Raw genomic sequence first — 55,719 nt, 5'->3', positions numbered from 1 at the left:
TGGGTGACGGCCCCCATATAAACCGCCTGCGGGGCGAAATGAACCCGTCGATCCAACGAAAAAGGCGCTGCGAGGGGGATCTCCTCACAGCGCTGAGTTTTCAGGGCAGGCATGTCGGCGATGATCTGGCATCGCCGTTTCGCGGCTCGCGTTTCCGGGGATGCCGGGCGCGCCGCAAAACTTGAAAGTCCGGTCCGGGTGAAAACCTCCGGCGGCGAAACGGTCTATTGCGCCGGCTTGGCATGCGGAACCGGAATGACGGTCACGGTGCCGGTCGTCAGCGCGTCGGTTTCCGGGCCGTCGATGGCGGCGGCGAGATCGCCGCCTTCCTGGTCGGCCAGATGGCGGTCGATGAGCTGGTAGGCGACTTTCGCGCCGTCGCGGGCCCGCTGTTGCAGGACGACGAAGGTCTCCGCGCCTTTCTGGCAGACGTCGGGCTTTTCGGTGCAGAGCGCGCTGATGTAGCGGTAGGCTTCGCCTGCGGCACCCAGCGCCTCGGTCATCTCGACGCCCGGCCGCTCCGCCGTCCGCTCAACCGGCTGGCCGGCGAGGAACGACAGCGCCACCAGCGTCATCGTCGTCCAGAAACTGCCCTTGATCAGGAACCACATGATCGTTCACCCTGCCTGTCCATGTCGGTTTCGGCTTGTGTCCCGCGCATCCTCGTCCGGGCTGTCGGGCCGCCTTTCCGGTCTGTTGAAGCGGAAGATAGCGGCATGCTCCGAATTCCCGATTGAAAAAACGCACGGCTTTTGCATCAAAAACAACTAAAATTCGAACGAATTGCATCAAAACAACATTTGAATCGCAATTTAAGCGTCGCTGTTAAGCATAAATGAGGCGCCCGCCCGTCTGTTCCGGGGATTTCGCGCGGCCCCGCTGCCGCAATCGTTAACGCCATCACGAAAAATGAACTAAATCCGGTGCTTACCCGCCGTTAACCATGTTGGCCGAAGGGCTGGAAAAGCCTGTGGATGGGGTGCCTCAGTACCGATTTGGGACAGCGTCTTATCCTTTCCTTAAGCGCCCGGGGCCTATTTTCGGCGGGACGAAACATGAACCGTTCTGACAGGTTGCAGCGTGCGGGTATTGAGGAAAATGGCTGACAGGATAGCGCTGGGTCTGGCGGGGGCGATGGCGCCCCACGTCTGCGCCGGCGATCGGGCCGACGGCGACACCGCCCGCGTGAACCGCTTCGCGCGCCGCCTGGCCGTCGCGAGCGCCGTTGCCGTTTTTGCGGCGCCTCTGGCGCTGGCCGGGCCGCTCGGCCTGGCCGTGGCGCTGCCGGCCGGCGTCACCTCGGCCGGCTGCCTGCTGCTCGTCGGCCTGACGGTCGGCATGCAGCGTTTCGGGCGTGCCGGAAAGGCCGAGTTCCCCGCCGCCGGGCCCGGCGAGGCGGCGGACCCTTACGTGCTGTGCCCGGGCCTCGTGCTCGGCCTCGATCTCCACGGCGCCGTCGTCCGGATGAGCGGCCGCGATGCCGCCGGCTTCACGCATTATCTTCGCGCGCCGGCGGGCCGTCCGCTCATCGAGCAGATCCACGTTTCCGACCGTCTCGTCTTCGCCGCGGCGCTCGACCGCCTGCGCGGCGGCGAGCGGGCGGCCGAGGTCGAGGTCCGGCTGGAGCGCCGCGCCGGCGCGGCGAAGGCTGCTCCCTATCTTCATGCGCGCGCCTCCCTGACGCCCGTGAGCGATGCCGAGGGCGCGCTGTCCGGCATTTTCTGCCAGATGACGGATATCGGCGCGGAGCGTGCGCTTCGCGACGCCGCCTGCGCGGCGGAGCGGCAGGCGGAAAACGCCAACGAGGCGAAATCGCGCTTCCTCGCCGCCGTCAGCCATGAATTGCGGACGCCGCTGAACGCCATCCTCGGCTTTTCCGATATCCTGATCGGCGAATATTTCGGCAGGCTCGAAAACGACCGCCAGCGCGAATATGTCCGCCTCATCCGCCAGTCGGGCGGCCATCTCCTGTCGGTCGTCAACACGATGCTCGACATGTCGAAGATCGAGGCGGGACGCTACGAACTCGTCATGGACCAGTTCGCGGTGGCGGATGTCGTCCATGCCTGCGAGGCCATGCTCTCGCTTCAGGCCCGCGAAAAGGGCGTGACGCTGACGGCCCGCATCCAGCGCGATCTCGGCGAGGCGATCGCCGACCAGCGCGCGCTCCAGCAGGTGCTCATCAACCTCGTCGGCAATGCCATCAAGTTCACCGATGCCGGCGGCGTCGTTTCCGTGGATGCGGTTGCCGAATGCGGCTGGCTGAAGATCACCGTCGGCGATACGGGCATCGGCATCGCGCCGGAAAAGCTCTCGATGGTCGGCCAGCCCTTCATGCAGGTGCAGGACGATCTGGCCCGCCAGTACGAGGGAACGGGGCTCGGCCTGTCGCTGGTCAAGGGTCTGGTCGCGCTCCACGGCGGCACCTTCTCCATTGACAGCAAGCCGGGCGAGGGTACGGTCGTGACCGTGATCGTGCCGATGGACGGTTCGGGCATTCACCCGGACGAGGAGGCCGGCGACGGTCGCATGGTGGAATTCCCGCCCCGACTGAGAGGCGGACAAGCTTCCGCCGCAAAGCATTGGGACGACGCAGTTTATGAAAACGCCGAAGCGCAAAGCGCCTGAGAGAAAGCCGGCCCGCAAGGAGCCCGGCCCGGTGTTCCGCGCCGGGGCAGCCATGCTGCGCCTTGCCGCCGCGCGCCCGGCGCTGACCGGCGGCATCTGCGTGTTCACCATCGTATTCGGCATGATTTCCGCCAATGCCCTGTGGTATCAGCCCGGCGGACACCCCTCGCCATTGCTGCGCACGCGCGACGCGGCGGACCGGAAACTGCTCTTCGGCTTCCAGCGGCCCGACGAGCCGCAGGACGTCACCACGTTCCGCATCGAACGCACCGATGCCGGGGAAAGCGGGAGCCCGACCGGGACGGTCAGGCCGGCGGCGTCCGATCTGGTGCGCGGCGTTCAGGCGGAACTGGCGCGGCTGGGCCTCTACGACGGCGCTGCCGATGGCCTTGCCGGCCCGCGCACGGCGGCGGCGATCCTCGCATTCCAGAAATCGGCGGAGCTTGCGCAGACCGGCGAAGCCTCCGGCGCGCTGCTGGACGCCCTGAAGGCCGCCGGGCACGCGCCGGCATCCGCCGCCGCGCCCGTTTCGACGCCCGGACAGGCGGTCGCTCCGGTTGCCGTTCCGGCATCGCGCCCGACGGCCGTTCCGGCCCGGGACGAGGTGGACGATCCGGTGGCTGAGGCCATTCGAAATGCGGGGCAGGTCGCTCCGCCGGCAACGATTCCGGCAACGCCCGCCGCCATGCGGCCGGCCGATTCCAGCCTGACCGCGCAGATCCAGCGCGGCCTTTCGAAATTCGCCTACAGCCATATCACCGTCGATGGTGTGGCCGGCACCGAGACCCGCGAGGCGATCCGCAATTTCGAGAAGGCGTATCGCCTGCCGGAAACCGGTGAGCCGAACGAGCGCGTCCTGAAGAAACTCAAGGAAATCGGCGCGCTCTGACCGTCCCGGCTTTGCCGGGGGCGGAGGCGCGGGTAATGGTCCATATGCGCGTCAAATCCGCCCTTTTCGTTTCCGCCCTCATCCGCCGCGCCTTCGCGCTCGGCGGTTTTGCCGCCGTCGACCGGAAGGGCGCGGAAGAGGCGGGGGCGATCTTTGTCAGGCTCATCGGCCGTGACGGCCGCGTCACGCTTTATGCCCCGGCCCCGCAAAGCGTCGCGGCCGAGCAGGAGGACGCGATCGCCGACGACCGGCTGTTCGAGTGCCGCCTGAAGGACGCCGGATACGACGAGGCGCTGGCGCTTCTGGAGCGCGAATGCCGCTTCGATCCCGATCTCTGGATCGTCGATCTCGAACTGGACGGGATCGGCGACCTTCTGCCGGTCGCCGCCGGGGAATAGGTCTGCCCCGGTTCTAGCGGATGCGCCGCGCCATGCGGCGTTCGTTGGGCAGAGGATAGGCCTCGGCCACCAGCGGGTCCGGTTCGGCTGCGCGCTCCTGCGCGAAAGTGTAGCTGTCGGCCCGCCGCCAGGCTTCGACCCGCTCGCCGCACCGGTCGGGATCGAGGCTGGCGATCAGGCGGTCGGCCCGGCTGACCTGGCCGTCCGGTTCGGCCAGATGCGGATAGAGCCGCTCCAGAATGAAGGTCGCATCGGCGGCGGCCATGCCCGTGCCGACCAGCGTCGTCGCAAGCTGCTTGCCGGAAATGTCGAGGAGGATCCGTTCGGCGAGCCAGCGGCTGGCGGACAGCGCATCGGCAAGCGCGGTGGCGAAATGCACCGTCTCGCGCGTGCGGGCGAAGCGGATCAGCAGCGCCTCCTGAAGCGTGCTCAGCGTTCTCAGGCCGAGCCTGTCGCCGTCCGGGCGGTTGACGTGGCGCACGAGGTTACGCAGATCGGTGCGCAGGCGCTCTTCCTTCACCGGCCGGCCGGCAGGCGGCTGCGGCGCAACCGGGGCGGGCGGGGCCGGTTCCCCTGCGGCCGCCGGGGGAGCGGCGGGCCGGGTGTGGCGCAGGCCGACGAGGGCGTCGACGACGGTGGGCGACAGGTTCTCCCGGCGCACGATGGCGCGGGCATGGGCCTCGCCCTGGGTGCGGGCGACGAGCATCAGCGTCTCGTCGTCGAGGCAGGGCGAGGACATCAGAAAGGGCGCCGCGATGGATATGGGCTGGCTGGCGACGAACAGCGCCACCGGCTGGGGAACGTTGGGATTCTGCGAGAGGGCGGCGACCGCCTGGCGTCGCGCCTCGTCCGTGGAGGCCTCGAAAAGCGGCTTGAAAAGTTCCGCGAATTGCCTGAGTTCCGAGCGGGTGGGGTGGCGGAGATCCTCGAAGCTGGAAACGGTCGCCATCAGCACCACATCCCTTCTTCGCAGCGGCTGGGGTTTTTCAAGGTCTCGGAAACGATCGGACACGGTTACACCTGTTCTGACGCAGTACCACTTCGAAACAGGCTATCCCGAATTTGTTAGCACGGTGTTAACTATGACGGTGTTTGTATGGCCTTAACGCCGCCTCGATATGGCGTTATGATCAATGCGAAGGCCGGAATGATGGCCGAGGCGTTCCATCCCCATCGGGGCGGAGTGCCGGGCCTGCCGGAGGGGCCGGAAGGTGAGTGTTTTCGCGTTTCATCGCCAGCACGGCGCACAAGGCAGGAGAGAGCCGTCATCCGTCCTTTGAACGAGGATTGGAGACAGTATGGCTGAAATCATTCTTCTTGCGGACCGTCGCGGGCATGCGCCCCCGCCGTCGGGGGAAGCGGTGCCCCGCAAGGCGCAAATCCTGTTTTTTACCGGCGTTCGCTACGAGCGCCTCGACGACACACCTGCGGACAACAGCCCGGTCTCGAAGAAGGGCCGTCCCCGCCGCGCGGCAAAGCGCTGAAACGAACACGGTTTCCTGCGAAGGCCCTGCGTCCCCCGCAGGCCACGAGGATCGTTCTGCGTCCGCTTGCCTGACCGGATGGCGTAAAGTCTAGCCCGGCCTCAGCGCCTCGCAACGGGCGCTTTCCAGAAATCGCCGCGCCTCCGCTTCCATGCTGGCATGCGGCGAGACGGTGCGCAGCACCAGATATCCCGTATTCCCCGTCATTTCGATCAGGATGCTGCGTTCGGTCAGGTCCGGATCGGCCTTGCGCAACCGCATCGCCTGCGACGGGGTGGCGAGGACGGCATCGAGCCTGCCCGGCTCGACGGAGCGGTCGCTGATGCTGAAGACTTCGTTCGACGCCCTGTCGAAGACCGCAAACGACCACAGGGCGGGGTCGCCCGAGGCGGCGACGGCGACGGGCGCTTGCGAAAGATCGAAGGCGCAGACCGCGGCGGAAACGAACGGGTTCGGCTGAAGCAGCGGCCCGGCGCGCTGTGCGTCGCCGAGCGCATGGAAGGCGCCTGCCGGCCCGGCCGCCAGGATGCGCGAATAGGCGTCGCTCTCGCTGAAGCGCGGCAGGGCGAGCACGATGATAATATGCAGCAGCGCCGCGCCGATCAGGCCGGTGACGATGGCGTGGACCAGCCTAGTCATCGCCGCACTCCAGCCGTGTCAGCTCCGGCATCGGAACGCCGGAAATGCCGGTGCTGTTCGCCGCCGGCGTATCGAACAGGTCGAACACCAGCGTAAAGCGGCCCGAGGCGGGCAGGGCGAGCCAGTTTCCCGGCCGGGCGGCGGCGGAAAGGGTGATGGCGAAAGATCCGTCCGCCTCCTTCAGGATCATGCGCGAATTGAGGCCGGTGGGCCGGCCGGCCGGAACGGACGGCGCATCGGGCTGCGGCGCGGCGAAAAGCGTCCATAGCCGCGCCGGCGGCGCCATGCCCGCCAGCCGGTAGGTGCAGGCGGCGTCGAGCGGCGCGCCGGCGGCATCGGTGCGGGCGGTGAAGCTCAGGCCCTCCGCGCTGGCGTAAAGCAGCTTGCCGTCGCGGGCCCTGTGGGCGCGGGCGTAAGGATCGGCGTTAACGGTCTGTGCGGCCGGAAACGCCTCCCACGGACCGATCCGGATCGCCGAAAGCCCGCTCGTCGCATCGAGCGTGGCCAGCGCCGACCAGAGGCCGCCGGCAAAGGCGATCACAAGGGCGATGGCGACCATGAGGGGCGTTTTCAGCATGCGGGAGGCCATTCCGGTGAATGGGGGCGGACGGTCATTGCGACGGCGTTCCGTTGTCGGGAAGCGCGGCGGTGGCCGGCAGCGCGGGCGCCAAGGCCGATTTCAGCCGCGCGCCGACCCCGCGCAGGAGCGTCGTCGTCTCGCGCGAGAGCGAGCGTGGGCGCACAAGGGGCGGAAGCGCGTCCGTTTCGCCGGGTCTGGCCGCGGCGCTGGCGGTCGGGTGCGGGCCGGCGGGCAGCGGGTTGTCGATGCCGGGAACCGGCCGCAGCTCGATGCCCTGATGGGCATAGTCCATCAGCCGCTTGAACGCCTGGGCGGGCAGCGTGCCGCCGGTGATGTTGTTGGTCGAGGTGTAGTCGTCGTTGCCGAACCAGACGGCGGCCGTGTAGTTGCCGGTGAAGCCGACATACCAGGCGTCGCGATAGGCCTGGGTGGTGCCGGTCTTGCCGCCCGAGACGATGCCGTTGTCGAGGGCGGCGCGGCGCGCCGTTCCGCTGACGGGAATGGTGACGAGGATGCGGTTCATCGACGACACGGCCTTTTCCGAAAGCACGCGCGCAGCGGGCGGTGCGTCGCGCTCGAAGTCGTAGAGGATATTGCCCTCGTAATCGACGATCTGCTCCAGCCCGTGGCGGCGCGACTGCATGCCGCCCGCCGGGAAGACGGCATAGGCGGTGGCCTGGTCGAGAACCGTCACCTCGGTGGTGCCGAGCGGGATCGTCTTGTCGGTGCGCAGCGGCGTTTCCACCCCCATCGCCTTCGCCATCTCGGCGATGCGCTCCGTGCCCAGCTCGTCGCGGGCGAGCTTCACGGGAATGGTGTTGATCGACCGCGACAGCGCCGACATCAGCGTGACGCGGCCGGAATAGGAGCGGCCGTAATTCTGCGGCGACCAGCCGCGCCATGTCACGGGACCGTCGACGACGACCGTTTCCGGCGTCATGCCCTTTTCCATCGCCGCCGCGTAGGTATAGACCTTGAAGGACGATCCCGGCTGGCGCAGCGCCCGCGTCGCACGGTTGAACTGGCTTTCGCCATAGTCGCGTCCGCCGACCATCGCGCGGACCGCGCCGCCGTTCTCGATCATCACCACGGCGCCTTGCGACACCTTGGCGCTCTGCCCGGACTCGCGCAGCGTGCCTTCTACCGCAAGCTCGGCAGCGTGCTGGAGGCCCATGTCCAGCGTGGTGCGCACGACGAGCGTATGCTGGGGAAAGCGGTCGGCGATGCGCACCGTCTCGTCGAAGGCCCAGTCGAGGAAATAATCGGGCGCTTCCGTTCCGCCGCGGTCGACGGCGGTGGCCGGGTTGCGCCGCGCCGCGATGACCTGACCTTCGGTCATGAAGCCGGATTGCACGAGATTGGACAGCACGACATTGGCGCGGGCGCGGGCCGCCGGCAGGTTCACATGCGGCGCATAGCGGGCCGGGGCCTTGAACAGGCCGGCCAGCATGGCGGATTCGGCAAGCGTGACATCCGTCAGCTTCTTGCCGAAATAGAACTGCGCCGCCGCCGCCGCGCCGAACGTGCCGCCGCCCATATAGGCGCGGTCGAGATAAAGCGACAGGATTTCCTTCTTGGTGAGGTTGGCTTCCAGCCACAGCGCCAGGAAGGCTTCCTTGACCTTGCGTTCCAGCGAACGCTCGTTGGAGAGGAACAGGTTCTTGGCAAGCTGCTGCGTCAGCGTCGATCCGCCCTGCACCACGCCGCCGGCCCTGGCGTTCTCGCTCATGGCGCGGGCCAGCCCGACGAAATCGATGCCGAAGTGATCGAAGAACCGGCGGTCCTCGGTGGCGAGGATGGCCTTGACGAAATGATCCGGCAATTCGTCGACGGGAATGGAATCCTCGTGGATGATGCCGCGATGGCCGATGACCGTGCCGTAGCGGTCGAGAAAGGTGACGGCGAAATCGGCGCGGTTCTTCCAGTCGCCCTGGGTGGCCTGGAAGGCGGGCATGGCGAGCGCCAGCATGACCACCGAGGCGGCGGTGCCGAGCGTCATCGCCTCGCCGGCGACCTCGAACGCTAGCTTCTTCCAGCCGCGCACGCGGAACCGGCGGAAGAAGATGGTGACGTCTTCCCATATCTGGCCGGTGCGGAAACCCATGTTCCACAAGGTCGAATCCAGCCAGGCATCCACCTTGAGCAGGAGATGGCGCCGGCGGCGCTGACCGTCTTCTGGGGGCTTCTTTTCACTCACCTCGAAAGAAAATCCTTGAAACCTGCGGCGGTTTCCCGCTTTTGACGACGCGGCATCATTTTGCCGGAAGATGGTTGATATATGCCAAACAGACAAGAAGCCTTTTCCGAAAGGCGGCAATATTCTCCGGGCAGGAGTGCAGGAATGCAGCAGGAACCCTTCTGGAAGGTCAAGACGCTCGAGGAAATGAGCGCGCAGGAATGGGAAAGCCTCTGCGACGGCTGCGGGCTGTGCTGTCTCAACAAGCTGGAGGACTGGGACAGCGGCGAGGTGGCCTTCACCTCCGTGCGCTGCCGGCTGATGGACGGCGAGAGCTGTCGCTGCACCGATTACCCCAACCGGCAGGCGACCGTGCCGGACTGCATCCAGCTCACCCCGCAGGAAGTGGACTCCATAAGCTGGCTGCCGCCGACCTGCGGCTATCGGCTGGTGCGCGACGGCGAGGATCTCTACTGGTGGCACCCGCTGGTGTCGGGCGACCCGGAAACGGTGCATATCGCCGGGATTTCCGCCAAAGGCCGCACGGTGAGCGAGGAGGAGGTCGATATAGACGATTTCGAGGATTATCTCGTCGATTGGCCGCTGACCGTCGGCGATGATGCGCCCGACGCTCCGCCGGGGCGTTAGGACCCGCGCGCGATTGCCGCATCGCGGGCTCTTGACCTTCCCACGATGGGAAGCCTTACATCGGCCTGCGAAAGGATATTTCGATGGCTGATACAATCCAAACCGGCATGACGGCGGCGCCGAAGGGCGCATCCTCCCCCTCGCTTCTTTCGCTGCCCGTGGAGGGCATGAGCTGCGCCTCCTGCGTGCGCCGCGTCGAGCAGGCGGCGGGCAGGGTGGAGGGCGTTTCCGATCCCGTCGCCAATTTCGCCACCGGCCGCCTGACGGTGACGCCCGGTGCGGGCTTCGACGCCGCGCGGCTGGCCGAAGCGGTGCGCAACGCCGGCTACGACGTGCCGGAATCCGCCTTCGACCTCGATATTGGCGACATGAGCTGCGCCTCCTGCGTTCTGCGCGTGGAAAAGGCATTGCGGAAAGCGCCGGCCGTGACGGCGGCGACCGTCAACCTCGCGAACGGCAGGGCGCATGTGCGGGCGCTGGGCGGCGAGGCCGCGCTGCCGGCGGCGCTGAAGGCGGTGAAGGATGCCGGCTACGACGCGCATCCGGCAAGGGCCGGAGCGGAGCGCGGCGGCGAACGGGGCGACGAGGACATGCGCGCCTTGCAGCGCGACGCGGCCATCGCCGCAGTCCTGACGCTGCCGCTTTTCGTGCTGGAAATGGGCGGCCATATCTGGCCGGCCTTCCATCACTGGCTGACGGGCGCGATTTCGACCCGGTCGCTTCATTTGATCTATTTCGTGCTGGCGACGGCGGTGCTGTTCGGCCCCGGAATGCGATTCTTTGGCAAGGGCTTGCGCACATTGGCTCATCTGGCGCCTGACATGAACGCGCTGGTCGCGCTGGGCGCGGGCGCGGCCTATTTCTATTCCGTGGTGGCGACCTTTGCGCCCGGCCTTCTGCCGGAAGGCTCGCGCTACGTCTATTACGAGGCGGCGACGGTGATCGTCACGCTGATCCTCATCGGGCGGCTTCTGGAAGCCCGCGCCCGCGGCAGGGCGGGCGAGGCGATCCGAAAGCTTGCCGCCTTGCAGGTGAAGGAGGCGCGGATCCTGCGCGACGGCGTGGCCGTCGAGGTGGCTGTGGATGCGCTTTCGCCCGGCGACATCGTGCTGATCCGGCCCGGCGAGCGCATTCCCGTCGACGGTGCGGTGATCGAGGGCGAATCCTGGGTGGACGAATCGATGATGTCCGGCGAGCCGCTGCCGGTGAAAAAGGGGCCGGGCGACGCAGTGACCGGCGGAACCGTGAACGGCGCCGGTGCGCTGCGGTTCGAGGCGCGGCGCGTCGGGGCCGACACGATGCTGGCGGGCATCATCCGCATGGTGGAGGAGGCGCAAGGGGCGAAGCTGCCGATCCAGGCGCTGGTCGACAGGATCACCGCATGGTTCGTGCCCGCCGTGATGGCCGTGGCCGTGCTGACCCTGATCGCCTGGCTCACCTTCGGGCCGGAACCGGCGCTGGCGCATGCGCTGGTGAGCGCCGTCGCCGTCCTCATCATCGCCTGCCCGTGCGCGATGGGGCTGGCGACGCCGGCGGCCATCATGGTCGCCACCGGCCGGGCGGCGGAGGCTGGCGTTCTCTTTCGCCGGGGCGACGCGCTCCAGACGCTTTCCGATGCGACACTGGTGGTGTTCGACAAGACCGGGACGGTGACGGAGGGCCGGCCGGAACTGACCGACCTCATCGTCGCGGAGGGTTTCGCCGAGGCCGAGGTGCTTGTGCTGGCCGCCGCCGTCGAGGCGCAGTCGGAACATCCGGTGGGGGCGGCCATCGTCAAGGCCGCGGAGGCCCGCGGGCTGGTTTTGCCGCCGGTTTCGGCCTTCCAATCGGTGACGGGCTACGGCGTGACGGCACAGGCCGGCGGCCGGAAAGTGCAAATCGGCGCAGCGCGTTACATTGAAAAACTGAATCTGTCCGTGAACGCCTTCGCCGCCGCAGCCGGGCGGCTGGCGGAGGAAGGCAAGACGCCGCTTTACATCGCCATCGACGGCAGGCTGGCGGCTGCGGCGGCGGTGGCCGACCCGGTGAAGCCGGCCAGCCGGACAGCGATTGCGGCGCTGAAGCGGCTGGGGCTTTCGGTGGCGATGGTGACGGGCGACAGTGCCCGGACGGCGGCGGCGATCGCCCGGCAGGTCGGGATCGACAGGGTGGTCGCCGAGGTGCTGCCGGAGGGCAAGGTGAAGGCGATCCGGGCGTTTCGCGACGAGGGCCATGTCGTCGCCTTCGTGGGCGACGGGATCAACGACGCGCCGGCGCTGGCCGAGGCGACGGTGGGACTGGCGATCGGCACGGGGACCGGCGTCGCCATCGAAAGCGCCGAGGTGGTGCTGGCCTCGGGCGACCTGACGGGTGCGGTGAACGCCGTTGAGATCAGCCGGGCGACGCTGGCCAATATTCGCGAGAACCTGTTCTGGGCTTTCGGCTACAATGTCGTGCTCATTCCCGTCGCGGCGGGCGCGCTGTGGCCGTTCTTCGGCCTTTCCCTCTCGCCGATGATCGCCGCGGCGGCGATGGGGCTTTCGAGCGTTTTCGTGCTGGGCAATGCCTTGCGCCTGAAGCGGGTGCGCCTGACGCAGCGGAAGGAGGCGGCGCCATGAATATCGGCGAGGCGGCCGCCGCATCCGGCGTTTCGGCCAAGATGATCCGCTACTACGAGGAGATCGGCCTGATTCCCAAGGCGGACAGGACGGCGAGCAATTACCGCACATACGGCATGGAGACGGTGCATTCCCTGCGCTTCATCCGCCGGGCGCGTGAGCTTGGCTTCCCGCTGGAGGAAACGGCGACGCTTCTGAAGCTCTGGGCCGACAGGAGCCGCTCCAGCGCGTCGGTGAAGCGCGTGGCGCAGGGGCATGTGGCGGCGCTGGAGCGCAAGATCGCCGGATTGCAGGACATGCTTTCGACCCTGCGCCATCTGGTTCATTGCTGCGATGGCGACGAGCGCCCCGATTGCCCCATTCTCAACGATCTGGCAGGCGGCGAACGGCCCGCCTGCCACGGTGCCAACGACAAGCCGGAACCGGAAGGAAACACACCATGACTGCCATTTTCACCGTGCCGGACATGACCTGCGGCCATTGCGAAAAGACGCTGCGGGGCGCCCTCGAAAAGGAATTGCCGGGTGCTGCTGTCAGCATCGACCTCGGCGCGCGCCGGGTGAGCGTGGAAGGCGACGCGGCGAAGGCCGAGGCGGCGATCCGCGAGGCCGGCTATACGCCGGAGGCCGTTCATTGAACGATCAAAATAGGAAAAAATTCACAAAACAGGAAAATAGTCATTGACACCGTGACGGTGCTCTGATAGGTTTTTGGCATAGTCGAAGAGTTGCGCCCGGGCGGCAAGCCCGGGCATGACGGCGACGGGGCGGCGCAGAGTGCCGCCGTTGAAAGGTCCGGTTCTCCCGGGCCTTTTTCGTTTCAGGATTTCTGGAGCGTTTTCGCTTTTCTCCGAATCGCGAAAACGCTCCAGCTCTTTGTTTTCACGCAATTCCGGACGGAAAACCGCTACGCACTTTTCCTGGAATTGCTCCGGCCGTTTTCGCGTGATGCGGAGGCGGCCTTTTCGTTTGCGGGAAAGACAGGATGGACGACGGGATTTTCGACCCGGCGACGGTCGGCCTGTGGCCGGAGCGCCCGGCCTATGGCGATCCGCCGCCGGAAGGCGGGATGCTTCCGCCCGAGACCAAGGCGGCGGAACTGCCCGAGGGCGGCGATCTGCGCCTGCTTCTCAACGACATGACGGTGGAGATGCGCGGTCAGTTCGACGCCTTCCGCACGCTGCGCGAGGCTTCGGCGCCGCTGGTGGGCGGGCAGGCCGACGAGGCCGCGGGCAAGCTTGCCCGCACCGACCTGAAGGCGGCGACCGACGCCATGTCGCTGATCGTGCGGACTCTGGAGAAGATCGATGCGCTTCAGCGCCAGATGGCCCGCGACCGCAAGGACGCGGAAGACCGCAATGCCGAGCCGCAAGGTTACGATGACGCCAAACGCCATTTCCTCGATCTCATCGAGCGCCGGGCCGAGGAACGCGCCCGCGTTCTTTTCGACGCCTGGCTGCGGAACGGCGCTGGAGCTGCTGATGTGGCGGTTGCCGGCGACGGTGCCGTGGGAGGTGGATGAGGCGGAGGTTCTGCGGTGGGCGAAGGCGGGGGAGGAACCCCCTCTGGCCTGCCGGCCATCTCCCCCACAAGGGGGGAGAAAGCAGGCGGCAGCCTCCCGCCCTTCGCAAACGCCACCATCGGGGAAACCGTCGCACCCATCGTTCTCCCCCCTTGTGGGGGAGATGGCGGCAGCCAGAGGGGGACTTGAGGCGCCTGCCGAACCTTTCGACTACGCGCCCTTCCTGCTGACCGACTGGGCGTTTCAGGGCCGGGCCGCGCAGCAGCCGCCGGAGGGCGACTGGCGCACCTGGCTGATGATGGGCGGGCGCGGCTCCGGCAAGACGCGGGCGGGGGCGGAATGGGTGCATGCGCTGGCCAGGGCCTGCGGCGCGCGCTCCGGCCTGCGCATCGCGCTGGTGGCGGAAACGCTGGGCGATGCCCGCGAGGTGATGATCGACGGCGTTTCCGGCATCTGCCGGGTGGCGCGCACGATGGTGCCCGACTTCGAGGTGACGCGGCGCCGGCTGGTCTGGCCGAACGGCGCGGTGGCGCAGATCTTTTCCTCCGAGGACCCGGAGAGCCTGCGCGGGCCGCAGTTCCACTATGCCTGGTGCGACGAGCTGGCGAAGTGGAAATACGCCGAGGAAACCTTCGACATGCTGCAATTCGGGCTGCGTCTCGGCGACGATCCGCGCCAGCTCGTGACGACGACGCCCCGGCCGGTGCCGGTGCTGAAACGGCTGATGGCCGATCCCGCCACGCGGCTGGTGCGGATGAGGACCGGAGAGAACGGCGCCAATCTGGCGCCCGGCTTCCTGGCCGCGCTCGCCGAACGCTATGGCGGTTCGCGGCTGGGGCGGCAGGAACTCGACGGCGAGCTGATGGAGGACCGCGACGATGCGCTGTGGCGGCGCGACCGGCTGGAGGCGCTGACGGTGCGCCTGCCGGGCGCGCTCTCGCGCATCGTTGTGGGCGTCGACCCGCCGAGCGGTTCGGGCGCGGCCTCCTGCTGCGGCATCGTCGTGGCGGGGATCGAGGAAAGCGGCCGGGGCGTGGTGCTCGGCGACTGTTCCGTCGAGGGCATGAGCCCGGCGGGATGGGCGCGGGCTGTGGTGTCGGCCTATCGCCGCTTCGGCGCCGACCGGATCGTGGCGGAAATCAACCAGGGCGGCGACATGGTGGCCGCGGTGCTTGCCGGCATCGACGCGGGCCTTCCGGTGACGGCGGTGCGGGCGACGCGGGGCAAGTTCCTGCGCGCAGAGCCGGTCGCCGCCCTCTACGAGCAGGGGCGGGTGGTCCATGCCGGGCGCTTTCCGGCGCTGGAGGACCAGATGTGCGATTTCGGCCCGGACGGCCTTTCCGGCGGGCGTTCGCCCGACCGGCTGGACGCGCTGGTCTGGGCGCTGACGGCGCTGATGCTCGACAGGAGCGGCGAACCGAAAGTGAGAGGGATATGATGATGAGCATCAACAGGCGCTTTTTCTTCGACAATGCCCGCGAGCGGTTGTTCCACGGCCGGCTGCGGGCGGGGCAGGTGGAAGGCATGGCCGCGATCCTCGACCGGTTCGAGGAAACGATGCCGGAGGGCGACGACCGCTGGCTGGCCTACATGCTGGCGACCGCGTTTCACGAGACGGCGGAGACCATGCAGCCCGTGCGCGAGACGCTGGCGGCGAGCGACGCGCGGGCGATTGCCATTCTCGATGATGCCTTTGCGCGCGGGCGGCTGAAAAGCGTGAAGACGCCCTACTGGCGGCCGGACAAGGACGGAAGGAGCTGGCTGGGGCGCGGCTTCGTGCAGCTGACCCACCGCCGGAACTACGAGGCGATGAGCAGGGCGACCGGCATCGATCTGGTGGCCGCCCCCGAACGGGCGATGGAGATGGCCGTGGCCGTGACCATCCTCTTTCGCGGCATGATCGACGGATCGTTCACCGGCCGCCGGCTTGCCGACGCCTTCTCGCCTGCGAAGGAGGACTGGACCGGCGCGCGGCGCATCATCAACGGAACCGACCGCGCGGCGCTGATTGCCGGCTATGGCAGGATCTTCTATGCCGGCATCAGCTATGCGTGATCACAAAAGCTTGCGGCGCCCGAAGAAGCGGACGGCGAGCGCTGCGGCCAGGAGGCCATAGAGGCCGCCGGCCAGCGGCCAGTCCCATTCGATGCCGGGGCCGGTGAAGAAGCTGTCCAGATAATCGAACCATGCCGCCCAAGTCGCACCGGCGGCAGCGCCGATGACGGTGAGAATGGCCGGCCTGCGGGTCAAGACGAAGGCCAGCGGGCCGACGACCGCGACGGCCGGGGCGGCGACCGCGGTGAAGAAAAGGGTGGACCTGAGCAGCGTATCGGCCATTTCCTCGGCGATGATCGTCAGGATTTCGGTGGTATCGGCACCGGGTGCCAGGGCATCGCCGAAAAGCGGCAGGTTGTCGATGAGGCCGCCGGCGAAACCGAAGAGGAGGCTGACGATCAGCGGCGGCAGGACGAGGCCGAAAAGAACTCTCTGAAAAAGGCGTGACAAGGCGGGGCTCCGGGTTCGGCGCAAACTAGCTTTTCAGACCGGAGAGGGAAAGGGGGCGGATGTCCGCATCCGGACCGGTGATAAAGTGGGCCCACCTCTCTTTCGTCATGGTCGGGCTCGACCCGACCATCCACCGCGCCGCTTGCGGCGTGGACCCTCGGCTCTAGGCAGAGGGTGACGTCGAGTGCGTGGTGAGGTTTGCCGGTCGTCCGGGCGCGACGATCCGCCTGCGATTGAGGAGCGGACGCGGGCATGCTATGCGGACGGGACGAGCCAGATCGAAGGAGTCCCGCGTGATCCGCCATATCGTTTTCTTCACCGCAACCCGGGAAAACCGCGAAGCCGTGCGCAAGGGACTGTCCATCCTGACCGGCATTCCGCATGCGACGCGCCTGGAGATCGGCGAGAACGTCAAGACCGACCAGTGGGACCGCGAGGTCGACATTATCGTCTACGGCGAGTTCGAGGACGAGGCGGCGCTGGCGGCATACAAGGCTCATCCCGATTACGAGAAATCGACGAGCACGGTGAAGCCGCTGCGCGAGATGCGCATCGCCGCCGACTACGACACCGACCGGGCGGTGAAGACGCCGATCCGGTGACGCTTCCGCCTTCGCGGGCGGGCGTCGCAACGCGAAGGACGAGAAAGATGAGATTGCCGATCCGTTTGCCGTGGCGCGCACCTGCCGCGGCCGCCGAGACCCCGACCGAAACCAAGACCGCCGCCCCTCTCGCGGCGGTTTTTTCGTCCCGGGGAACCGGCTGGACGAACCGCTCCTATCCGGCGCTTGCCCGCGACGGCTATCTGCGCAACCCTGTCGGCCACCGCTGCGTGCGGCTGGTGGCGGAAGCGGCGGCCAGCGTTCCGCTGCTGCTCTATGGCGAGGAGGGCGAGCTTTCCGACCATCCGGCGCTGGCGCTGGTGCGGCGTCCGAACGGGCGCACGGCGGGAGCGGATTTCTTCGAGGCGCTCTATTCGCATCTGGCCATCGCCGGCAACGCCTATCTGGAGCCGGTGACGATCGCTGGCGCGCTGCGCGAGATCTATCTGCTGCGGCCCGAGCGGATGCGTGTTCTGGAAGGAAGCGACGGCTGGCCTTCGGCCTACGAATACCGGGCCGGAAACACGGTGCGGCGCTTTCCGGTGGAGGGCGAGGGGCCGCGTCTGCTGCACCTGAAGACCTTCCACCCGCTCGACGACCACCTGGGCTACGCGCCGCTTTCGGCGGCGATGGCCGCGCTCGACCTGCACAATGCCGCGAGCGTCTGGAACAAGGCGCTGCTCGACAACTCCGCCCGGCCCTCCGGCGCGCTGGTCTACCAGCCGAAGGAGGGCGGCAATCTTTCGCCGGCGCAGTACGACCGGCTGAAGCAGGAGCTGGAAGAGGGCTATTCCGGCGCGGTCAGGGCCGGGCGGCCGCTGCTGCTGGAAGGCGGTCTCGACTGGAAGGCGATGGCGCTCAGCCCGCGCGACATGGATTTCATCGAGGCGAAGAACGGCGCGGCGCGCGATATCGCGCTGGCGCTCGGCGTGCCGCCCATGTTGATCGGCGTGCCGGGCGACAACACCTATGCCAACTATCAGGAGGCCAACCGCGCCTTCTGGCGGCTGACCGTGCTGCCGACCGTGGGCAGGGTGACGGCGGCGCTGTCGCCCTGGCTGTCCGATGCGTTCGGCGAACGGCTGAGGCTGGAGGCCGACCTCGACCAGGTGTCGGGCCTTTCGGCCGAGCGGGGAGAGCTGTGGCAGAGGCTTTCGGCGGCCGGCTTCCTGACCGATGCCGAGAAGCGCGAAGCGGTCGGCTACGCACCGGAAAAATGAACGTCTTCAACGGGAAGGGACGGCGGGCGGAATCGGTTTCGCGCCTTGCGGATTCATTGTGCGAGGAAGGTGAATCGATGTGTGAAGCAGTGGATTCACATCTTGAGGAAATACCGCCAAGCGATTCTTCCGACTCCGCTTTCCGGCACTCTTGAAGTGCTTTCGAGGCCACTCGCCCCTTTTGCTGGAACTGCTCCGGCTCCCGATCCTAGTAACCTCATCCTAACGGAGCCTTACCCATGACGGATTTCGTGCCGGAGCCCGGCCTCACCGTTCTGCGGGTCGTCGGGGCCGTTTCCGGGGCGGCGGTCTCGCTCGTATACCTGTTGCCGAAAAGCCGGCGTGAGGCGGCGACGCGGTTCGCGACCGGACTGGCCTGCGGCCTGATCTTCGGTCCCTCGGCGGGGCTGTGGATCGCGCGGCAGGCCGGCCTCGGCGACGTGCTTTCGCCCCATGAGATGCTGCTGACCGGATCGGCGGCGGCCAGCCTTTCGGCCTGGTGGGTACTCGGCGCGCTGGTGCGCATCGCCGGACGCTACGGCGGGCCGAAGGGCCTCTGATCAATTCCAATAACGGAGACATGCCGATGCACGCACCAAGGCGGGCAAACCCTTTCACGCGCAAATTCGCGAGCCTTTCGCTTTCCACCCTGTCCGGCGACGGCACCTTTTCCGGCTATGCCAGCCTGTTCGGCGAGGTGGATCTTGCCAAGGACCGCATCGAGCGCGGCGCGTTCGCCGACAGTCTCGCCGGACGCGGCGCCGGCGGCGTGCGCATGCTCTACCAGCACGACCCGAACGAGCCGATCGGCGCCTGGACCACCATCCGCGAGGACGGGAAGGGGCTCTATGTGGAGGGCGCGCTTTCGCCGGGCGTGGCCCGCGCCCGGGAAGTTCACGCGCTGATGAAGACCGGCGCGCTCGACGGGCTGTCGATCGGCTTTCGCACCGTCAGGGCGAAGCGCGATCCGGCCAGCGGCGTGCGCCGCATTCTCGAAGCCGATCTCTGGGAAATCTCGGTCGTGACCTTTCCGATGCTGCCGTCGGCCCGGGTCTCGAACGTGAAGAATGCGCGGTTCTTCCGCGACAAGGAAACGGAACTCGTCCGCTCCCTGCGGCGGGCGGCCCGCAACATGATGATGACAACCTTCAAGGGATGATGCCGATGACCATCGACACGCAGAAAACCGCTCCGGAAACCAAGGCCGTTCCGGAGACGGTCGCCTCCGCCTTCGACGAGTTCATGGAGGCTTTCGAGGCCTTCCGCGAAACGAACGACCGCCGCCTGGCCGACATGGAGCGCAAGCTTTCGCCCGACGCGCTGACGGTCGAGAAGATGGAGCGCATCAACCGCGCCGTCGACGAGCAGAAGCGGCTCATCGACCAGCTCGTGCTGAAGAAGGCGCGCCCGGCGCTCGGTTCCGGCGCCGGCGCGGCCGAGCCTTCCGAGCACAAGGCCGCCTTCGACCTCTATGTGCGCCGCGGCGACGAGGGCGGCTTGCGCGATGTCGAGGCCAAGGCGTTCTCCGGCGCGACGGGCGCCGACGGCGGCTATCTGGCGCCGCCCGAGACGGATACGGAGGTGGGCCGCCGTCTGGCGGCGATCTCGCCGATCCGTTCGCTGGCGACGGTGAGGCAGGTGTCCGGCGCGGTGCTGAAGAAGCCCTTCGCGCCGGCCGGCCTCACCGCCGGCTGGGTGGGCGAGACGGCGCCGCGCCCGCAGACCAACACGCCGCAACTGGCCGAGCTTTCCTTCCCGACGCTTGAGCTTTACGCCATGCCGGCGGCCACCCAGGCGCTGCTGGACGATGCCGCCGTGGATGTCGAAAGCTGGATCGCCGGCGAGGTCGAGGCCGTCTTCGCCGAGCAGGAGGGCGCGGCTTTCGTTTCCGGCGACGGCGTGACGGCACCGAGAGGCTTCCTGACCGAGACCAAGGTGGACGACGCCGACTGGAGCTGGGGCGCGCTCGGCACGATTTCGACCGGTCAGGCCGGCGGTTTCCGGCCTTCCGGCCCGTCCGACACGCTGATCGACGCGATCTATGCGCTGAAGGCGGGCCATCGCCAGAACGCCACCTTCGTGATGAACCGCAAGACGCAGAGCGAGATCCGCAAGTTCAAGGACGCGGACGGCAACTATCTCTGGATGCCGCCGGCAGGCCCCGGGCAGCAGGCCTCGCTGATGGGCTTTCCGGTGGCCGAGGCCGAGGACATGCCCGACATCGCGCCGGGTTCGCATGCCATCGCCTTCGGCGATTTCCGCGCCGGCTATCTCGTGGTCGACCGCGTGGGCCTGCGCATCCTGCGCGATCCCTATTCCGCCAAGCCCTACGTGCTGTTCTACACCACGCGGCGCGTCGGCGGCGGGGTGCAGAATTTCGAGGCGATCAAGCTCATCGCGTTTGCCGCCTGACGCCGTTCTCACGGCCTTTCCTCCGTCATGCCCGGGCTTGACCCGGGCATCCACCGCAGCGCTTGCGGCGTGGACCCTCGGGTCAAGCCCGAGGGTGACGGAAAAGACGTGGTGTTTTCAGAAGGAAAATCCATGACCTATGCGACCATCGCACCGCCTGCCGTCGAGCCGCTGACGCTCGCCGGGGCGAAGGCGCATCTGCGCCTCGACGGGGCTGAGGAGGATGCGCTGATCCTCTCGCTGATCGCCACCGCCCGCGACCATCTCGAACGGGAAACCGGGCTTTGCCTGATCGGGCGGACGATGCGGCTTTACCGCGACCGCTGGCCGCCGGACGGGGTTCTGGACCTCGACCACGGCCCGGTGACGGCGGTGAGCGCCGTGACCGTCTACGACGACGCGGGCGATGCCTCGGCCGTGTCGCTCGAAGGCCACCGGCTGGACGGCACGGCGCGGCCCGCCCGGCTGTGGCTGAAGGACAGACCCGCGCCGGGCGCGGCGCTGAACGGCATCGAGGTCGATTTCGTCGCCGGTTTCGGCGAAACCGGCGCGGATGTGCCCGACGCGCTGAAGCGGGCGATGCTGGAGCACGTTGCGCTGATGTTCACCTTTCGAGGCGCGGTGGCGGCGGAAAACCAGCCGGCGGCCGTTCCGGAGGGGTACGACCGGCTGGTGGCGCCCTGGCGGATCAGGAGGCTCTGATGCAGCACGTCTTCCTCGACCCCGGCCAGATGACGGCAAGGCTCGATCTCCAGCGTCCGGTCTCTTCCCCGGACGGACAGGGCGGGGCGGCGGTTTCCTTCGAGACCGTCGCCTCGCTCTGGGCCCGCATCGAGCCGGTGAGCCATGCGCCGACCGAGGCGGCCTCGCAGCGCGGCTTCACGCTGACGCACCGGATCTGGATCGCCCGTCGCGACGGGATCGAGGCCGGCATGCGTTTCGTGAAGGGCGGGCGAGGCTTCGCGATCCGCGCCTTTCGCGACCCCGACGAGACGCGGCGCTACCTCGTCTGCCATTGCGAGGAGGAGGGACGATGAGCGCGGCCAATGCCCTTCTGATGGCGATCCACGACCGGCTGTCCGGTGACGCGGAACTGGTTTCGCTGACCGGCGGACGGGTGCTGATCGACCGGCTTGCCGACCGCACGCCGCTGCCGCTCGTCGCGCTCGGCGACATGGAAAGCCGCGACTGGTCGACCGGGACGGACAGCGGCGAGGAACATCTGTTTTCGCTCGTCGTCTGGTCCGAGGCCGCAGGGCGGCGGGAGGCCGCTGCGATCGCGACGCGGATCAGGGCGCTGCTCGATGACGCGCCGCTGGCGCTCGACGGCGCGCATCTGGTCGGCCTGCTGCATCGCACGACCCGGACGCGGCGTGAACCAAAGAGCGGGCGTTTCGTCGCGGAGCTTTCGTTTCGCGCGGTGACGGAGGAGGTTTCGTGACCGTTGAAGACCCTCTCTGGCCTGCCGGCCATCTCCCACACAAGGGGGGAGACGACAAGCGGCAGGCTCATCGCTTCACGAGCATGGGAACCCGGCGCTTCTTTCGTTCTCCCCCCTTGTGGGGGAGATGGCGGCAACCAGAGAGGGCATCCCCGACCCATTCCTGAAAGGAACCAACCATGACTGCCCAGAAAGGCAAGGACCTTCTTCTGAAAATCCATGACGGCACGGCCTATGTGACCGTGGCGGGGCTGCGCTCCCGGCGGCTTTCCTTCAATGCCGAGACCGTGGACGTGACCGACGCCGAAAGCGCCGGGCGCTGGCGCGAACTGCTGGGGGGCGCGGGCGTGCAGCGCGCCTCGCTGTCCGGTGCGGGCATCTTCAAGGACGAGGCGAGCGACGCGCGGCTGCGCTCGGCCTTCTTCGCCGGCGACATCCTCGCCTGCGAGATCGTCATTCCGGGCTTCGGGACGGTGCGGGGGCCGTTCCAGATCACCGCGCTCGAATATTCCGGCCAGCACAATGGCGAGGTGCAGTTCGAGGCCGCGCTCGAATCCGCCGGAGAAATGACCTTCGAGGCGCTGCCATGAACAGGGCCAATCGCCGGCGTGGCGAGGTGGAGGCGGTTCTGGGCGGCGAGCGGCGCATCCTGTGCCTGACGCTCGGGGCGCTGGCCGAGCTGGAGACCGCTTTCGCCGTCGACGACCTGGCGAGCCTCGGGAGCCGCTTTGCGGCAGGACGCCTGAAGGCCCGCGATCTCATCCGCATTCTCGGGGCCGGGCTGCGCGGCGGCGGCAACGCCCTCTCCGACGAGGATGTGGCCGGGCTCGACATCGAGGGCGGCGTGAGCGGCGCGGCGAGGATCGTTTCCGACCTGCTGGCCGCGGCCTTCGCCGCCGAAGGGGCGGCCGCCCCGGACCCTTGAACGCCGCAGCGGGCGCGCCGAAGCCCTTTCCCTGGGACGAGGCGTTGCATACCGGGCTGTGCCTGCTGCGGCTTCCGCCGCCGGTGTTCTGGACCATGACGCCGCGGGAATTCATCGCCGCCGCCGGCGGCTTGCGGCCCCGTGGCCTCGGCCCTTCGCGGCCGGCCTTCGAGGCGCTGATGGCGGCGTTTCCTGACAGATAAGGAGGCCGGATATGGCCGATGACGATTTCCTGACCGCCGATGGCGGGGCGAGTGCGCTTGCCGACACGCTGGCCGGTCTCGAGGCCCGCTCGCGCGCCTTCGGCTCGGCGCTGACGGCGGCGCTGAGAGGGGCGACCGTGGATGGCAAGGGACTGGAAGGCGTGCTCCAGACGCTGGGCAACCGGCTGTCCTCCATCGCGCTTTCCGCCGGGCTGAAGCCTCTGGAGACGCTGGTGTCGAACGGTGTCGCGCAGGCGGTGTCCGGCATCGGTTCGCTGACGGCCTTCGCGGCGGGCGGCGTGCCGGGCCGCGTCGTGCCCTTTGCCGATGGCGGCGTCGTGGCGGCGCCGGCCTATTTCCCGATGGGCGGCGACATGGGGCTGATGGGCGAGGCGGGGGCGGAGGCGATCCTGCCCCTGAAGCGCGGCGCCGACGGGACGCTCGGCGTTGCCGCCGGGGCGGGCGGCGGCGGCACGCAGATCGTGTTCAATGTGACGGCGAGCGACGCCGCGAGCTTCCGCAAGAGCGAAGGGCAGATCGCCGCCATGCTGGCGCGGACCGCCGGTCGCGGCCGGCGTCAATTGTGACGGCAGGAGGAAGAGATGACGACGGGATTTCACGAGGTGCGGTTTCCGCTGCGGCTGGCGCTCGGCGTTTCGGGCGGGCCGGTGCGGCGCACGGAGATTGTCAACCTCTCCAACGGGCGCGAGACGCGCAATAGCCGCTGGGCGCTGTCGCGGCGGGCCTATGACGCCGGCTCCGGCCTGCGCTCCGTGGCCGACCTCTACGAGGTGCTGGAATTCTTCGAGGCCCGGCAGGGCCAGCTTTACGGATTCCGCTTTCGCGATCCGCTCGACCACGCATCCGCCCCGCCCGGCGAGGCGGTCTCGCCGCTGGACCAGCCGTTGGGGACCGGCGACGGCGCCAATGCCGTCTTTCAGCTTTCCAAGACCTATGGCGATGCCGCCGCAGCCAGTGTCCGGGAGATTTCCAGGCCGCTGGCCGGAACGGTGCGGGTGGCGGTGAACGGCGCCGAGACGGCGGCGGACGGCTTTGCCTGCGATCCGCAGACCGGCCGTGTGACGTTTGCCGCCGGGCATGTGCCGCCTGCCGGCGCGGCGGTGACGGCCGGCTTCGAATTCGACGTGCCGGTGCGCTTCGACATCGACCGCATCGATATCAACATCTCGGCCTTCCGGGCCGGGCGCATTCCGACCATTCCGCTGATGGAGATCCTGCCATGAGGACGATACCGGACGCGCTGGCGGCCCATCTGGCCGCCGGGGTGACGACGCTTTGCCATTGCTGGCGGCTGACGCGCCGCGACGGCGCGGTGATGGGCTTCACCGACCACGACCGGGCGCTTTCCTTCGAGGGAACCGCGTTTCACGCCGCCAGCGGATTTGCCGCCAGCGAGCGCGAGGACGAGGCGGGACTGGCCGCGGCCACCAGCGAGGTGACGGGCGGCTTTTCCAGCGAGGCGATTGCCGAGGCCGACCTGGCGGCCGGGCTTTACGATGGCGCCCGCGTGGAGCTGTTTCTCGTCAACTGGGCCGATCCTGTTCAGAGGGTGCGGCTGAAGGTGGAGGATGTCGGCGAGGTGACACGGGCGGGCGGCGCCTTCCGGGCGGAACTGCGCAGCCTGTCCCATCGCCTTTCCCAGCCGCAGGGCCGGGTCTATTCCCGTCTGTGCGATGCGGTGCTCGGCGACGGGCGCTGCGGTGTGGCGGCGAACAGTCCGGCCTTCCGCGCCATCGGAACGGTGACGGCGGTGGCGGATGGTACCCGCGTGGCGGTGAGCGGCCTCGAGGCCTTTCCCGCCGCCTTTTTCGCGCGCGGCAAGCTCGCCTTCACCGGAGGGGAACTGGCCGGAACCGTGGTCGACATCGACGGGCAGGACGGCGGAACCCTGCGGCTGTGGTTGCCGCTGGCGGCGCTGCCGGCGGCAGGAGACCCGGTCCGGGTGACGGCGGGCTGCGACGGCAGTTTCCGGACCTGCCGGGAAAAGTTTGCCAACGGCGTCAATTTCCGCGGCTTTCCGCACATGCCGGGCACCGATTTCGCCTATTCCTATGCGGACGGCGAGAGCGTTCACGATGGCGGGGTGCTGTTCGAATGAGCGTGCGCGAGCGGGTGATCGCCATCGCCGAGCGGTGGATCGGCACGCCCTACCGTCATCAGGGCGCGCGCGAGGGTGTGGGGTGCGACTGCCTCGGGCTGGTCAGGGGCATCTGGCGGGAAATCTACGGCGGCGAGCCGGAACTGGTGCCGCCCTATGCATCGGACTGGGCGGAGCGGTCCGGCGAGGAACGGCTTCTGGAGGCGGCGATCCGTCATTTCGGCCCGGCCATCGACATGGCGCAGGCGGAGCCCGGCGACCTGCTGATCTTCCGCTGGCGGCCGGGATGCGCCGCCAAGCATGCCGGCATTCTGGCGGGGCCGGAGCGGTTCATTCACGCCTACGAGCAGGCGGCGGTCGTTCGCTCGGTCCTGACGCCGGGCTGGGCGCGGCGCATCGCCGCCATCCATCGTTTTCCGGAGATCTGAGGCATGGCGACGATTCTTTTTCAGGCGGCGGGCGCGGCCCTCGGGAGCGTTTTCGGCCCGGTGGGGGCGGCGCTTGGCCGGGCGGCGGGAGCGCTGGCCGGCAACATGCTCGACCGCAGCCTGATCGGCGGCACGACGAGCGTGCGCGGCAGCCGGCTTGCGACGGCGCGGCTGGCCGGCGCCGATGAGGGGACCGCCATTCCCCGCCTCTACGGCACGATGCGGATCGGCGGCACGCTGATCTGGGCGACGCGTTTCGAGGAACAGGTCGTGACCACCCGGGCGGGCGGCAAATCGGGCGGCAGCCGGGTGGAAAATTTCCGCTATTACGCCAATCTGGCCGTCGGCCTGTGCGAGGGGCCGGTGGCGGCGATCCGCCGGGTCTGGGCGGACGGGCGCGAGATCGACCTGACCGGTGTCGAGATGCGCTTTTATCGCGGCTCGGAGGACCAGCTTCCCGATCCGCTGATTGAGGCGCGGCAGGGCGAGGGCAGGGCGCCCGCCTATCGCGGCCTCGCCTATGCCGTTTTCGAGCGGCTGCCGCTCGACGGTTTCGGCAACCGCATTCCGCTGCTCCAGTTCGAGGTCATCCGGCCGGTCGGTTCCCTTGAGGAAAAGATGCGCGCTGTGGTCGTCATCCCGGGGGCGACCGAGGCGGGATATGCGACGCAGAAAGTGACGGAAAACGGAGGCGACGGTTCTCTGGCGATCCTGAACAGGCATGTGCTCGGCACGGAGACCGACTGGCAGGCTTCCATCGACGAGCTTCAGGCGGTGTGCCCGAACCTCGAAAGCGTGGCGCTGGTGGCGAGCTGGTTCGGCACGGACCTGCGCGCGGGGCATTGCCGGATCGTGCCGGGCGTGGAGCGGACGGTCCGCGACGGCGAGAACCTGACATGGCAGGTCGCCGGCCTGAGACGCGCGCAGGCGCACGCCGTCAGCGACAGCGGCGGTGGCCCCGCCTACGGCTCGACGCCGTCCGACCGCAGCGTCATGCAGGCCATCGCCGATCTGAAGGCCCGCGGCCTGAAGGTGTTCCTCTATCCCTTCGTCATGATGGACATCGCGCCCGGCAACGGCTTGCCCGACCCCTACGGCGGCGCGGAGCAGGCGGCCTATCCCTGGCGGGGGCGGCTGACCTGCTTTCCCCCGGAGGCGGATGCGACATCCGCGACCGTGGGGCAGGTCGCGTCCTTCTGCGGCACGGCCGCCATCGGCGACTTTTCCGTCTCCGGTGGGCTGCCGGTCTTTACCGGGACGGACGAGGGCTACAGGCGGATGGTGCTGCATTATGCGAAACTCGCCGAGCTGGCGGGCGGCGTCGACGGCTTCATCATCGGCTCGGAAATGCGGGGGCTGACGACGCTGCGTGACGGCGCGGGCGGATTTCCCTTCGTGTCGCAACTGGCGGCGCTCGCCGCCGATGTCCGGGCCGTTCTGGGCGCGGGCGCGAAGCTGACCTATGCCGCCGACTGGAGCGAATATTTCGGCTATCACCCTGCCGACGGCTCCGGCGACGTGTTCTTCCACCTCGATCCGCTCTGGGCCCATCCCGCCATCGATGCGGTCGGCATCGACAATTACATGCCGCTTTCCGACTGGCGCGACGAGGATCTGGCCACGGCCAACCCGGACGGGTTCCGGCTGGCCGACGACGCGCGGGCCATGCGCGGCCAGATCGCCGGCGGCGAGGGCTTCGACTGGTATTACGCCAGCGAGGCCGACCGGAGGGCCCGCCTGCGCAGCCCGATCACCGACGGGCTTGCGGGCAAGCCCTGGGTCTATCGCTACAAGGATCTGGCCGGCTGGTGGTCGAGCCTGCATTACGAGCGGGAGGGCGGCGCGGAGAAGGTGGTGCCCACGGCCTGGGTGCCGGGGTCGAAGCCGCTCTGGTTCACCGAACTCGGCTGCCCGGCAATCGACAAGGGGGCGAACCAGCCGAACGTTTTCGTCGATCCGAAGTCGGCGGAAAGCCGGCTGCCCTATTTTTCCAGCGGCGCGCGGGCCGACAGCCAGCAGCGGCGCTTTCTGGACGCCCATTTCGACCATTGGCAGGCCGGCGATCCGGTCGATCCCGGGAATATCTTCCTCTGGGCGTGGGATGCCCGGCCCTATCCGGCCTTTCCGGCCCGGACGGACGTCTGGAGCGACGGCGGCAACTGGCGGACCGGCCACTGGCTGAACGGGCGGCTCGGCAATGCGACGCTGGCCGATACGCTCGCCGCGGTGCTGACCGATCACGGGATTGCGGACGTCGACGTGAGCGGCGTTTCCGGTGATCTGGGCGGTTACGTGCAGGGCGATGTCGCTTCGGCGCGCGACCTGATCGAGCCGCTGGCGAGCGCCTTCGGCATCGACATGACCGAGGAGGACGGGCGGCTCGTCTTCCGCTCGCAGTCGGCCGTCAGCCTTGCGCCGGTGACGCTGGACGTTCTGGCCGAGGAAGAGGATGGCCCGCTGTGGCAGGAAACGCGCGGTCACGACAGCGATTTTCCCGGGGGCGCGCTGCTCGGTTTCAGCGACCCGGACAACGGCTACGAGGCGGCGAGCGTGCGTTCGCGGCGGATTCCGGGTGCGAGCGCAAGGCTTCTGGGCGACAGCCTGCCCGCCGCCGTGCATCGCGAAACGGCGCTTGCCGCGGTGGAGGCGCGGCTGCGCGGCGAGCATCTTTCGCGCAGGAGCATCCGCTTTGCGCTGCCGCCGCAGGCGCCGGAACTGACCGCCGGCGACGTGGTGCGCCTGACGGACGGGCCGGCGGGATATTTCAGGATCGGGCGGATCGAGGAAGGCGACCTGCGGCGGGCGGAGGCGAGGGAAGTGGCCCCGGCGGGCGCGGCGCTGCCCGCCCCTCTGGCGGAAAACCCGGCGAACGGCTCGACGGCGGCGGCCGGTTTCGCGCCGCTGGTCCGGTTTCTCGACCTGCCGCGCTACGAGGACGGCGATGCCATGCTGTTTTCGAGAGTGGCGGCGCTCGCCAGACCCTGGCGGCGGATCACGATTTCGTCGTCGGCCTCCACGGAAGCCTATCGCATGCGCGTGCGGCTGGAGCGCCCCGCCAGAATGGGCCGTCTCGTCGAGCGCCTCGCAGCCGGCGTGCCGGGGCGCTTCGACCGGGCGAACGCGCTGACGGTCGATCTGGGGCAGGGCGAACTGTCCTCGGCGAGTGAACTGGCGGTGCTGAACGGCGCCAACCGGATCGCGGTTTTCTCGGACAACGGCACCTGGGAGGTGATCGGCTTCACCACGGCGGACGAGATCGCCGCCGGCCTCTGGCGGCTGACGGGCCTGCTGCGGGGGCTGGGCGGCAGCGAGGACGCCATGCTCGCCGGGGCCGCACCGCAGAATGCTGTTGTCGTGCTCGACGAGGCGGTCCTGCCGCTGGCGCTGACGCGCGCGGAGGCGGGGCTTGCCTTCAACTGGATCGCGGAGGCGTCGGGAGCGTCCGGCGGGATGGCCGGACCCTTTGCATTCGCCGGCGGCCTGCGGGCGGAAACGCCCCTGTCGCCGGTCCATATCGCCGCGCGCCGGACAGTGGCGGGCGACATCCGCCTCGACTGGACGCGGCGCGGGCGCATCGACGCCGACAACTGGCATGCGGCCGACATTCCGCTCGACGAGGACAGCCTGGAATTCCGGGTGGAAGTCCTTGCCGGCGACGGCGCGGTGCTCCGCAGCATCGACGTCGCGGGAACCGGGGTTACCTATGGGGCCGCCGACGAAACCGCCGATTTCGGATCGCCCCGCACAAGCCTTGCGCTGCGGATACGCCAGAAGGGACGGTTTGCCGGCCTCGGCGTGCCGGCGGAGAAAACGGTTGCGGTGCAATGAAGATTGTCATGAACGAAAGGACATTGCGATGAAGAAGTGGTATCAGTCGAAGACGATCTGGGGGGCGCTGGTCGTGATCGTCGCTTCCTTGCTCAGGGTGGCCGGATACGAGTTCGGGGAAGCCGAACAGGCGGAGCTGACGGATGCGGTCTCCACGATCGCCGGTGCGCTCGGCGGCATTCTGGCGCTCTATGGTCGCCTGACGGCGACGCAGGCGATTTCGCAAAAGTGAACGGAGTTTGCCGGCGCACGGAGAGGGCCTCGCTGCCATTCATTTGCCATTCAGCCGTAGTCAGTTACATACTGTGTCACGGTAATTCATGATGGAAATCGAGTTATGGCATCACCCCTGATCATAACCGCGCTGGCGGCAGGCCTTTCAGGCTTCTCTTCGACGGACGGGTTGCCTCGGGCGGAGGTGTATCTGGCTGCCGCCGATTGCCGCGCCGCGGCGAGCAAGGCGGTGGCGCAGACGGGTGGCGAACTTCTTTCCGCGCAGCCGGCTCCCGACGGGCAGAGCTGCGTCATCACCGTGCTCGTGCAGGGCAACGGCAACGAACGGCCGCGCAAGGTGACGGTGAAGCTGCCCATGTAGCTAGCGCCTGGCAGAAGCCCTGCCGCAGGCTGATGATGCGGCGCAGCGAAAAGGCACGACAAGGTCATAACGGGGGATGGCCCGCAGCGCCCGGGACGGGTGGCGGGTCTCGCGAAGGGGACGAAATGCGCATTCTGGTCGTCGAGGATGATGTCAACCTGAACCGGCAGCTCGCCGATGCTCTCAAGGAAGCGGGCTATGTGGTCGATCAGGCCTATGACGGCGAGGAGGGGCATTATCTCGGCGATACCGAGCCCTACGACGCCGTCATTCTCGATATCGGCCTGCCCGTGATGGATGGCATCACGGTGGTGGAGAAGTGGCGCACGGCCGGCAAGGTGACGCCCGTGCTGATCCTGACCGCTCGCGACCGCTGGAGCGACAAGGTGGCCGGCATCGATGCCGGCGCCGACGATTATGTGACGAAGCCGTTCCACGTCGAGGAAGTGCTGGCCCGCATCCGCGCCCTGATCCGCCGTGCCGCCGGCCATGCCTCGTCCGAGCTGGTCTGCGGGCCGGTGCGGCTGGACACCAAGAGCTCGAAGGCGACCGTCGACGGCGTCGCGTTGAAGCTGACGTCGCACGAGTTTCGCCTGCTTTCCTATCTCATGCACCACATGGGACAGGTCGTTTCGCGCACGGAACTCGTGGAGCATATGTACGATCAGGATTTCGACCGCGATTCCAACACGATCGAGGTGTTCGTCGGCCGCTTGCGCAAGAAGCTCGGCGTCGACCTGATCGAAACGGTGCGCGGTCTCGGCTACCGCATGCAGGAACCCTGAGCATGGCTATCCGCCGTCGCGATTGCCGAAAGCGTTTCAGGACATGACCGGCGCGGTGAAGAGCCGGACGGCATCGCTGACGGCGCGCGTGCTTCTTCTGGCGACGCTGTGGTCGGCGCTGGCGCTCGTCGGTATTTCCTTTGCGATTTCCAAGCTTTATCGCGAATCGACCGAGCGCGGTTTCAACGACATCCTGCGCGCGCAGCTCTACAACGTCATCAACGCCATCTCGATCAACGACCAGCAGGCGATTACCGGCACGCCGCAGCTCGGCGACCTGCGCTTTTCCCAGCCGGGAAGCGGCTGGTACTGGGTGGTCGAGCCGCTCGGCAATTTTTCCACGCCGGCGCTCGTGTCGTCGTCGCTCGGCGTATCGGGCCTTGCGGTGCCGAGCGTGCTGGAGGCGCCGTTCGACCGGCGCTACGAACGCTTCTATGCATTGCGCGACAGCAGCGGCAACCGCGTGCAGGTGGCCGAAACCGAGGTCATTCTGGACGGCGAGGGCCGTGCGGCCCGCTTCCGCGTGACCGGCAATCTGGCGGTGGTGGAAGAGCAGATCGCCGATTTTTCCCGCAGCCTGCACGTCGCGCTGGCCGTTTTCGGCTTCGGCAGCCTTCTGCTGAACGGCCTTGCCATTCTCTATGGCCTCAAGCCGCTCGACCGGGCCCGTGCGGCGCTGGGCAAGGTGCGAAACGGCGAGGCGGAACGGCTGGAGGGCGATTTCCCGCGGGAAATCCAGCCGCTGGCCAACGAGATGAACGCGCTGATCGACAGCAACCGGCGCCTCGTCGAGCGCGCCCGCATGCAGGTCGGCAATCTCGCCCATTCGCTGAAGACCCCGATTGCCGTCCTGCTCAACGAGGCGACCCTGATCGAGAAGCAGCAGGGCGATGTCGTCCGCGCCCAGGCGGAAGCGATGCAGGCGCAGGTGCAGACCTACCTGCATCGCGCGCGGATCGCCGCCCAGCGCGAATCGGTTCTCGCCCGCACCGAGGTGGACCCGGTGATCGAGCGGCTGGTGCGCGTCATGCGCCGCCTGAACCCGGATACCCATTTCGAGCTGGCCATCGCGCAGTCGGGCCTGATGCTGGCGATGGAACAGCAGGATGTCGAGGAAGTGGTCGGGAACCTGATCGAGAATGCCGCCCGCTATGCCGTAAGGCGCGTCGATATCAGTGCCGAACCTGTCGAGGCCGAAGAGGGTGACGGGCAGGGCAAGCGCCACTGGATAGAACTTCTGGTAGAAGACGACGGTCCCGGTCTCGATTCAGGGCAGATCGAAAAAGCCCTCAAGCGCGGTACCCGGCTCGACGAGAGCAAACCGGGAACGGGCCTCGGCCTTTCCATCGTTCGGGAGATCGCCGGCGAGTATCACGGAACGCTCACATTGTCGCGCGGAGACGGCGGCGGACTGAAAGCCCGCTTGCTTTTGCCGGCCGTGGTGAAAGAACATGTGTGACGACTGGAAAAACAAGAGAAAACATGAAAAACAGGAATGCCGGATTGCCGATGTGGCAGCGAGGCGCATTTTGTCTGCACGGATCGTAACATGAAGCTCTCCCTGGCCCGCATCATTCTGTTTCCCTGTCTGGCGGCGCTCGTCGCCAGCGGATGCGCCTCGCGCAACAGCGCCACCGGCGGCGGTTTGCTGCTGAGCGGCGGCTCCGGTTCGGCTGCCTATCTCAATGCGCTTCAAGGTGGTATCATCTCCCGCAGCGGCATGTCCTTCGGCGGCAGCGATACGCAGCGCGCGCTCGAGGCGGAGTATCGCGCCCTCGAGGCCGCGCCCGGCGGCCAGCCCGTCGTGTGGGAGGGACGCGACGGGAAGGGCAGCGTCGTGGCTTCCGCGCCCTATCAGGTGGGGACGCAGAATTGTCGCCAGTACCGCCACACGATCGACGCTTCAGGCAGGCAGACCACGGTGCGTGGGGCAGCTTGCCGCAACCCCGACGGAACCTGGACACCGTTGACATAAGTCAAGGCCAAGGCCAGCCTGAACCCGTTAGACAATGATTGGAACGACCCTTCCGGCCGGATGCCCGGAAGGCGGCGTGAGGCTGCGGCCTAACGCCTCAACTTCGTGTCATGTCCGGTTTGGCTGTTGGAATGGGCCGCCGGCTAACGTAAACGGGCCTTCATGCTGTTCTGGATCATCGTCGCCGTATTGACCGCTGCCGTGGCAGCTTTCCTGCTCAAGCCGCTGCTGCGGCCCGGGCGGGAGGCGGATGCCGGCCGCGCGGGCGAGGCCGAGGTCTACAAGGATCAGCTGAAGGAGGTCGACCGGGATCTCGCCGAAGGGCTGATCGGCGCCGAAGAGGCCGAATATGCCCGTGCCGAGATCGGCCGCCGCCTGATCGCCGCGTCCGCCGGCCGGTCCGCCAGCGCACGCGCAATGTCTGCCGCAAGGCTGAGGCAGGCGGCCGCCGTGGCCGTCGTCGTCGTGCTGCCGGCGACGGGGCTCTGTCTTTACTTGCTGACCGGCAGTCCCGGGACGCCGGATCAGCCCCTGGCCGCGCGGCTGGAAAATCCCGGCAACAACATCGAGCTTCTGGTCGCGAAGGCCGAGCGGCATCTGGCGGAGAATCCGACGGACGGCAAGGGCTGGGACATTCTTGCACCGATCTATTTCCGTGCCGGCCGCCTGGGCGACGCCGAACTCGCCTATCGCAACGCGATCCGTTATCTTGGCGTCAGCGCCGAGCGTGTCACCGGGCTGGGCGAGACGCTGGTCGCCAGCAACCGGGGCGTCATAACCGACGACGCGAATGCCGCCTTCCGGGAAGCCGTGCGCCGCGACCCGGAAAATCCGCGGGCGCGCTTCTATCTGGCGCTGGCGCTCGAACAGGCCGGGCGCCGCGACGAGGCGAGGGCTGCATTCGAGGCGTTGCAGAAGGAAACGCCGGCCGATGCACCCTGGCAGCCGCTGCTTCGCGAGCATATCGCCAGAAACGGTGGCGGGGCGCCCGCTCCAGCGCCCCCCGGAGGCCCGACCGACGCCGATGTGGAGGCCGCGGCCGGCATGGATGCCGGCGATCGGCAGGAAATGATCCGTGGCATGGTGGAGAGCCTCGATGCCAGGCTGAAGGAAGAACCGGGGAATTTCGAGGGCTGGATGCGCCTCGTGCGCTCCTATGCGGTTCTCGGTGAAAAGGACAAGGCCGTCGCCGCGCTCAGGGAGGCGCTGTCGGCATTCCCGGCGGACGGAAGCGAGGGGCAGCAGCTCGTCGCGATGGCGAGGGCGGCGGGGCTCGATGTGGAAGGAGCGCTGAAATGACACGCAAGCAGAAGCGTTTGACCGTGATCGCGGGAGGCATGAGCTTCATTATCGCCGCTGTTCTTCTCATCATGTTCGCCTTCGGCCAGTCGGTCGCCTATTTTTACATGCCGGGCGATATCGCCGCGTCGAACATCGTTCCCGGAACGCGGATCCGTCTCGGCGGTCTCGTCGCCGAAGGATCGGTGGTGCGGGGCGAGGGCTCGACCGTTTCCTTCAAGGTGACGGACGGTAATACCGAAATTCCGGTGTCCTACACCGGCATCCTGCCCGATCTGTTCCGCGAGGGGCAGGGCGTCGTCACCGAGGGGCGTTTCGAGAACGGCTTGCAGGGCTTCACCGCCGATACGGTGCTGGCCAAGCATGACGAGAACTACATGCCGAGGGAAGTGGCCGACCGCCTGAAGGAAGAGGGCATGTGGCAGCATGCCGGGGAGGCGACGCAATGATCGTCGAAATCGGCCACTATGCGCTCGTCCTCACGCTCGCCGTTGCGATCCTCGTCTCCGTCCTGCCCGTCATCGGCGCCCGGCGCAACGACACGGGGATGATGGAACTGGCCGCGAAGGGGTCTCTGACGCAGTTCCTTCTGGTCCTCATTTCCTTCTCCGCCCTGACCTGGGCCTACGAGACATCCGATTTTTCCGTGAAGAACGTGTGGGAGAACTCCCACTCGGCGATGCCGGCCATTTTCCGTTTTTCCGCCGTGTGGGGCAACCATGAAGGCTCGATGATGCTCTGGCTGCTCATCCTGACCTTCTTTTCCGCGCTGGTGGCCTTTTTCGGCCGCAACCTGCCGGAAACGCTGAAGGCGAATACGCTTGCCGTACAGTCGTGGATGACGGTGGCCTTCACGCTGTTCATCCTGCTCACCTCCAATCCGTTCATGCGTCTCGATCCGGTGCCGGCGGAAGGCGAGGACCTGAACCCGATCCTCCAGGATGTCGGCCTGGCCATCCATCCGCCGCTGCTCTATCTCGGCTATGTCGGGTTCTCGGTCTGCTTCTCCTTCGCCATCGCCGCGCTGCTCGACGGACGGCTGGACGCTGCCTGGGCGCGCTGGGTGCGGCCGTGGGCGCTGGCGGCATGGACGTTCCTCACGGCGGGCATCGCGATGGGCTCCTACTGGGCCTATTATGAACTCGGCTGGGGCGGCTGGTGGTTCTGGGACCCGGTGGAGAATGCCTCGCTGATGCCGTGGCTGGCGGGCACGGCGCTGCTCCACTCCGCACTCGTCATGGAAAAGCGCGAGGCGCTGAAGATCTGGACGGTTCTTCTGGCGATCGTCACCTTCTCGCTGTCGCTGCTCGGCACCTTCCTCGTCCGGTCGGGCGTCCTGACGTCGGTGCATAGTTTCGCGACCGACCCGTCGCGCGGCATCTTCATCCTCGGCATCCTGACCGTCTTCATCGGCGGCGCCTTCGCGCTGTTCGCCTGGCGCGCGCCGCTGCTCAAGGCCGGCGGGCTCTTCGCGCCGATCTCGCGCGAGGGTGCGCTGGTTCTCAACAATCTCATCCTGACGGTCTCGACCGCCTCGGTGCTGATCGGCACGCTTTATCCGCTCGTGCTGGAAACGCTGACGGGCGAGAAGATCTCGGTCGGAGCGCCGTTCTTCAACCTGACCTTCGGCCTGCTGATGGCGCCGCTGCTGCTGGCCGTTCCGTTCGGCCCGCTGCTGGCCTGGAAGCGCGGCGACCTGCTCGGCGCGTTGCAGCGGCTCTACGTCGCCGCGGGCCTGGCTTTCGCGGCGGCTCTGGTGCTGTTCTACGTCCGGCATGGCGGACCGGTTCTGGCGGTGCTGGGCCTGACGGCGGGCTTTTTCCTGGTCTTCGGCGCCATTGCCGACCTCTGGTATCGCGCCGGCTTCGGCAAGACGTCGCTGTCCGTCGGCTGGAGGCGGTTCGCGGGCCTGCCGCGCTCGGCGTTCGGCACCGCCCTCGGCCACGCGGGGCTCGGCATTACCGTTCTGGGGATCGTCGCCGTCACCACCTTCGAGACCGAGACGGTGGTCGAGATGAAGCCGGGGCAGGTCGTCGAGGCCGGTGGCTTTCAGGTGACGTTCGACGGCATGCGCTCGGCCAGCGGGCCGAACTTCACCGAGGAACAGGGACATTTCAGCATCGTGCGCGACGGCCGGCAGGTTGCCGATACGTGGTCTTCCAAGCGCCTTTACACGGCGCGCCGCATGCCGACGACCGAAGCGGGCATCATCACCTTCGGGACCAGCCAGCTCTACATCTCGCTCGGCGATCCGATGACGAACGGCGGCATCGTCGTGCGTGTGTGGTGGAAGCCCTATGTGCTGCTGATCTGGGGCGGTGCGCTGGTGATGATGGCGGGCGGCTTCGTTTCCCTGAGCGACCGGCGCCTGCGGGTCGGCGCACCGGCGCGGCGGGCAAAGCCGGCGAAGACCCCGGCGCTGGAGGCGGCGGAATGATGCGCGCTCTGTTTCTGGCCCTTGCGCTGCTGTTTGCCGGGTCGCCGGCGCTGGCCGTCAATCCGGACGAGATCCTCTCCGATCCGGCGCTGGAGGCGCGGGCGCGGGCGCTTTCCGCCAATCTCAGATGCATGGTGTGCCAGAACCAGTCGATCGACGATTCCAATGCCGAACTGGCGCGCGACCTGCGCGTGCTGGTGCGCGAGCGGATCGTCCGGGGCGACAGCGACGAGCAGGTGATCGACTATGTCGTGTCCCGCTACGGTGAGTTCGTTTTGCTGAAGCCGCGCCTGAGTATGCAGACGCTCATTCTTTGGGGAGCGCCGGCGGCCCTTTTCGCGCTCGGGGCCATCGCGCTCTTCCTGCTGGCGCGGCGGCATCCGCCGGCGACCGCGACGGCGCCGCTGACGGACGCCGAGAAGGCGCAGATCGAGCGCCTGCTGGTCGACGACCCGGCGAAGGAGCCCTGAGCGGCAACCTTACCAATTTTTCATTCAGCGGACACTTCGTAGTAAGGTGCTTCTTCCTATATCTTCACCATCCACCGCCTCCCGCGACACAGCGGCAGCAGTCAAGTGAAGAAAGAAGGTATGAACGCCATGCTCATCCGCAAGAATGGTTCCCTTTCCCCGAAGGTTATCCTGAAAAGCTCGGCCGTTGCCGGGCTTGCCGCCGTCATGCTGGCCACCGGCCTTCCGGCAGGGGTCGGCTTTTCCCATGCCGAGCCGGTCAAGGTCGACGCACCGCAGGTCGCAAGCTTCGCCAATGTCGTCGATGCCGTGTCGCCCGCCGTCGTGTCCGTCCGCGTCCAGTCGAACGTGCAGGCCGCAGCGGACGAATCGGGTCCGTCCTTCGGCTTCGGCGGCCGCGGCTTCGACAGCCTGCCGGACGATCACCCGCTGAAGCGCTTCTTCCGCGAGTTCGGCGGCCCCGGCCTCAATAATCCCGATGGCCGCAACGCCCCGCGCCAGCGCGGCAGGGGACCGCTGCGCCCCGTTTCGCAAGGCTCGGGCTTCTTCATTTCCGAGGATGGCTATCTCGTCACCAACAACCATGTCGTCAACGACGGCGCCGCCTTCACCGTCGTGCTGAACGACGGCACCGAGCTGGACGCCAAGCTCGTCGGCAAGGACAGCCGCACCGACCTCGCCGTGCTGAAGGTCGACGCCAACCGCAAGTTCACCTATGTGCAGTTCGCGGACGACACCAAGGTGCGCGTCGGCGACTGGGTTGTAGCCGTCGGCAACCCGTTCGGCCTCGGCGGGACGGTGACGGCGGGTATCATCTCGGCGCGCGGCCGCGATATCGGTGCCGGCCCCTACGACGATTTCATCCAGGTGGACGCCGCCGTGAACCGCGGCAACTCCGGCGGTCCGACCTTCAACCTGGAAGGCGAAGTCGTCGGCATCAACACCGCCATCTTCTCGCCGGGCGGTTCGGGCGGCAATGTCGGCATCGCCTTCGCGATCCCGGCCACGACCGCCAAGGACGTGGTGGCCTCGCTCATCAAGGATGGCAAGATCGAGCGCGGCTGGCTGGGCGTGCAGATCCAGCCGGTGACGAAGGACATCGCCGATTCGCTCGGTCTGGCCGAAGCCTCCGGCGCACTGGTCGTTTCGCCGACCGAGAATTCCCCGGGCGAGAAGGCCGGCATGAAGCAGGGCGATATCGTTACCGCCATCAATGGCGACACGGTGAAGGACGCCCGCGATCTGGCCCGCAAGGTCGCCTCCTACGCTCCGGGCGCCGAAGTCGAGGTTTCGGTGTGGCGCAACGGCAAGTCCGAGGCGCTCAAGGTCACGCTCGGCGACATGCCGGCGGAAACCGCAGCGGTCGACGACGGTTCGGGCGATCAGTCGCAGGGCCAGAGCCAGAGCCAGCAGGAAATCGCCAAGCTCGGCGTCAGCGTGACCCCTTCGCCCGACGGCAACGGCCTCGACATCGTCGACGTCGATCCCGATTCGCAGGCGGCCGCCCGCGGCATCAAGGCCGGCGAGAAGATCAGCGCGATCAACAACCAGCCGGTCAAGAGCGCCGACGAGGCCGTGCAGGTGATCGAAAACGCCCGCAAGGACGGCCGTGGCCGGGCCCTGTTCCAGATCGAAAGCGACCAGGGCAGCCGCTTCGTGGCCGTGCCGATCGATCAGGGATAAGCAACGGTTCGCGCCTCTGGCGCAGGCCGATCCGTCAGGAAGGTCCGGGAGCGATGCTCCCGGGCCTCGGGCATCCCTCGATCCGGTGACACCATCCGGTCGAAGGACGCTTTCGTTTTCACGAGATTGAGCATCCCCGGTGCATCCATCCGGACGTACGACGCTCCAGCCGTTCAGGGAGAGGACGATGACGCAGACGATCATGCCTCATTCCGCCGCTGCCGATCCCGGTTGCGTTGAAAGCGCCGCCGGCGCTATTGTCCCGCACATGAAGATTCTGGTTATCGAAGACGATCTGGACGCCGCTTCCTACATGGTCAAGGCGTTCCGCGAGGTGGGCATTACCGCGGATCATGCGAGCGACGGCGAAAGCGGTCTCTTCATGGGATCGGAGAACGCTTATGACGCGATGGTGATCGACCGCATGCTGCCCCGCCGGGACGGTCTTTCGGTCATTGCCGAACTGCGCAAGCGCGGCGTGAATACGCCCGTGCTGATCCTTTCCGCTCTCGGGCAGGTGGACGACCGCGTGACGGGATTGCGCGCCGGCGGCGACGATTATCTGCCGAAGCCCTATGCCTTCAGCGAGCTTCTGGCGCGTATCGAGGTTCTGGCCCGCCGCAAGGGCACGCCGGAACAGGATATGGTGTACCGGGTCGGCGATCTCGAACTCGACCGCCTCTCCCACGAGGTGCGCCGCGCCGGGAAGGAAATCCTGCTTCAGCCGCGCGAATTCCGGCTCCTGGAATATCTGATGAAGAATGCCGGTCAGGTGGTGACGCGGACCATGCTTCTCGAAAACGTCTGGGATTACCACTTCGACCCGCAGACCAATGTCATCGACGTGCATGTCTCGCGGCTGCGCTCGAAAATCGAGAAGGACTTCGACAGGCCGCTGCTGAAGACCGTTCGCGGTGCGGGCTACATGATCAAGGACGACGGTTGAGGCATGCCGCGCGATCAAGGCCGCCGCCCCGGAGACATCGCGTGACGACCAATATGCGTCTTCTGTTCAAATCGACGGCTGTGCGGCTTTCGGCCGTCTATATCCTGCTGTTCGCGCTCTGCGCCTCGTTCCTCGTCTTCTACGTGACCGCGCTTTCCGAACGGCTGATGACCCAGCAGACGCGCGATGCGTTGCAGGCCGAAGTGACCGATGTGCGTTCTCTCTACGACCGCGCCGGCGTGAACGGCCTGCTGCGGTCGATGGAGCGCCGCTCGCGCCAGCCGGGTGCGGGGCTTTACATCATCGCCGGTCCGTCCGGGGAAATCCTGGCCGGCAATGCCGCCGATATCCAGCCCGGAGTCATCGACCAGGAGGGCTGGACGCAGCGACCCTTCCGCTACGACCCGTATAACGAAGGCGATGCGTCGCGTCCGCATCTCGCGATCGGGCATGTCTTCGTTCTCGACAATGGATTGCGCATCGTCATCGGCCGCGACCTGGGCGACCCCGACCGGTTCCGCTCGCTGGTGCGCCGGGCGCTGATGGTGGCGCTGGCGATCATGGGCGGCGGGGCCGTCATCATATGGTTCTTCATCGGCCGCAACGCGCTGAAGCGCATCGACCGCATGTCCGCCGCCTCCAAGAAGATCATGGGCGGCGATCTTTCCGAGAGACTGCCGGTCACGGGGTCCGGCGACGAGTTCGACCGGCTGTCGGGTTCGCTCAACGCCATGCTCGACCGGATCGGCAAGCTGAACGAGGGGCTGCGGCAGGTGTCCGACAATATCGCCCACGACCTGAAAACGCCGCTCACCCGCCTGCGCAACAAGGCCGCCGATGCGCTGGCCGCCCGCGAGGGTGACGACAAGCGCGCCGCTCTGGAAGGCATCATCGCCGAATCCGACCAGCTCATCCGCACCTTCAACGCCCTTCTGATGATTTCCCGAGTCGAGGCGGGCTCGCTCGCCGCCGAGATGCTGGAGGTGGATGTGTCGGCCATCGCCGCCGACAGCGCCGAGCTTTACGAGCCGGTGGCCGAAGAGGTCGGGCTGGCGCTCGAAACCGCGATAGAACCCGGCCTGACGGTGCGGGGAAACCGCGAGCTGATCGGCCAGGCTCTGACCAACCTGCTCGACAACGCGATCAAATATGCGGAAGGCGGCGACGGCCCCCCGGCGCTTTGCGTGACGTTGACCCGGGAAGACGCGGCGACCGTTCTGGCGGTTGCCGATCACGGTCCGGGCATACCGGAAGCACGCCGCGACGACGTCACGAAGCGTTTCGTGCGGCTCGACGAGAGCCGTTCCAAGCCGGGCACCGGTCTCGGTCTCTCGCTGGTCGCGGCGGTGATGGAACTGCATGGCGGCCGGCTGGAACTCTCCGCCACCGATCTCGGTTCCGCGACGCCCGGCTTGACGGCGCGCATGGTCTTTCCCTCCGCAATCTCATAGGGTTGTATCAAGAGCGGGAAACGCGCTCGGGCCGGTGCCGACGGGAGGAAACGTGGCGGATCAGGTAAAACAGACCGGAAAAGAGCTGAAGGACGTGCGCGAAGGCGTCGTCCGGCCGATCAGCCAGGCGGAGGCGCGGGCCGTGACCTCGCTGCTGAAAGAGGCCGGGCAGCGCGAGCCGGAGATCGCCGCACTGATGGCCGGGGAAAGCCCGCTGCGTCGCTTCGTCGTTGCTGCGCTGACGCTTTCTCCCTATCTCCGCGACATGACGGCCGCCGATCCGAAGCCGCTTGCGATGGCCTTGTCGACCCCGCTGGAAACGCTTGTCGAACAGGGCATCCGCGATGCCCGGGAGAGCTGGCGAGGGGTGGACGGCGGGCCGGCACCCACCGAGGGCGAGGTGATGACGCGCCTGCGGATCGCCAAGCGCCGGGTGTCCTATATCGTCGCACTGGCCGATCTCGCCCGCCTGTTCAGCGCCCGCGAAACCACCCGCTGGCTGAGCCTGCTGGCGGATGCGAGCGTTGCCGCCGCCATCGACCACCTCCTGCTCGCCGGCCACGAAGCCGGCAAGGTGCGGTTGAAGAACCTGGACGCGCCATCCGAAGGGTCCGGCGTCGTCGTGCTGGGCATGGGCAAGCTCGGCGCCTACGAACTGAACTATTCCTCCGATATCGACCTCGTGGTGTTTTTCGAGCCGCTGGCCGACCTGTTGCCCGACCCGGATGACGGCACGGAGATTTTGGGCCGGATGATGCGCCGGCTGGTCCGCATCATGCAGGAGCGCACCGGCGACGGCTACGTGTTCCGGACCGATCTGCGCCTGCGGCCCGATCCCGGCTCGACGCCGCTCGCCATTCCGGTGGACGCGGCCCTCCTTTATTACGAAGGGCGCGGCCAGAACTGGGAGCGCGCCGCCTTCATCAAGGCCCGGCCGATTGCCGGCGACCTCGAGGCGGGCGAGTCCTTCCTGAAGGAACTGACGCCCTTCGTCTTCCGCAAGTATCTCGATTACGCGGCGATCGCCGACATTCACTCGATCAAGCGGCAGATCCACGTCCACAAGGGCCACGGCGCGATTGCGGTGAAGGGCCACAATGTCAAACTCGGCCGCGGCGGCATCCGCGAGATCGAGTTCTTCGCGCAGACGCAGCAGCTCATCGCCGGCGGGCGCATGCCGCCGCTGCGCGTGCGGGCGACGGAAGACGCGCTGGCGGCGCTGGCTGCCGCCGGCTGGATCGATGCCGCCACCCGTGACGAACTGACGGACTGCTACTGGTTTCTGCGCGACGTCGAACACCGCATCCAGATGGTCCGCGACGAGCAGACCCACATCCTTCCCGAAACCGAAAGCGAGCTGAAGCGGATCGCCTTCATGCTCGGCTTTGCCGATGCCGCTGGCTTTGCGCGCAGGCTGGAGGACGTCCTGCGCACCGTCGAACAGCGCTATGCGAACCTGTTCGAACAGGAAAGCAGGCTTTCCGCCGGCGACGGCAATCTCGTCTTCACCGGCCAGAAGGACGATCCGGGCACGCTCGAAACGCTTCGGCGGCTGGGCTTCAAACGCCCGGAGGATATGTCCCGCGTCATCCGCACCTGGCACAACGGCCGCTACCGCGCCACCCGCTCGGTCGAGGCCCGCGAGCGCCTGACGGAACTCACGCCCGAGTTACTGCGCGTCTTCGGCGAGAGCCGGCAGGCGGACGATGCGCTCCTGCGCTTCGACAGCTTTCTGGCCGGACTGCCGGCGGGCATCCAGCTCTTCTCGCTGCTGGGCAACAATCCGGCGCTGCTGGCACTGCTTGTGAATATCATGTCCGCCGCGCCGCGGCTTGCCGACACAATCGCCAGGCGCCCGCACGTTTTCGACGGCATGCTCGATCCCGGCCTCATGGCGGAACTGCCGACCCGCGATTATCTGGCGGGCCGGCTCGGCGCGTTTCTGGGCGGAGCCTCCCATTACGAGGATGTGCTGGACAGGCTGCGCATCTTCGCCGCCGAACAGCGCTTCCTGATCGGCATCCGCCTGCTGACCGGCGCGATCGGCGGTACGGCCGCGGCGCGCGCCTTCACCCACCTGGCCGATCTCGTCATCGCCGCCGCCTTCGACGCGGTGCTGACGGAAATGCGTGAGGCGCACGGCGACATTCCCGGCGGGCGCGTGGCAGTGATGGGCATGGGCAAGCTCGGCAGTTTCGAACTGACGGCGGGCTCCGATGTCGATCTCATCCTGCTCTACGACCACGACGACGCGGCGCAGGAATCGACCGGCGCCAAGCCGCTCGATCCGGGGCGCTACTTCACCCGCATCACCCAGCGCCTGATCGCGGCCCTTTCAGCCCCGACGGCCGAGGGCGTCCTCTACGACGTCGACATGCGCCTTCGCCCCTCGGGCAACAAGGGGCCGGTCGCCACCCGCATCAGGGCCTTCACCAAATATCAGCGGGAGGAGGCCTGGACCTGGGAGCACATGGCCCTGACCCGCGCCCGCATCGTCTGCGGCGACGGGAGCCTGAAGGCCGAGGCGGAAGGCGTGATCTCCGGCATTCTGGCGCATCCCCGCGACAGGGCGAAAGTGAGCGCCGACGTCATCGAGATGCGCGGGCTGATCGAAAAGGAAAAGCCGCCGCGCGACCTTTGGGATTTCAAGCTCATTCCCGGGGGGCTGATCGATATCGAGTTCATCGCCCAGTATCTGGCGCTGACCACCCCCGAAAAACAGGCCGAACGCGGCGCGAGCACGGCCGAGGCGCTGAAGTTCTACGGCGAGGGCCGCATGGGGGCGGAAGAACTGGAGACCTGCCTTGCGGCACTGGCGCTCTATGGCGAGCTTTCGCAGATCGTCCGCCTTTGCCTCGACGGGCCGTTCGAGCCGAAGGAGGCGCCTTCCGGGCTGATCGATCTGCTGTGTGCGGCGGCGGACATGCCGACCCTCAAGGCGCTTGAGGCGGAACTCACCCGCGTCTCGAAATCCGTGCGCCGGATTTTCCAGGCTTTCGTCAAATAGAGCAATTCCAGGAAAAGTGTGAAGCGGTTTTCCGTTCGGAATTGCGTAAAAACAGATACCCCAATGGCCGCCCCGGCCTTACTTGCAGCCGCCATCGGCGCAGGGGATGGAGATCGTCACGACCGTGCCCCGGCCTTCGCGGGAGCGGATTCTCATCTTGCCGTTGTGCAGGGAGACGAGCGAGCGGGAGATGGCAAGGCCGAGGCCCGATCCCCCCTTGCTCTTGGCGTACTGGCTTTGCACCTGCTCGAACGGCTGGCCGATCTTGCCGAGCGCCTGCCGGGGAATGCCGATGCCCGTATCGGCGATGGTCAGGCGCATGGCGCCGTTCACCTTGCGGGCCCGCAGCGCGATCCGCCCGCCCGGATCGGTGAATTTCACCGAGTTGGAAAGCAGGTTCAGCAGGATCTGCTTCATGGCGCGCCGGTCGGCGCTCATGGTCAGGCCGTCGGCGATGCGCTGGGCGACGCGGATGGATTTCTGCTCGGCCGAAACCGCTGTCAGGCGCAGGCTTTCCTCGATCAGCGGCGCAAGGTCGATCGTTTCGGTGCGCAGCAGCATCTGGCCCGCCTCTATCTTCGACATGTCGAGGATGTCGTTGATGACGTTCAGCAGGTGGATGCCGCTGTCATGGATGTCGCGGGCATATTCCGAATATTTCGACGAGCCGACCGGCCCGAACATCTGGTTCAGCAGAATTTCCGAAAAACCGAGGATCGCGTTGAGCGGCGTGCGCAGTTCGTGGCTCATATTGGCGAGGAACTCGGATTTGGCCCGGTTGGCGGCCTCGGCGCGGTCCTTTTCCGCCAGATACTTGGTGTTGGCGACCGACAGCGCTTCCTTCTGCTTTTCCAGCTTGGCCTGCGAGGCGGAAAGATCGCTGATCGTCGCGATCAGGCGGCGTTCGGATTCGCGCAGCCGTTCCTGATGGCGCTTCAGAAGCGTGATGTCGGTGCCGACGGACACCCGGCCGCCGTCGCGCGTGCGCCGCTCGTTGATTTGCAGCCACCGCTCGTCGGCGAGCTGCACTTCGGTGGTGCGCGAACTGTCGTTGCGGTCCGGTCCGGCGATGCGGCGCTCGATGATCGGCCGCGTCCACGCCGCCTGCACCACGGAACGCTCGGTGCCGGGCACCAGAACGCTGTCCGGCAGGCCGTAGGACTGCTGGAAATGCGTGTTGCACATGACCAGACGGTCGTTCTTGTCCCACAGCACGAAGGCTTCGGAGGTACATTCGATGGCGTCGGCCAGCCGCTGGTCGGCTTCCGCATAGCGCTGGGCCAGACGGTGCTGTTCCGTCACGTCCATCGCGATGCCGATCACATGCGTACGGCCGTTCTGCGAATGAATGATCTGGGCACGGGCGCGCATCCACAGGTAATGCCCGCCGGCGTGCCGCATGCGGAAGACCTGGTCGATCTGCCGGTCCTTGGCCCGGCGGATGGCGCGGGCAAACGCGTAGAGATTGCCGTCGCCGGGATGCATCAGCCTCGCCGCGTCGGCGAAGGACAGCACCCGGTCCGACGGTTCCAGCCCCAGCATTTCATACATGGAGCGCGACCAGAACAGCCGGCGGTTGGCGAGATCGAAATCCCACAGCCCGCAGCGCCCGCGCGACAGCGCCGTTTCCACCCGCATGTTGGATTCGAGGAAGATCTCGTCCGCCTCGCGGGCGCGCTTCACCTGCGTGTAGTAGGCGTAGAGAATGACGAGCAGGATCGACGAAATGCCGGCGAACAGCGTGCCGTCGAGCGCCACTTCGCCGCGCCAGAAGGCATCCAGCGATGCAAGCGAGCGGGCCGTCAGCAGCAGGCCGCCCTCGTTGCCGACCGTGCTGACCACGGCATAGTGGTCGATGCCGGAAATTCGGGTGCGGATCACGCCGGACTGGCTTCGCGACGCCGCCACTTCCGGAAGGAGCGCGGCAAGCGATGAGCCGAGATAGACCCGGCCCGCGGGGCTGGCCGCGAAGACCCGCCCGTTGGTGCCGATGGCCAGGATGAAGCTCTGGCCGTCCAGGCGGCTTTCCGGCAGGTAGGCCGTCAGCCGCCGCTCGATCGCGGCGCGGTCTCCGGCGTGCATGGCGAGCGCCTCGCCCGCCATCGCCGCTTCCGCCGCCGAGGCGCTGAGCGCGACGGACTGGCGCGCGGCCTCTTCCATCCGCTCGTGCTCGGCGATGATCCCGAAGACGCGCGACAATGCGACGACGCTCAGGAAGGCGACGATCAGGACGGGTATGGCCCGCTTGAGGATCAGTTCCGCACGCGGATGATTGCCCGCAGCCGATTCTCCGAGGGTAAGCGGCCAGCCGTGGAAATCCATCGCCCATCGGTCGATACCTGGAAATTTGACACGCAGCCACCCATCGGCTGCGGTTGCCCGCCGCACGTCCGCCATGTTCCCCGCCTTTGAAACCTCGTGTGATCCGAAGCGCCGCCCGCCCGAATCTAACCTAATGAATCAAAGGTGATTCGCCTTGTCCAGCCCAAAAGTAACCATTTGTTAACCAAATGATTTTGCTGGTATATTCGGGATTGCCTCTGCCGCCGTGTGGGTGAGAGGGCGATTTGCGCGAAAATGGGGCGAAGAAGAATGCTGCCCCGGTTTGCCAACAAAGACCACAAACCTCCTCTCGTCATGGTCGGGCTTGACCCGAGCATCCAGCCGCACCTGCTCGGTGTGGACCCTCGGGGCAAGCCCGAGGACGACAGAAGAGAGGAGGTGCGAATACGCTGCCGGCGGGCGTTTCCCCCGCCTGTCATTCACGCACCGGAAAGACCGGATCAGCCCTTGAGCATGCGCTCCACGATGTCGGCGACGTCGGCGGAAAGCTGTCTGGCGCCGGTGATCCTGCCGAGTGCGGTCTTCGCGGCTTCCGCGCGGACCGGTTCCAGAGCGCGCCAGGAGCGCATGGCGGTGAGCAGCCGTGCTGCAAGCTGGGGATTCTTCGGATCGATGGCGAGGATCTGGTCGGCAAGAAGCGCATAGCCCTTGCCGTCTGGGCGGTTGAAGCCGGTCGGGTTGGCGAAGGCGAAGGTGCCGATCAGGGCACGAACGCGGTTGGGGTTCTGCGCGTTGAAGCGCGGGTCCTTCATCAGCGCCTCGACACGCTCCAGCGCCGTTTCGCCCGGCACGGTCGCCTGGATCGAGAACCATTTGTCGAGCGCCAGCGGATTGCTGTCGAAACGCGTCGCGAAGGCGGCGAGCGCGTTCAGCGCCGCGTCCGTATCCGGGAACCGGTGGATGAGGACGGTGAGGGCATGCGCCAGTTCCGTCATGTTGTCGGCCTTGGCGAAGGCTTCCGCCGCCAGCGATGCGCTGTCCCCGGCGTGCGAGAGGTAGGTCAGGGCGACGTTGCGCAGCGCCCGCCTGCCGGCGCTTGCGGCATCCGGGGTGAACTCGCCCTTCGGCGCCAGTTCCCGGTAAAGCCGTTCGAAGGTGGCGAAGCCCTTGTCGGCGATCGTTTTCAGAACCGCATCGCGCCCGGCGTGGATCGCGTCCGGGTCGTTGTTGCCGCCGATTTCGCGGGCGATGTCGGATTCGCTCGCCAGCGAAAGCGCCTGCGCCCGGAAGGCCGGCTCCAGCCGGTCGTCGGCAAGCGTTTCGATGAGCGCCGAAACCAGCGCGCCGTCGACCGTGACGGGCCTGCCCTCCGGCACGTCCTTCGCGGCCTTTACCAGCACCGGCAGGCCCAGATCGGAAAGCGCCTGCCAGCGGGCGAAAAGATCGCTGTCGTGGCGGGCGATATGGGCGAGATCCGCCGGGCTCTGGTCGAAGGACAGGTTGATCGGCGCCGAAAAGCCGCGGTTCAGCGACAGGACCGGGCGGGCGGGCACGCCGGAGAAGGTGAAGGACTGGCTGCGGCCGGTCAGGTGCAGCACGTCTCCCGTCACTTCGCCGCCGGATACGGCGGCGGGCGGGATGTCGCCGCCGTTCTCGCCCAGAAGCGTGAACTTCAGCGGAATGTGCATCGGCTGCTTGGCGCTCTGGCCGGGCGTGGCCGGGATTATCTGTTCCAGCGACAGCGTGAAGGTCTGGCTGACGGCATCGTATGCCGTCGAGACGGTGACGAGCGGCGTGCCGGCCTGGCTGTACCAGAGCTTGAACTGCGACAGGTCGCGACCGCTCGAATCCTCGAAGCATGCGACGAAATCCTCGACCGTCGCGGCGTCGCCGTCATGACGGTCGAAGTAGAGGTCCATGCCCTTGCGAAAACCGTCCTCGCCGAGAAGCGTGGCGATCATGCGGGTGACTTCCGAGCCCTTCTCGTAGACGGTCGTCGTATAGAAGTTGTTGATTTCGCGGTAGGTCTCGGGACGGACGGGGTGGGCGAGGGGGCCGGCGTCCTCGGCGAACTGCTCGGCCTTCAGGTGGCGCACCTCGGCGATGCGCTTGACGGCTCGCGAGCGCTGGTCGGCGGAGAACTCGTGATCGCGATAGACGGTCAGCCCTTCCTTCAGGCAAAGCTGGAACCAGTCGCGGCAGGTGATGCGGTTGCCGGTCCAGTTGTGGAAATACTCGTGGGCGATGATCGCCTCGATATTGGCGTAGTCGGCGTCGGTCGCTGTTTCCGGGTCGGCCAGCACGTATTTGTCGTTGAAGACGTTGAGGCCCTTGTTCTCCATCGCGCCCATGTTGAAGTCGGAAACGGCGACGATCTGGAAGATGTTCAGGTCGTATTCCCGGCCGAAACGCTCCTCGTCCCACGCCATCGAGCGCTTCAGCGCGTCCATCGCATAGGCCGCGCGCGGCTCCTTGCCATGTTCGACATAGATCTTCAGGGCGACCTCGTTGCCGCTGGCGGTCGTGAACGTGTCCTCGACGACACCGAGATCGCCGGCGACCAGCGCGAAGAGGTAGGACGGCTTCGGATGCGGATCGAACCAGGCGGCGAAGTGCCGGCCCTCGTCGTAATTGCCGCCGCCGAGGAAATTGCCGTTCGAAAGCAGCAGCGGATTGGTTTCCTTGTCGGCGATGATCGTGATCGTGAAGGGCGAAAGCACGTCCGGCCGGTCGGGGAAATAGGTGATGCGGCGGAAGCCTTCCGCCTCGCACTGGGTGCAATAGACGCCGTTCGTGCGGTAGAGCCCCATCAGCTGCGTGTTGCTTTCGGGGTCGATATAGGTCGTGACGGTGATCTCGAAGGGCCCGTCTTCCGGAAGATCGCGGATTTCGAGGCGGTCGGGCGTGGCCGTGTAGCGGCCGGCATCGATGTCCGTCTGGTCGAGCATCAGGCCGGAAAGGGTCAGTTCGTCTCCGTCGAGCACCAGCGGCACATCCGCGGCGACACCCGCGCGCCGGTGGAAGATCAGTCTCGCTTCCACTTTCGTCGATCGGGGATCAAGCTCGAACGTCAGATCCGTTCTTTCGAGAACGAAATCGGCCGGGCGATAGTCTGCCAGGCGAATGACCTGACCGGTGTCTGTGCGCATGATGTGTCCTGAAGATCCTGCTGGTGTCGTGCTGGTGTGACGGGCGCGCTACATGCTTTCAAGCGGCGTCCTGCCGCACCCTCGTTCCGTAAACGTGGCATGAAATCCTGAAGGATTGCTAAAATTTTCTCGATCGGAACGCCGCCTTTCGGGGTCAACTTGAAGTGAATAAATGTTTTGATCGAATCATTGACAAAATTGATCGCGAACTTGCCACAATTCGACTATTAGTGGATCGGACCAATTCAGCGCCACTTGTGTACGCCGATCCCTTCGCGAGTCTTTCATGCCCCCCGTCCATGCCAATCCGATGAAGGGTATCCTTCTCAAGGTGTCCTCCGTCTTTCTTTTTGTCTGCATGCAGACGTTCATCAAGCTGGCGGGCACGGAGGTCATGCCGGGACAGGTTACGTTCTATCGCTCGGCCTTCGCGCTGGTGCCGATCCTGGGCTATCTGGCGTGTCGCCAGCAGTTGCGGGGCGCACTCTACACCAGCAACCCGCTCGGGCATTTCAAGCGTGGCTTTCTGGGCATTCTCTCGATGGGGCTCGGCTTCTACGGTCTTCTCCACCTGCCGTTGCCGGAAGCGATCGCGATCGGCTACGCCCTGCCGCTGCTGGCGGTCGTGTTCGCGGCCTTTATCCTCAAGGAACAGGTGCGGGTCTATCGCTGGATGGCCGTCGTCACCGGCCTGGTCGGCGTGCTCATCATCTCGTGGCCCAAGCTCAGCCTGTTCCGCGAGGGCGGCTTCGAATCCACGCAGGCCGTCGGCGCATTGGCCGTGCTGCTCTCCGCGACACTGGGGGCGATGGCCATGATCCAGGTCCGCCAGCTCGTCTCGACGGAAAAGACGCCGACCATCGTTCTCTACTTCTCGATCACCGCATCGGTGTTCTCGCTGGCGACGGTCCCCTTCGGCTGGCCGGCGCTGCCGCTCGACGTCACGGCCATGCTGGCCCTGTCGGGTTTCTGCGGCGGCGTCGCGCAGATCCTGCTGACGGAAAGCTACAGGCACGCGGATGTCTCGGCCATCGCGCCGTTCGATTACACGTCCATCCTGCTCGGCATCGGCATTGCCTATTTCCTGTTCAACGATGTGCCGTCGTCCACCACGCTGGTCGGGACGACGATCGTCGTCGGCGCCGGCATCTTCATCATCTATCGCGAACACATGCTCGGCCTGGAGCGTCGCATGGCGCGCAAGGCCGCGCCGACCCACGCCACCTGATGCCGCCGCTCAGAGCGTGCCGATCCGGCGGGCGAAGGAGAGCAGGTCCGCCCAGGCCTGCGGCTTGGCGCGCGGGGCCTTGATCAGCTCGGACGGATGCAGGCTGGCGAGCGCCGGAACGACGTGCGAGCCGAATGTCAGGTCGCGCCACTGGCCGCGAAGCTGATGGATATTGCCGGTGGCGCCGAAAAAGGTGCGCACGGTCAGGTTGCCGAGCAGGAGCAGCGCCCGGGGGCCGGCCAGTTCCACCTGCCGCTCGATGAACGGCCGGCAGATCTCGATTTCGTGGGGCAGGGGTGCGCGATTGCCCGGCGTGCGCCAGGGAACGAGCGTCGTTGTCAGGACAGATTCGCGCTTCAGGCCGATGGCGCCGATCATGCGCTCCAGCAGGAAGCCGGACGGACCTGAAAAGGCCGTTCCCTCGCGCTCGTCGTCCTGTTCCGGCAAGGGGCCGACGATCATGACACCGGATTCGGTGCCACCGCTTGCGAAGATCGTGGAAAGCGCGCTGAGGCGCAGGTTGCAGCCGTTGAAGGCCACCAGCCGTTCTTTCAGCTCGTCGAGCGAGCGGGCCTGTGCCGCCGCCTCGCGGGCTTGTGCCACCGCTTCCTCGTTGGGCACGACGGGCGTGCCGGCCGGCGTTGCGGGAGAGGCGGCGGGCTTTTCCGTCCGCGACGGCGTCTGGCCGGCAGGCGCCGCCTGCTGCTGAGCGGCACGGGCCGCGGCAAAGGCGGCGAAACTGTCCACCGCCTCGTCCTCGACAAGCCACTCCACTCCGGCATCCGCATAGAAATGCAGAAGCGCGGCCAGTTCCGGCGCATCGAGTTTCGCGGCTTCGATCATGCTGTTACTCTAGCCGCCCTGGGCCGCCGGGGAAAGGCCCCGGCGCTACGGGCGCGCGGCGGTCCACCGTTCGATTTCGCCGCTTTCGCCGATCAGGGCCAGGCCGTGGGCGATGGAGAGCAGTTCGCCGCCGCTTTCGATCCTCGAAGCGCCGAAACGGCGGGTGAAGATCGACCGCACGGCGGGCACGAAGGACGTGCCGCCGGTCAGAAACACCTTGTCGATGGCCGAAGCGGGCGTGTTCGTCTTTTCCAGCACCTCGTCCAGCGCGCCCTCGATCCTGGCCAGATCGTCGGCGATCCAGCTTTCGAAATCGGCGCGGCGCACGGTCTTGCGTCCGGCGGCGCCGAGGGGCGCGAAGTCGAAGGCAGCCTCCTCGGCGGAGGAGAGCGCCATCTTGGTGGCCGAAATCGCCTGATAGAGCGGATAGCCCTCGTCGTTCTCGACGAGGTCGATGAAGAGTTCCAGCTTCTCCGGCTCAAGCGCCTGCCGCACCAGCGATTTCAGGTCGGTGAACTCGCGGGTGGTCTTGAAGATGGAAAGCTGGTTCCAGCGGCCGAAATTCACGTAATAGCCCGAGGGCACGTCGAGAATCTTGCCGAAGCTCTTGAACTGCGAGCCCTTGCCGATTTCCGGCGAGACGATGTTGTCGATCATGCGGAAGTCGAAATGGTCGCCCGCCACGCCGACGCCCGAATGGCCGATGGGTGTCGCGCTCAGGCGTCCGGCATGGGTTTCGAAGCGGATCAGCGAATAGTCCGTGGTGCCGCCGCCGAAGTCGGCGACCAGCACGTTGGCGTCCGCCTTCAGCGTCCGTGCGAAATAATAGGCCGCCGCCACAGGCTCGTAGACATAATGGATGTCGGAGAAGCCGAGGCGGGCCAGCGCCCTGTCGTAACGCTCCATTGCCAGCGTTTCGTCCGGGTTGGCGCCGGCGAAGCGCACCGGGCGCCCGACGACCAGCGGGCCGGGCGCTTCCGGCCAGTCAGCGCCGGCATAGGTCCTCAGGCGGCGGATGAAGACGTCCATCAGGTCTTCGAACTCGTGCCGGCGGGCGAAGACGAGCGTGCCCTGGAACAGGGCGCTGGCCGCGAAGGTCTTGATCGATTGCAGGAAACGGCAGTCGCCCGGATTGTCGACGAACGTGCTGATCGCCGCCTGTCCGGCCTCGACCTTCAGGGCGGAGGCGCCGAGCGCCGGGTCCTTCATGAAGGAAAGCGCCGTGCGCATGCTGTCGGTCGTGCCGGCGCGGCTTTCGAAGCGCATCGAATGCGTCTGCCGGTCGCTGTCCGCCAGGGCGACGACCGTGTTGGTCGTGCCGAAGTCCAGTCCGAGTGCGCGCGTCATCGCCTCATCTCCATCATCGAAATCGTGCGTGTGAACCGGGCCAGCCGGAAATGCGAAAGGCGCCCCGGAGGGCGCCCGCGAATGGGATGGCGTGAATGGCACGGACCGGGGCGCAGCGCAACCCCCGCCCGAAAAGTCAGAGCGACCTGGCGCTGCCGCCGTCGACGCGCAGCATCGTGCCGGTGATGTAGCTCGCCTGCTGTGAGCAGAGGAACGCGGCGGCGGCGGCGAATTCCTCGACCGTGCCCAGGCGCCTGGCCGGAATGGAGGCGACGGAGGCGGCGCGGATGTCCTCGATGCTCTTGCCGGTGCGTTTGGCGTTGGCGCCATCCAGCTCTTCGATGCGGTCGGTGAGGATGCGGCCGGGAAGCACCATGTTGGCGGTGATGCCGCTGGCGGCGACTTCGGCGGAAAGCGTCTTGTTCCACCCGACCAGCGCGCCGCGCAGCGTGTTGGAGAGCGCAAGCCCCGGAATGGGCTCGATGACGCCGGAGGAGGCGACGGTCACAATGCGGCCCCAGCCCTGTTCCTTCATCTCGGGCAGGAGCGTGTTGGTCAGCGTGATGACGCTCAGCACCATCGACTGGAAATAGCTCTCCAGCCGGTCCGGGTGCATGTCCTCCGATGTGCCGGGAACCGGCCCGCCGGTGTTGTTGACCAGAATGTCGATGCCGCCGAGCTTGTCCTTCACGGCAGCCACGATGCCGGGCACGAATTCCGGATCGGCGAGGTCGGCCCACACCCAGTCGGCCTTGCCCTTGCCGCGCGCGTTGATCGCCTTGCAATTGGCATCCAGCCTTTCGCCGCTGCGTCCGCACAGAAGCACGTTCACGCCTTCGGCGGCGAGCGCCGAGGCGATGCCGGCGCCGAGCCCGCGCGATGAGGCGAGCACCAGCGCCCGCTTTCCGGAAATCTGAAAGTCCATCGGAACCTCTCTTGAAAATACCTGTCCGGTCATGACGATTAACATGCCGAAGCGCAGGCCGCGACCGCTTTTTGCGCCACGTTATTACCGTTTCTCATAGGCTTATGGAAAAAATCTACGTTGTCGGACAACCTTCGTTCTCGACTTTCCCGCTCTCTTCGGGAATAGAGAAAACGAACCGGGACGAAGCCCGTGGCGACAGGCTGGAGCGGAAAGGACCGTGGCGATGGAAGAGATCGAACGCGAGAGCATGGAATTCGACGTCGTGATCGTCGGCGCGGGGCCGGCCGGTCTTTCGGCGGCGATCCGCCTGAAGCAGGTGAACCCGGACCTCTCCGTCGTCGTTCTGGAAAAAGGCGCCGAAGTCGGCGCGCACATTCTCTCCGGCGCGGTCATCGATCCGGTCGGCATCGATGCGCTGCTGCCCGGCTGGCGCGAGGAGGAGGGCCATCCGTTCAGGACCCCGGTGACGGACGATCATTTCCTCTTTCTCACCCGGGAGAAGGCCATTTCCCTGCCGGCCGTCTTCATGCCGAAGATGCTGGACAATCACGGCAACTACATCGTCTCGCTCGGCAATGTCTGTCGCTGGCTGGCGGAAAAGGCGGAGGCGCTCGGCGTCGAGATCTATCCCGGCTTCGCCGCCGCGGATGTGATCTATGACGACAACGGCGCCGTCACCGGCGTCGTCACCGGCGACATGGGCGTCGAGAGAAACGGCGAGCCCGGCCCGAACTTCACCCCCGGCATGGCGCTTCTCGGCAAATACGTGCTGATCGGCGAGGGCGTGCGCGGCTCGCTCGCCAAGCAGCTCATCGCGAAATACGATCTGCAAAAGGACCGCGAGCCGCAGAAATTCGGCATCGGCATCAAGGAACTGTGGCAGGTGAAGCCGGAAAACCACCGGCCCGGCCTCGTGCAGCACTCCTTCGGCTGGCCGCTCGACATGAAGACCGGCGGCGGTTCGTTCCTCTATCATCTGGAAGACAATCTCGTCGCCGTCGGCTTCGTGGTCCATCTCAACTACAAGAACCCTTACCTCTACCCCTTCGAGGAGTTCCAGCGCTTCAAGACGCACCCGGCAATCCGGGGCACCTTCGAGGGGGGCAAGCGCATCTCCTACGGCGCCCGCGCCATCACCGAGGGCGGCTTCCAGTCGGTGCCGAAGTTGACCTTTCCGGGCGGGGCGCTGATCGGCTGTTCGGCCGGTTTCGTCAACGTGCCGCGCATCAAGGGTAGCCATAACGCGATGCTCTCCGGCATGCTGGCGGCGGAAAAGGTCGCGGCGGCGATTACCGCAGGCCGCGCCCACGACGAAGTGGCGGAAATCGAGGCCGAATGGCGCGACGGGCCGATCGGCCGGGATCTGAAGCCGGTGCGCAACGTCAAGCCGCTATGGTCGAAATTCGGCACGCTGGGCGGCATCGCCCTCGGCGGTCTCGACATGTGGACCAACGCGCTTGCCGGCTTTTCCCTGTTCGGCACGCTCGGCCACGGCAAGACGGATGCGGCGAGCCTCGAGCCGGCCGCGCAACACAAGCCGATCGACTATCCGAAGCCGGATGGCGTGCTGACCTTCGACCGCCTGTCCTCGGTGTTCCTGTCGAACACCAATCACGAGGAAGACCAGCCGGTGCATTTGCAGGTGAGGGACGCCGCGCTCCAGAGAAGCTCGGAACTCGACGTCTATGCCGGCCCCTCGACGCGCTACTGTCCCGCCGGGGTCTATGAATGGGTGGAGAAGGACGGCGCGATGACCTATGTCATCAACGCCCAGAACTGCGTCCACTGCAAGACCTGCGACATCAAGGACCCGAACCAGAACATCAACTGGGTGCCGCCCCAAGGGGGCGAAGGGCCTGTCTATCCGAACATGTGATGTCGAAAAGGCGCCCCGGGGGCGCCTTTCACGTATCGACAAACCGCCTCCTTCGTCACCCTTATCTGTTTTATCGGCTTGATTTTGGTAGGCTTGAGTTGCTGGCAGCGTACCGTGTCACCCTTGGTCGCAAGAGACCGTGTCCGAGCCCGGTACGCTGCCGTTTGCGCATGT

Annotated in this window: 54 protein-coding genes; 42 read left to right on the top strand and 12 right to left on the bottom strand. The window is 66.9% G+C overall.

Translation table 11 applies throughout. The annotated features are described in order from the left end of the window. Positions 1-224: 224 nt before the first annotated feature. Positions 225-611, bottom strand: a complete 387-nt coding sequence (locus NOF55_RS15340; RefSeq protein WP_306412277.1) for a DUF5330 domain-containing protein — start codon at positions 609-611, stop codon at positions 225-227. Positions 612-1,098: 487 nt separating this feature from the next. Between NOF55_RS15340 and NOF55_RS15335 the strand changes: the two genes are divergently transcribed. Genes NOF55_RS15335 through NOF55_RS15325 form a run of 3 tightly spaced genes read left to right on the top strand, consistent with a single transcriptional unit; the run spans position 1,099 to position 3,915 of the window. Next, complete coding sequence (locus NOF55_RS15335) at positions 1,099-2,628, top strand: sensor histidine kinase (RefSeq protein ID WP_306412276.1); 1,530 nt, start codon at positions 1,099-1,101, stop codon at positions 2,626-2,628. After that, positions 2,600-3,517: a peptidoglycan-binding protein gene (locus tag NOF55_RS15330; protein WP_306412275.1), complete on the top strand. Its 918-nt coding sequence runs from the start codon at positions 2,600-2,602 to the stop codon at positions 3,515-3,517. Before NOF55_RS15335 ends, NOF55_RS15330 begins: the two co-directional genes overlap by 29 nt. A 44-nt stretch (positions 3,518-3,561) precedes the next feature. Next, positions 3,562-3,915, top strand: a complete 354-nt coding sequence (locus NOF55_RS15325; RefSeq protein WP_306412347.1) for a DUF1491 family protein — start codon at positions 3,562-3,564, stop codon at positions 3,913-3,915. A 13-nt stretch (positions 3,916-3,928) separates the two neighbouring features. Here NOF55_RS15325 and NOF55_RS15320 read toward each other — a convergent pair whose 3' ends face one another. Beyond that, complete coding sequence (locus NOF55_RS15320) at positions 3,929-4,927, bottom strand: DUF2336 domain-containing protein (protein ID WP_306412274.1); 999 nt, start codon at positions 4,925-4,927, stop codon at positions 3,929-3,931. 286 nt (positions 4,928-5,213) lie between these two features. Between NOF55_RS15320 and NOF55_RS15315 the strand changes: the two genes are divergently transcribed. Beyond that, a complete protein-coding gene (locus NOF55_RS15315; RefSeq protein WP_306412273.1) occupies positions 5,214-5,399 on the top strand; it encodes a hypothetical protein in 186 nt (61 codons plus the stop codon). Between the two features lie 90 nt (positions 5,400-5,489). Here NOF55_RS15315 and NOF55_RS15310 read toward each other — a convergent pair whose 3' ends face one another. From NOF55_RS15310 to NOF55_RS15300, 3 genes are read right to left on the bottom strand one after another with little or no spacing between them, the layout of a single operon-like run. Next, entirely contained in the window at positions 5,490-6,038 is a 549-nt protein-coding gene (locus tag NOF55_RS15310) for a DUF1254 domain-containing protein (protein WP_306412272.1), read from the bottom strand. Then, positions 6,031-6,615 carry a DUF1214 domain-containing protein gene (locus tag NOF55_RS15305; protein ID WP_306412271.1) on the bottom strand — a complete coding sequence of 195 codons (585 nt, stop codon included), beginning with the start codon at positions 6,613-6,615 and terminating at the stop codon, positions 6,031-6,033. The genes NOF55_RS15310 and NOF55_RS15305 overlap by 8 nt, the downstream gene beginning before the upstream one ends. A gap of 34 nt (positions 6,616-6,649) precedes the next feature. After that, positions 6,650-8,815: a transglycosylase domain-containing protein gene (locus NOF55_RS15300; protein ID WP_306412270.1), complete on the bottom strand. Its 2,166-nt coding sequence runs from the start codon at positions 8,813-8,815 to the stop codon at positions 6,650-6,652. Between the two features lie 144 nt (positions 8,816-8,959). Here NOF55_RS15300 and NOF55_RS15295 point away from each other — a divergent pair, with 144 nt between their 5' ends. From NOF55_RS15295 to NOF55_RS15280, 4 genes are all read left to right on the top strand, one after another. After that, positions 8,960-9,442: a YcgN family cysteine cluster protein gene (locus tag NOF55_RS15295; RefSeq protein ID WP_306412269.1), complete on the top strand. Its 483-nt coding sequence runs from the start codon at positions 8,960-8,962 to the stop codon at positions 9,440-9,442. A 107-nt stretch (positions 9,443-9,549) separates the two neighbouring features. Beyond that, a complete protein-coding gene (locus NOF55_RS15290; RefSeq protein ID WP_306412346.1) occupies positions 9,550-12,039 on the top strand; it encodes a heavy metal translocating P-type ATPase in 2,490 nt (829 codons plus the stop codon). Continuing rightward, a complete protein-coding gene (gene cueR / locus NOF55_RS15285) occupies positions 12,036-12,482 on the top strand; it encodes a Cu(I)-responsive transcriptional regulator (protein ID WP_306412268.1) in 447 nt (148 codons plus the stop codon). The genes NOF55_RS15290 and cueR overlap by 4 nt, the downstream gene beginning before the upstream one ends. Then, positions 12,479-12,676 (top strand): heavy-metal-associated domain-containing protein, encoded by a 198-nt coding sequence (locus NOF55_RS15280; RefSeq protein ID WP_306412267.1) that lies wholly within the window; start codon positions 12,479-12,481, stop codon positions 12,674-12,676. Before cueR ends, NOF55_RS15280 begins: the two co-directional genes overlap by 4 nt. A 21-nt stretch (positions 12,677-12,697) precedes the next feature. Here the strand turns inward: NOF55_RS15280 and NOF55_RS15275 are convergent, their stop codons facing one another. Further along, entirely contained in the window at positions 12,698-12,928 is a 231-nt protein-coding gene (locus NOF55_RS15275; protein ID WP_306412266.1) for a hypothetical protein, read from the bottom strand. A 95-nt stretch (positions 12,929-13,023) separates the two neighbouring features. Here NOF55_RS15275 and NOF55_RS15270 point away from each other — a divergent pair, with 95 nt between their 5' ends. The 3 genes from NOF55_RS15270 to NOF55_RS15260 all read left to right on the top strand — a co-directional run bounded on the left by NOF55_RS15270 (position 13,024) and on the right by NOF55_RS15260 (position 15,615). Beyond that, a complete protein-coding gene (locus tag NOF55_RS15270; RefSeq protein ID WP_306412265.1) occupies positions 13,024-13,560 on the top strand; it encodes a hypothetical protein in 537 nt (178 codons plus the stop codon). A gap of 163 nt (positions 13,561-13,723) precedes the next feature. Then, on the top strand, positions 13,724-14,998 hold the full coding sequence (locus NOF55_RS15265; protein ID WP_306412264.1) for a DNA-packaging protein: 1,275 nt from the start codon (positions 13,724-13,726) through the stop codon (positions 14,996-14,998). Positions 14,999-15,000: 2 nt separating this feature from the next. Beyond that, entirely contained in the window at positions 15,001-15,615 is a 615-nt protein-coding gene (locus NOF55_RS15260) for a hypothetical protein (RefSeq protein ID WP_370868990.1), read from the top strand. Here NOF55_RS15260 and NOF55_RS15255 read toward each other — a convergent pair whose 3' ends face one another. Further along, a complete protein-coding gene (locus NOF55_RS15255; protein WP_306412262.1) occupies positions 15,616-16,065 on the bottom strand; it encodes a hypothetical protein in 450 nt (149 codons plus the stop codon). Positions 16,066-16,358: 293 nt separating this feature from the next. Between NOF55_RS15255 and NOF55_RS15250 the strand changes: the two genes are divergently transcribed. From NOF55_RS15250 to NOF55_RS15110, 29 genes are all read left to right on the top strand, one after another. Next, positions 16,359-16,667, top strand: coding sequence for a Dabb family protein (locus tag NOF55_RS15250; RefSeq protein ID WP_306412261.1), 309 nt, complete (start codon positions 16,359-16,361; stop codon positions 16,665-16,667). Between the two features lie 53 nt (positions 16,668-16,720). Beyond that, on the top strand, positions 16,721-17,887 hold the full coding sequence (locus tag NOF55_RS15245; RefSeq protein WP_442342032.1) for a phage portal protein: 1,167 nt from the start codon (positions 16,721-16,723) through the stop codon (positions 17,885-17,887). 239 nt (positions 17,888-18,126) lie between these two features. Further along, positions 18,127-18,447, top strand: coding sequence for a DUF6107 family protein (locus NOF55_RS15240; protein WP_306412259.1), 321 nt, complete (start codon positions 18,127-18,129; stop codon positions 18,445-18,447). A gap of 26 nt (positions 18,448-18,473) precedes the next feature. Continuing rightward, positions 18,474-19,046 carry an HK97 family phage prohead protease gene (locus tag NOF55_RS15235; RefSeq protein WP_306412258.1) on the top strand — a complete coding sequence of 191 codons (573 nt, stop codon included), beginning with the start codon at positions 18,474-18,476 and terminating at the stop codon, positions 19,044-19,046. Between the two features lie 5 nt (positions 19,047-19,051). Further along, a complete protein-coding gene (locus NOF55_RS15230) occupies positions 19,052-20,299 on the top strand; it encodes a phage major capsid protein (protein WP_306412257.1) in 1,248 nt (415 codons plus the stop codon). A gap of 132 nt (positions 20,300-20,431) precedes the next feature. After that, on the top strand, positions 20,432-21,001 hold the full coding sequence (locus tag NOF55_RS15225; protein ID WP_306412256.1) for a head-tail connector protein: 570 nt from the start codon (positions 20,432-20,434) through the stop codon (positions 20,999-21,001). Continuing rightward, positions 21,001-21,336 (top strand): phage head closure protein, encoded by a 336-nt coding sequence (locus NOF55_RS15220; protein ID WP_306412255.1) that lies wholly within the window; start codon positions 21,001-21,003, stop codon positions 21,334-21,336. Before NOF55_RS15225 ends, NOF55_RS15220 begins: the two co-directional genes overlap by 1 nt. After that, positions 21,333-21,740 (top strand): DUF3168 domain-containing protein, encoded by a 408-nt coding sequence (locus NOF55_RS15215; protein ID WP_306412254.1) that lies wholly within the window; start codon positions 21,333-21,335, stop codon positions 21,738-21,740. Before NOF55_RS15220 ends, NOF55_RS15215 begins: the two co-directional genes overlap by 4 nt. Positions 21,741-21,919: 179 nt before the next feature. Then, complete coding sequence (locus tag NOF55_RS15210; RefSeq protein WP_306412253.1) at positions 21,920-22,330, top strand: phage major tail protein, TP901-1 family; 411 nt, start codon at positions 21,920-21,922, stop codon at positions 22,328-22,330. Continuing rightward, entirely contained in the window at positions 22,327-22,665 is a 339-nt protein-coding gene (locus NOF55_RS15205; protein WP_306412252.1) for a gene transfer agent family protein, read from the top strand. Before NOF55_RS15210 ends, NOF55_RS15205 begins: the two co-directional genes overlap by 4 nt. After that, positions 22,662-22,868: a rcc01693 family protein gene (locus tag NOF55_RS15200; protein WP_306412251.1), complete on the top strand. Its 207-nt coding sequence runs from the start codon at positions 22,662-22,664 to the stop codon at positions 22,866-22,868. Before NOF55_RS15205 ends, NOF55_RS15200 begins: the two co-directional genes overlap by 4 nt. Before the next feature lie 11 nt (positions 22,869-22,879). Next, positions 22,880-23,455, top strand: a complete 576-nt coding sequence (locus NOF55_RS15195; protein ID WP_306412250.1) for a phage tail tape measure protein — start codon at positions 22,880-22,882, stop codon at positions 23,453-23,455. 15 nt (positions 23,456-23,470) lie between these two features. Continuing rightward, positions 23,471-24,112, top strand: a complete 642-nt coding sequence (locus NOF55_RS15190; RefSeq protein WP_306412249.1) for a DUF2460 domain-containing protein — start codon at positions 23,471-23,473, stop codon at positions 24,110-24,112. Next, positions 24,109-24,987 (top strand): phage/gene transfer agent baseplate hub protein, encoded by an 879-nt coding sequence (locus NOF55_RS15185; RefSeq protein ID WP_306412248.1) that lies wholly within the window; start codon positions 24,109-24,111, stop codon positions 24,985-24,987. Before NOF55_RS15190 ends, NOF55_RS15185 begins: the two co-directional genes overlap by 4 nt. Further along, positions 24,984-25,415, top strand: coding sequence for an NlpC/P60 family protein (locus tag NOF55_RS15180; protein WP_306412247.1), 432 nt, complete (start codon positions 24,984-24,986; stop codon positions 25,413-25,415). The genes NOF55_RS15185 and NOF55_RS15180 overlap by 4 nt, the downstream gene beginning before the upstream one ends. Positions 25,416-25,418: 3 nt before the next feature. Then, the gene (locus tag NOF55_RS15175; protein ID WP_306412246.1) at positions 25,419-29,243 is read left to right on the top strand and encodes a baseplate multidomain protein megatron; all 3,825 of its coding nucleotides are present in this window, start codon (positions 25,419-25,421) and stop codon (positions 29,241-29,243) included. Between the two features lie 28 nt (positions 29,244-29,271). After that, positions 29,272-29,475 (top strand): hypothetical protein, encoded by a 204-nt coding sequence (locus NOF55_RS15170; protein WP_306412245.1) that lies wholly within the window; start codon positions 29,272-29,274, stop codon positions 29,473-29,475. A gap of 105 nt (positions 29,476-29,580) precedes the next feature. Then, positions 29,581-29,838: a hypothetical protein gene (locus tag NOF55_RS15165; protein ID WP_306412244.1), complete on the top strand. Its 258-nt coding sequence runs from the start codon at positions 29,581-29,583 to the stop codon at positions 29,836-29,838. 125 nt (positions 29,839-29,963) lie between these two features. After that, a complete protein-coding gene (locus NOF55_RS15160) occupies positions 29,964-30,623 on the top strand; it encodes a response regulator transcription factor (RefSeq protein WP_306412243.1) in 660 nt (219 codons plus the stop codon). A gap of 43 nt (positions 30,624-30,666) precedes the next feature. Further along, positions 30,667-32,082 (top strand): sensor histidine kinase, encoded by a 1,416-nt coding sequence (locus tag NOF55_RS15155; protein WP_306412242.1) that lies wholly within the window; start codon positions 30,667-30,669, stop codon positions 32,080-32,082. 90 nt (positions 32,083-32,172) lie between these two features. Next, positions 32,173-32,598, top strand: coding sequence for an RT0821/Lpp0805 family surface protein (locus NOF55_RS15150; RefSeq protein ID WP_306412241.1), 426 nt, complete (start codon positions 32,173-32,175; stop codon positions 32,596-32,598). Positions 32,599-32,760: 162 nt separating this feature from the next. Then, complete coding sequence (ccmI, locus tag NOF55_RS15145) at positions 32,761-33,897, top strand: c-type cytochrome biogenesis protein CcmI (protein ID WP_306412240.1); 1,137 nt, start codon at positions 32,761-32,763, stop codon at positions 33,895-33,897. Then, positions 33,894-34,346 carry a cytochrome c maturation protein CcmE gene (gene ccmE / locus NOF55_RS15140; RefSeq protein WP_306412239.1) on the top strand — a complete coding sequence of 151 codons (453 nt, stop codon included), beginning with the start codon at positions 33,894-33,896 and terminating at the stop codon, positions 34,344-34,346. The genes ccmI and ccmE overlap by 4 nt, the downstream gene beginning before the upstream one ends. Continuing rightward, positions 34,343-36,334, top strand: a complete 1,992-nt coding sequence (locus NOF55_RS15135) for a heme lyase CcmF/NrfE family subunit (RefSeq protein WP_306412238.1) — start codon at positions 34,343-34,345, stop codon at positions 36,332-36,334. Before ccmE ends, NOF55_RS15135 begins: the two co-directional genes overlap by 4 nt. Further along, entirely contained in the window at positions 36,331-36,804 is a 474-nt protein-coding gene (locus tag NOF55_RS15130; protein ID WP_306412237.1) for a cytochrome c-type biogenesis protein, read from the top strand. The genes NOF55_RS15135 and NOF55_RS15130 overlap by 4 nt, the downstream gene beginning before the upstream one ends. A gap of 129 nt (positions 36,805-36,933) precedes the next feature. After that, complete coding sequence (locus NOF55_RS15125) at positions 36,934-38,487, top strand: Do family serine endopeptidase (RefSeq protein WP_306412345.1); 1,554 nt, start codon at positions 36,934-36,936, stop codon at positions 38,485-38,487. Between the two features lie 268 nt (positions 38,488-38,755). Further along, positions 38,756-39,433 carry a response regulator transcription factor gene (locus NOF55_RS15120; protein ID WP_306412344.1) on the top strand — a complete coding sequence of 226 codons (678 nt, stop codon included), beginning with the start codon at positions 38,756-38,758 and terminating at the stop codon, positions 39,431-39,433. Between the two features lie 53 nt (positions 39,434-39,486). Beyond that, on the top strand, positions 39,487-40,884 hold the full coding sequence (locus tag NOF55_RS15115; RefSeq protein WP_306412343.1) for a sensor histidine kinase: 1,398 nt from the start codon (positions 39,487-39,489) through the stop codon (positions 40,882-40,884). A gap of 52 nt (positions 40,885-40,936) precedes the next feature. Next, positions 40,937-43,891, top strand: coding sequence for a bifunctional [glutamine synthetase] adenylyltransferase/[glutamine synthetase]-adenylyl-L-tyrosine phosphorylase (locus NOF55_RS15110; RefSeq protein ID WP_306412236.1), 2,955 nt, complete (start codon positions 40,937-40,939; stop codon positions 43,889-43,891). A gap of 78 nt (positions 43,892-43,969) precedes the next feature. On the opposite strand, the gene NOF55_RS15105 is transcribed toward NOF55_RS15110, so the two are convergent. Next, entirely contained in the window at positions 43,970-46,288 is a 2,319-nt protein-coding gene (locus NOF55_RS15105; protein ID WP_306412235.1) for a PAS domain-containing sensor histidine kinase, read from the bottom strand. A gap of 386 nt (positions 46,289-46,674) precedes the next feature. Beyond that, a complete protein-coding gene (gene pepN / locus NOF55_RS15100) occupies positions 46,675-49,323 on the bottom strand; it encodes an aminopeptidase N (protein WP_306412234.1) in 2,649 nt (882 codons plus the stop codon). A gap of 286 nt (positions 49,324-49,609) precedes the next feature. Here pepN and NOF55_RS15095 point away from each other — a divergent pair, with 286 nt between their 5' ends. Next, on the top strand, positions 49,610-50,551 hold the full coding sequence (locus tag NOF55_RS15095; RefSeq protein ID WP_306412233.1) for a DMT family transporter: 942 nt from the start codon (positions 49,610-49,612) through the stop codon (positions 50,549-50,551). A gap of 9 nt (positions 50,552-50,560) precedes the next feature. On the opposite strand, the gene NOF55_RS15090 is transcribed toward NOF55_RS15095, so the two are convergent. From NOF55_RS15090 to NOF55_RS15080, 3 genes are all read right to left on the bottom strand, one after another. Further along, complete coding sequence (locus tag NOF55_RS15090) at positions 50,561-51,394, bottom strand: uracil-DNA glycosylase (RefSeq protein WP_306412232.1); 834 nt, start codon at positions 51,392-51,394, stop codon at positions 50,561-50,563. Positions 51,395-51,439: 45 nt separating this feature from the next. Continuing rightward, on the bottom strand, positions 51,440-52,741 hold the full coding sequence (locus tag NOF55_RS15085) for an Hsp70 family protein (RefSeq protein WP_306412231.1): 1,302 nt from the start codon (positions 52,739-52,741) through the stop codon (positions 51,440-51,442). 136 nt (positions 52,742-52,877) lie between these two features. Continuing rightward, positions 52,878-53,666 (bottom strand): SDR family oxidoreductase, encoded by a 789-nt coding sequence (locus NOF55_RS15080; protein ID WP_306412230.1) that lies wholly within the window; start codon positions 53,664-53,666, stop codon positions 52,878-52,880. A 226-nt stretch (positions 53,667-53,892) separates the two neighbouring features. On the opposite strand from NOF55_RS15080, the gene NOF55_RS15075 reads away from it, so the two are divergent. Continuing rightward, positions 53,893-55,545 (top strand): electron transfer flavoprotein-ubiquinone oxidoreductase, encoded by a 1,653-nt coding sequence (locus NOF55_RS15075; RefSeq protein WP_306412229.1) that lies wholly within the window; start codon positions 53,893-53,895, stop codon positions 55,543-55,545. Positions 55,546-55,719 lie beyond the last annotated feature (174 nt).

The organism is Ectorhizobium quercum (genome assembly GCF_026552795.1).
Classification (GTDB): Bacteria; Pseudomonadota; Alphaproteobacteria; order Rhizobiales; family Rhizobiaceae; genus Ectorhizobium; species Ectorhizobium quercum.
This window is presented reverse-complemented; position numbering and strand designations above follow the sequence as displayed.

Coding starts and splice junctions, on each gene's coding strand:
- NOF55_RS15340 (WP_306412277.1), bottom strand. CDS start 611: ATGTGGTTCCTGATCAAGGGCAGTTTCTGGACGACGATGACGCTGGTG.
- NOF55_RS15335 (WP_306412276.1), top strand. CDS start 1,099: ATGGCTGACAGGATAGCGCTGGGTCTGGCGGGGGCGATGGCGCCCCAC.
- NOF55_RS15330 (WP_306412275.1), top strand. CDS start 2,600: ATGAAAACGCCGAAGCGCAAAGCGCCTGAGAGAAAGCCGGCCCGCAAG.
- NOF55_RS15325 (WP_306412347.1), top strand. CDS start 3,562: ATGCGCGTCAAATCCGCCCTTTTCGTTTCCGCCCTCATCCGCCGCGCC.
- NOF55_RS15315 (WP_306412273.1), top strand. CDS start 5,214: ATGGCTGAAATCATTCTTCTTGCGGACCGTCGCGGGCATGCGCCCCCG.
- NOF55_RS15310 (WP_306412272.1), bottom strand. CDS start 6,038: ATGACTAGGCTGGTCCACGCCATCGTCACCGGCCTGATCGGCGCGGCG.
- NOF55_RS15305 (WP_306412271.1), bottom strand. CDS start 6,615: ATGCTGAAAACGCCCCTCATGGTCGCCATCGCCCTTGTGATCGCCTTT.
- NOF55_RS15295 (WP_306412269.1), top strand. CDS start 8,960: ATGCAGCAGGAACCCTTCTGGAAGGTCAAGACGCTCGAGGAAATGAGC.
- NOF55_RS15290 (WP_306412346.1), top strand. CDS start 9,550: ATGACGGCGGCGCCGAAGGGCGCATCCTCCCCCTCGCTTCTTTCGCTG.
- cueR (WP_306412268.1), top strand. CDS start 12,036: ATGAATATCGGCGAGGCGGCCGCCGCATCCGGCGTTTCGGCCAAGATG.
- NOF55_RS15280 (WP_306412267.1), top strand. CDS start 12,479: ATGACTGCCATTTTCACCGTGCCGGACATGACCTGCGGCCATTGCGAA.
- NOF55_RS15270 (WP_306412265.1), top strand. CDS start 13,024: ATGGACGACGGGATTTTCGACCCGGCGACGGTCGGCCTGTGGCCGGAG.
- NOF55_RS15265 (WP_306412264.1), top strand. CDS start 13,724: ATGGCGGCAGCCAGAGGGGGACTTGAGGCGCCTGCCGAACCTTTCGAC.
- NOF55_RS15260 (WP_370868990.1), top strand. CDS start 15,001: ATGAGCATCAACAGGCGCTTTTTCTTCGACAATGCCCGCGAGCGGTTG.
- NOF55_RS15240 (WP_306412259.1), top strand. CDS start 18,127: ATGACGGATTTCGTGCCGGAGCCCGGCCTCACCGTTCTGCGGGTCGTC.
- NOF55_RS15235 (WP_306412258.1), top strand. CDS start 18,474: ATGCACGCACCAAGGCGGGCAAACCCTTTCACGCGCAAATTCGCGAGC.
- NOF55_RS15230 (WP_306412257.1), top strand. CDS start 19,052: ATGACCATCGACACGCAGAAAACCGCTCCGGAAACCAAGGCCGTTCCG.
- NOF55_RS15225 (WP_306412256.1), top strand. CDS start 20,432: ATGACCTATGCGACCATCGCACCGCCTGCCGTCGAGCCGCTGACGCTC.
- NOF55_RS15220 (WP_306412255.1), top strand. CDS start 21,001: ATGCAGCACGTCTTCCTCGACCCCGGCCAGATGACGGCAAGGCTCGAT.
- NOF55_RS15215 (WP_306412254.1), top strand. CDS start 21,333: ATGAGCGCGGCCAATGCCCTTCTGATGGCGATCCACGACCGGCTGTCC.
- NOF55_RS15210 (WP_306412253.1), top strand. CDS start 21,920: ATGACTGCCCAGAAAGGCAAGGACCTTCTTCTGAAAATCCATGACGGC.
- NOF55_RS15205 (WP_306412252.1), top strand. CDS start 22,327: ATGAACAGGGCCAATCGCCGGCGTGGCGAGGTGGAGGCGGTTCTGGGC.
- NOF55_RS15195 (WP_306412250.1), top strand. CDS start 22,880: ATGGCCGATGACGATTTCCTGACCGCCGATGGCGGGGCGAGTGCGCTT.
- NOF55_RS15190 (WP_306412249.1), top strand. CDS start 23,471: ATGACGACGGGATTTCACGAGGTGCGGTTTCCGCTGCGGCTGGCGCTC.
- NOF55_RS15185 (WP_306412248.1), top strand. CDS start 24,109: ATGAGGACGATACCGGACGCGCTGGCGGCCCATCTGGCCGCCGGGGTG.
- NOF55_RS15180 (WP_306412247.1), top strand. CDS start 24,984: ATGAGCGTGCGCGAGCGGGTGATCGCCATCGCCGAGCGGTGGATCGGC.
- NOF55_RS15175 (WP_306412246.1), top strand. CDS start 25,419: ATGGCGACGATTCTTTTTCAGGCGGCGGGCGCGGCCCTCGGGAGCGTT.
- NOF55_RS15170 (WP_306412245.1), top strand. CDS start 29,272: ATGAAGAAGTGGTATCAGTCGAAGACGATCTGGGGGGCGCTGGTCGTG.
- NOF55_RS15165 (WP_306412244.1), top strand. CDS start 29,581: ATGGCATCACCCCTGATCATAACCGCGCTGGCGGCAGGCCTTTCAGGC.
- NOF55_RS15160 (WP_306412243.1), top strand. CDS start 29,964: ATGCGCATTCTGGTCGTCGAGGATGATGTCAACCTGAACCGGCAGCTC.
- NOF55_RS15155 (WP_306412242.1), top strand. CDS start 30,667: ATGACCGGCGCGGTGAAGAGCCGGACGGCATCGCTGACGGCGCGCGTG.
- NOF55_RS15150 (WP_306412241.1), top strand. CDS start 32,173: ATGAAGCTCTCCCTGGCCCGCATCATTCTGTTTCCCTGTCTGGCGGCG.
- ccmI (WP_306412240.1), top strand. CDS start 32,761: ATGCTGTTCTGGATCATCGTCGCCGTATTGACCGCTGCCGTGGCAGCT.
- ccmE (WP_306412239.1), top strand. CDS start 33,894: ATGACACGCAAGCAGAAGCGTTTGACCGTGATCGCGGGAGGCATGAGC.
- NOF55_RS15135 (WP_306412238.1), top strand. CDS start 34,343: ATGATCGTCGAAATCGGCCACTATGCGCTCGTCCTCACGCTCGCCGTT.
- NOF55_RS15130 (WP_306412237.1), top strand. CDS start 36,331: ATGATGCGCGCTCTGTTTCTGGCCCTTGCGCTGCTGTTTGCCGGGTCG.
- NOF55_RS15125 (WP_306412345.1), top strand. CDS start 36,934: ATGCTCATCCGCAAGAATGGTTCCCTTTCCCCGAAGGTTATCCTGAAA.
- NOF55_RS15120 (WP_306412344.1), top strand. CDS start 38,756: ATGAAGATTCTGGTTATCGAAGACGATCTGGACGCCGCTTCCTACATG.
- NOF55_RS15115 (WP_306412343.1), top strand. CDS start 39,487: ATGCGTCTTCTGTTCAAATCGACGGCTGTGCGGCTTTCGGCCGTCTAT.
- NOF55_RS15105 (WP_306412235.1), bottom strand. CDS start 46,288: ATGGCGGACGTGCGGCGGGCAACCGCAGCCGATGGGTGGCTGCGTGTC.
- pepN (WP_306412234.1), bottom strand. CDS start 49,323: ATGCGCACAGACACCGGTCAGGTCATTCGCCTGGCAGACTATCGCCCG.
- NOF55_RS15095 (WP_306412233.1), top strand. CDS start 49,610: ATGCCCCCCGTCCATGCCAATCCGATGAAGGGTATCCTTCTCAAGGTG.
- NOF55_RS15090 (WP_306412232.1), bottom strand. CDS start 51,394: ATGATCGAAGCCGCGAAACTCGATGCGCCGGAACTGGCCGCGCTTCTG.
- NOF55_RS15085 (WP_306412231.1), bottom strand. CDS start 52,741: ATGACGCGCGCACTCGGACTGGACTTCGGCACGACCAACACGGTCGTC.
- NOF55_RS15080 (WP_306412230.1), bottom strand. CDS start 53,666: ATGGACTTTCAGATTTCCGGAAAGCGGGCGCTGGTGCTCGCCTCATCG.
- NOF55_RS15075 (WP_306412229.1), top strand. CDS start 53,893: ATGGAAGAGATCGAACGCGAGAGCATGGAATTCGACGTCGTGATCGTC.